The organism is Rosenbergiella sp. YN46, from assembly GCF_036620675.1.
GTDB lineage: Bacteria > Pseudomonadota > Gammaproteobacteria > Enterobacterales > Enterobacteriaceae > Jejubacter.
In genome coordinates this window covers 57672-107687 of record NZ_JAZHEE010000011.1, presented here as the reverse complement: position 1 = coordinate 107687, position 50016 = coordinate 57672, and the positions used below count along the sequence as shown (strand labels likewise).

The 50016-nt window shown below is 53.6% G+C and carries 44 protein-coding genes, 1 tRNA gene and 2 pseudogenes (1 of these 47 cut by a window edge); 23 read left to right on the top strand and 24 right to left on the bottom strand.

What is annotated here, in order from left to right; translation table 11 throughout:
* Positions 1-388 precede the first annotated feature (388 nt).
* A complete protein-coding gene (gene speB, locus V3W49_RS10910; RefSeq protein WP_500145406.1) occupies positions 389-1309 on the bottom strand; it encodes an agmatinase in 921 nt (306 codons plus the stop codon).
* Between the two features lie 328 nt (positions 1310-1637).
* Positions 1638-3614, bottom strand: coding sequence for a biosynthetic arginine decarboxylase (gene speA, locus V3W49_RS10905; RefSeq protein ID WP_500145405.1), 1977 nt, complete (start codon positions 3612-3614; stop codon positions 1638-1640).
* An 814-nt stretch (positions 3615-4428) separates the two neighbouring features.
* Between speA and metK the strand changes: the two genes are divergently transcribed.
* Positions 4429-5583 carry a methionine adenosyltransferase gene (gene metK, locus V3W49_RS10900; protein ID WP_500145403.1) on the top strand — a complete coding sequence of 385 codons (1155 nt, stop codon included), beginning with the start codon at positions 4429-4431 and terminating at the stop codon, positions 5581-5583.
* A 303-nt stretch (positions 5584-5886) separates the two neighbouring features.
* The gene (locus tag V3W49_RS10895) at positions 5887-6771 is read left to right on the top strand and encodes a MarR family transcriptional regulator (protein WP_500145402.1); all 885 of its coding nucleotides are present in this window, start codon (positions 5887-5889) and stop codon (positions 6769-6771) included.
* A 3-nt stretch (positions 6772-6774) separates the two neighbouring features.
* Here V3W49_RS10895 and V3W49_RS10890 read toward each other — a convergent pair whose 3' ends face one another.
* Positions 6775-7950, bottom strand: coding sequence for an HlyD family type I secretion periplasmic adaptor subunit (locus V3W49_RS10890; RefSeq protein ID WP_500145401.1), 1176 nt, complete (start codon positions 7948-7950; stop codon positions 6775-6777).
* Complete coding sequence (locus tag V3W49_RS10885; protein WP_500145400.1) at positions 7884-8990, bottom strand: TolC family protein; 1107 nt, start codon at positions 8988-8990, stop codon at positions 7884-7886. Before V3W49_RS10885 ends, V3W49_RS10890 begins: the two co-directional genes overlap by 67 nt.
* An 857-nt stretch (positions 8991-9847) precedes the next feature.
* On the opposite strand from V3W49_RS10885, the gene V3W49_RS10880 reads away from it, so the two are divergent.
* The 7 genes from V3W49_RS10880 to ruvX all read left to right on the top strand — a co-directional run bounded on the left by V3W49_RS10880 (position 9848) and on the right by ruvX (position 15558).
* Positions 9848-11242 carry a sugar porter family MFS transporter gene (locus V3W49_RS10880; RefSeq protein ID WP_500145398.1) on the top strand — a complete coding sequence of 465 codons (1395 nt, stop codon included), beginning with the start codon at positions 9848-9850 and terminating at the stop codon, positions 11240-11242.
* A 148-nt stretch (positions 11243-11390) separates the two neighbouring features.
* Positions 11391-11900, top strand: coding sequence for a SprT family zinc-dependent metalloprotease (locus V3W49_RS10875; RefSeq protein ID WP_500145397.1), 510 nt, complete (start codon positions 11391-11393; stop codon positions 11898-11900).
* 85 nt (positions 11901-11985) lie between these two features.
* Entirely contained in the window at positions 11986-12693 is a 708-nt protein-coding gene (endA, locus tag V3W49_RS10870) for a deoxyribonuclease I (protein ID WP_500145396.1), read from the top strand.
* A gap of 73 nt (positions 12694-12766) precedes the next feature.
* Positions 12767-13498 (top strand): 16S rRNA (uracil(1498)-N(3))-methyltransferase, encoded by a 732-nt coding sequence (gene rsmE, locus V3W49_RS10865; RefSeq protein WP_500145394.1) that lies wholly within the window; start codon positions 12767-12769, stop codon positions 13496-13498.
* A 9-nt stretch (positions 13499-13507) separates the two neighbouring features.
* Entirely contained in the window at positions 13508-14455 is a 948-nt protein-coding gene (gene gshB / locus V3W49_RS10860) for a glutathione synthase (RefSeq protein WP_500145393.1), read from the top strand.
* Between the two features lie 120 nt (positions 14456-14575).
* Complete coding sequence (locus V3W49_RS10855; protein ID WP_500145391.1) at positions 14576-15139, top strand: YqgE/AlgH family protein; 564 nt, start codon at positions 14576-14578, stop codon at positions 15137-15139.
* Positions 15139-15558, top strand: coding sequence for a Holliday junction resolvase RuvX (gene ruvX, locus V3W49_RS10850; RefSeq protein ID WP_500145390.1), 420 nt, complete (start codon positions 15139-15141; stop codon positions 15556-15558). Before V3W49_RS10855 ends, ruvX begins: the two co-directional genes overlap by 1 nt.
* Positions 15559-16505: 947 nt before the next feature.
* On the opposite strand, the gene V3W49_RS10845 is transcribed toward ruvX, so the two are convergent.
* The 5 genes from V3W49_RS10845 to V3W49_RS10825 all read right to left on the bottom strand — a co-directional run bounded on the left by V3W49_RS10845 (position 16506) and on the right by V3W49_RS10825 (position 20645).
* Positions 16506-16940, bottom strand: coding sequence for a hypothetical protein (locus V3W49_RS10845; RefSeq protein ID WP_500145389.1), 435 nt, complete (start codon positions 16938-16940; stop codon positions 16506-16508).
* An 81-nt stretch (positions 16941-17021) separates the two neighbouring features.
* Entirely contained in the window at positions 17022-17483 is a 462-nt protein-coding gene (locus V3W49_RS10840) for a GNAT family N-acetyltransferase (RefSeq protein ID WP_500145388.1), read from the bottom strand.
* A gap of 18 nt (positions 17484-17501) precedes the next feature.
* On the bottom strand, positions 17502-18194 hold the full coding sequence (locus V3W49_RS10835; RefSeq protein WP_500145387.1) for a helix-turn-helix domain-containing protein: 693 nt from the start codon (positions 18192-18194) through the stop codon (positions 17502-17504).
* 90 nt (positions 18195-18284) lie between these two features.
* Complete coding sequence (locus V3W49_RS10830) at positions 18285-19616, bottom strand: MFS transporter (RefSeq protein ID WP_500145385.1); 1332 nt, start codon at positions 19614-19616, stop codon at positions 18285-18287.
* A gap of 36 nt (positions 19617-19652) precedes the next feature.
* Complete coding sequence (locus V3W49_RS10825; protein WP_500145383.1) at positions 19653-20645, bottom strand: NAD-dependent epimerase/dehydratase family protein; 993 nt, start codon at positions 20643-20645, stop codon at positions 19653-19655.
* A gap of 236 nt (positions 20646-20881) precedes the next feature.
* On the opposite strand from V3W49_RS10825, the gene V3W49_RS10820 reads away from it, so the two are divergent.
* Positions 20882-23158, top strand: coding sequence for an FAD-dependent oxidoreductase (locus V3W49_RS10820; protein WP_500145381.1), 2277 nt, complete (start codon positions 20882-20884; stop codon positions 23156-23158).
* On the opposite strand, the gene V3W49_RS10815 is transcribed toward V3W49_RS10820, so the two are convergent.
* Entirely contained in the window at positions 23136-24146 is a 1011-nt protein-coding gene (locus tag V3W49_RS10815; protein WP_500145380.1) for a type IV pilus twitching motility protein PilT, read from the bottom strand. The genes V3W49_RS10820 and V3W49_RS10815 overlap by 23 nt on opposite strands.
* A gap of 21 nt (positions 24147-24167) precedes the next feature.
* On the opposite strand from V3W49_RS10815, the gene V3W49_RS10810 reads away from it, so the two are divergent.
* The 5 genes and pseudogenes from V3W49_RS10810 (at position 24168) to hemW (ending at position 27604) form a co-directional block, all read left to right on the top strand.
* Positions 24168-24881 (top strand): YggS family pyridoxal phosphate-dependent enzyme, encoded by a 714-nt coding sequence (locus V3W49_RS10810; protein ID WP_500145378.1) that lies wholly within the window; start codon positions 24168-24170, stop codon positions 24879-24881.
* Between the two features lie 15 nt (positions 24882-24896).
* Positions 24897-25451 (top strand): YggT family protein, encoded by a 555-nt coding sequence (locus tag V3W49_RS10805; protein ID WP_500145376.1) that lies wholly within the window; start codon positions 24897-24899, stop codon positions 25449-25451.
* Positions 25448-25735: pseudogene (gene yggU / locus V3W49_RS10800) on the top strand (DUF167 family protein YggU); the annotation flags it as partial. The gene V3W49_RS10805 and the pseudogene yggU, both read left to right, overlap by 4 nt.
* Before the next feature lie 146 nt (positions 25736-25881).
* On the top strand, positions 25882-26475 hold the full coding sequence (locus tag V3W49_RS10795; RefSeq protein WP_500145375.1) for an XTP/dITP diphosphatase: 594 nt from the start codon (positions 25882-25884) through the stop codon (positions 26473-26475).
* Positions 26468-27604 (top strand): radical SAM family heme chaperone HemW, encoded by a 1137-nt coding sequence (gene hemW, locus V3W49_RS10790; RefSeq protein WP_500145373.1) that lies wholly within the window; start codon positions 26468-26470, stop codon positions 27602-27604. The genes V3W49_RS10795 and hemW overlap by 8 nt, the downstream gene beginning before the upstream one ends.
* A gap of 41 nt (positions 27605-27645) precedes the next feature.
* On the opposite strand, the gene ansB is transcribed toward hemW, so the two are convergent.
* Both ansB and V3W49_RS10780 read right to left on the bottom strand, forming a co-directional pair.
* Positions 27646-28692: an L-asparaginase 2 gene (ansB, locus tag V3W49_RS10785; protein WP_500145372.1), complete on the bottom strand. Its 1047-nt coding sequence runs from the start codon at positions 28690-28692 to the stop codon at positions 27646-27648.
* Positions 28693-28770: 78 nt separating this feature from the next.
* Positions 28771-30648, bottom strand: coding sequence for a hypothetical protein (locus V3W49_RS10780; protein ID WP_500145370.1), 1878 nt, complete (start codon positions 30646-30648; stop codon positions 28771-28773).
* A gap of 146 nt (positions 30649-30794) precedes the next feature.
* Between V3W49_RS10780 and V3W49_RS10775 the strand changes: the two genes are divergently transcribed.
* Positions 30795-31133, top strand: a complete 339-nt coding sequence (locus V3W49_RS10775; RefSeq protein WP_500145411.1) for an endonuclease domain-containing protein — start codon at positions 30795-30797, stop codon at positions 31131-31133.
* Between the two features lie 509 nt (positions 31134-31642).
* On the opposite strand, the gene V3W49_RS10770 is transcribed toward V3W49_RS10775, so the two are convergent.
* The 3 genes from V3W49_RS10770 to trmB are packed head-to-tail and all read right to left on the bottom strand — an operon-like array spanning position 31643 to position 33461.
* On the bottom strand, positions 31643-32359 hold the full coding sequence (locus V3W49_RS10770) for a YggN family protein (protein ID WP_500145409.1): 717 nt from the start codon (positions 32357-32359) through the stop codon (positions 31643-31645).
* Positions 32360-32415: 56 nt separating this feature from the next.
* On the bottom strand, positions 32416-32742 hold the full coding sequence (locus tag V3W49_RS10765; protein WP_500145368.1) for a YggL family protein: 327 nt from the start codon (positions 32740-32742) through the stop codon (positions 32416-32418).
* Positions 32742-33461 carry a tRNA (guanosine(46)-N7)-methyltransferase TrmB gene (gene trmB, locus V3W49_RS10760; protein WP_500145366.1) on the bottom strand — a complete coding sequence of 240 codons (720 nt, stop codon included), beginning with the start codon at positions 33459-33461 and terminating at the stop codon, positions 32742-32744. The genes V3W49_RS10765 and trmB overlap by 1 nt, the downstream gene beginning before the upstream one ends.
* A gap of 156 nt (positions 33462-33617) precedes the next feature.
* Between trmB and mutY the strand changes: the two genes are divergently transcribed.
* The 3 genes from mutY to mltC are packed head-to-tail and all read left to right on the top strand — an operon-like array spanning position 33618 to position 36100.
* On the top strand, positions 33618-34685 hold the full coding sequence (gene mutY / locus V3W49_RS10755) for an A/G-specific adenine glycosylase (protein WP_500145365.1): 1068 nt from the start codon (positions 33618-33620) through the stop codon (positions 34683-34685).
* Between the two features lie 12 nt (positions 34686-34697).
* Entirely contained in the window at positions 34698-34970 is a 273-nt protein-coding gene (locus V3W49_RS10750) for an oxidative damage protection protein (protein ID WP_154774053.1), read from the top strand.
* Between the two features lie 47 nt (positions 34971-35017).
* Positions 35018-36100 carry a membrane-bound lytic murein transglycosylase MltC gene (gene mltC / locus V3W49_RS10745; protein WP_500145363.1) on the top strand — a complete coding sequence of 361 codons (1083 nt, stop codon included), beginning with the start codon at positions 35018-35020 and terminating at the stop codon, positions 36098-36100.
* Positions 36101-36133: 33 nt separating this feature from the next.
* Here the strand turns inward: mltC and V3W49_RS10740 are convergent, their stop codons facing one another.
* Complete coding sequence (locus V3W49_RS10740) at positions 36134-38269, bottom strand: ornithine decarboxylase (protein WP_500145361.1); 2136 nt, start codon at positions 38267-38269, stop codon at positions 36134-36136.
* A gap of 419 nt (positions 38270-38688) precedes the next feature.
* Here V3W49_RS10740 and V3W49_RS10735 point away from each other — a divergent pair.
* From V3W49_RS10735 to V3W49_RS10720, 4 genes and pseudogenes are all read left to right on the top strand, one after another.
* Positions 38689-38764 (top strand) — tRNA-Phe (locus V3W49_RS10735).
* Between the two features lie 194 nt (positions 38765-38958).
* The gene (locus tag V3W49_RS10730; protein ID WP_500145360.1) at positions 38959-40215 is read left to right on the top strand and encodes a tyrosine-type recombinase/integrase; all 1257 of its coding nucleotides are present in this window, start codon (positions 38959-38961) and stop codon (positions 40213-40215) included.
* Between the two features lie 52 nt (positions 40216-40267).
* Positions 40268-40348: pseudogene (locus V3W49_RS10725) on the top strand (hypothetical protein); the annotation flags it as partial.
* 530 nt (positions 40349-40878) lie between these two features.
* Positions 40879-41757, top strand: coding sequence for a hypothetical protein (locus V3W49_RS10720; protein WP_500145358.1), 879 nt, complete (start codon positions 40879-40881; stop codon positions 41755-41757).
* Here V3W49_RS10720 and V3W49_RS10715 read toward each other — a convergent pair.
* The 8 genes from V3W49_RS10715 to V3W49_RS10680 form a co-directional block, all read right to left on the bottom strand.
* The gene (locus V3W49_RS10715; RefSeq protein ID WP_500145357.1) at positions 41744-44257 is read right to left on the bottom strand and encodes a DEAD/DEAH box helicase; all 2514 of its coding nucleotides are present in this window, start codon (positions 44255-44257) and stop codon (positions 41744-41746) included. The two genes, V3W49_RS10720 and V3W49_RS10715, sit on opposite strands and share 14 nt — an antisense overlap.
* Positions 44258-44267: 10 nt before the next feature.
* Positions 44268-45152: a HamA C-terminal domain-containing protein gene (locus V3W49_RS10710; protein ID WP_500145356.1), complete on the bottom strand. Its 885-nt coding sequence runs from the start codon at positions 45150-45152 to the stop codon at positions 44268-44270.
* A gap of 399 nt (positions 45153-45551) precedes the next feature.
* On the bottom strand, positions 45552-45662 hold the full coding sequence (locus V3W49_RS10705; protein ID WP_500145408.1) for a hypothetical protein: 111 nt from the start codon (positions 45660-45662) through the stop codon (positions 45552-45554).
* Between the two features lie 64 nt (positions 45663-45726).
* Positions 45727-46539 carry a hypothetical protein gene (locus V3W49_RS10700; RefSeq protein WP_500145354.1) on the bottom strand — a complete coding sequence of 271 codons (813 nt, stop codon included), beginning with the start codon at positions 46537-46539 and terminating at the stop codon, positions 45727-45729.
* A complete protein-coding gene (locus tag V3W49_RS10695) occupies positions 46532-47869 on the bottom strand; it encodes a VasL domain-containing protein (RefSeq protein WP_500145353.1) in 1338 nt (445 codons plus the stop codon). Before V3W49_RS10695 ends, V3W49_RS10700 begins: the two co-directional genes overlap by 8 nt.
* Before the next feature lie 59 nt (positions 47870-47928).
* On the bottom strand, positions 47929-48393 hold the full coding sequence (locus tag V3W49_RS10690; protein WP_500145352.1) for a hypothetical protein: 465 nt from the start codon (positions 48391-48393) through the stop codon (positions 47929-47931).
* Between the two features lie 35 nt (positions 48394-48428).
* A complete protein-coding gene (gene tssE, locus V3W49_RS10685) occupies positions 48429-48878 on the bottom strand; it encodes a type VI secretion system baseplate subunit TssE (RefSeq protein WP_500145351.1) in 450 nt (149 codons plus the stop codon).
* A 53-nt stretch (positions 48879-48931) separates the two neighbouring features.
* Positions 48932-50016, bottom strand: partial view of a T6SS phospholipase effector Tle1-like catalytic domain-containing protein gene (locus V3W49_RS10680; RefSeq protein WP_500145350.1) — the 3' portion only. It continues 727 nt past the right edge of the window; 1085 of the gene's 1812 nt are visible here — the last part of the coding sequence; its start codon lies off the right edge, out of view; its stop codon occupies positions 48932-48934.

The window sequence follows — 50016 nt, the reverse complement described above, 5'->3', positions numbered from 1 at the left end:
CGGGCTCTTATGCCTTGGTTGTAAGTGTCTACCATGTCCCCGAACAAGTGTTCACTATGTCCCCGGACCGTACACCCAAAGGGAGAGGGGGAAACAACCACCTGCTAATTCTCTCTCCCTCCGGGGCGTACGTTCCGGGTAAAGGGGGAAATAGCCACCTGCTAATTATCTCTCCCTCCGGGGTGTACGTCCCGGGTAGAGGGGGAAACAACCACCTGCTAATCCCCTCTCCCTCCGGGGATGTACGTGCCGGGTAGAGGGGGAAGCTGCTACCAGCTAATCCCCTCTCCCCTCTGGGGATGTATACGTTCCGGGGAAAGGGGGAAACAGCTACCAGCTAATTCCCTCTCCCCCCTGGGGAGAGGGTTAGGGTGAGGGGAAAAAGTTATTACTGCCCTTTCTTCGACGCCTGCAGATAGAGCATCTCCAGCGCCAGAGTCGCGGCGGCCAGCGCGGTGATCTCCGACTGGTCGTAGGCTGGCGCCACTTCCACCAGATCCATCCCCACGATATTGAGATCTTTCAGCCCGCGAACCAGCTTCAGCGCACGATCGGTGGTCAGGCCGCCGATAACTGGCGTACCGGTTCCCGGCGCGTGGGCGGGATCCAGGCAGTCAATATCGAAGGTCAGATAAACCGGCATGTCGCCCACTACCTGCTTCACCTGCGCCAGAATGTCATCCACGCTGCGATCGTTCACCTGCGGAGCATCCAGCACCGTAAAACCATTATCTTTATCGAACTCGGTACGAATACCGATCTGCACGGAGCGCGTCGGATCGATAAGCCCCTCTTTCGGTGCGGTATAGAACATGGTGCCATGGTCAAACTCACTACCGTTACCATAAGTATCGGTATGGGCATCGAAGTGCACCAACGCCATTTTACCGAAGTGTTTCGCGTGAGCGCGCAGCAGCGGCAGCGTCACAAAGTGGTCACCGCCGAAGGAAAGCATACGTTTACCAGCCGCCAGTAGCTTTTCAGCATGGGCCTGGAGGTTTTCGCTCATATTGCGGGCGTCGCCGAAAGCGTAAACCAGGTCACCGCAGTCCACAACGTTCAGACGCTCGCGCATATCGAATTCCCACGGGAAACGATTCCCTTCCCAGGCCAGTTGGGTGGATATCTGGCGGATCGCCGCAGGCCCGTGACGGCCGCCGGCGCGCCCGGAAGTCGCCATATCGAAGGGAACGCCAGTGATGACCCATTCGGCATCGCTATCATAAGGCTGAAAATTTAGCGGTAAGCGTAAAAAACCAAAGGCGTTGGATACCAGGGAATTGTCAAACTGATGGCCTAAGGTGCTCATGATTTTTCCTCTCGGATAGTTGCCTGTATTGTATTCCCTAAATAATTCGTGTTGCAGGAAGGCGGCAAGCTTGCGAGTCACCGGGAGCCTACATCAGTAAGTGGCCGGGGCGAACAAGCGTAGCCAACGCACCTGCGGCGCGAAGTATAACGGGAATAAAAAAATCCCTCCCGCGTCGTTGAACCCGACGAGGAAGGGATTGAATATTTATCTTTGCCCCCGAATTATGGCCGCATTCGTCTGACTGTTCAACAGGCAGATAGCCTGCGGCACATCGGTGAAGCAAAGAGTGTGAGCCAGCGAAAAATTATCCCTGACTCGCCAGGTTTTATTCATCTTCCAGATAGGTGTAGCCATACAGTCCGGCTTCGAACTCTTCCAGGAACTGCTGTTGCAGTTCGCCGTCAAGACCAGTCTGTTTCACCTGATTCCGGAAGCGGGTCAGCAGCGTATCGGGATCCAGCTGCACGTAGCGCAGCATGTCCGCCACCGTGTCCCCCTCGTCGGAAAGTTCCACGGTTACTTTGCCTTCGGCATCCACAAACACATCCACCGCTTCGGTGTCGCCGAACAGGTTGTGCATATTGCCAAGAATCTCCTGATAGGCGCCCACCATAAAGAAGCCCAACAGCGGCGGATTTTCCGGATCGTAATCCGGCAGCGGCATGGTGGTGGCTATCCCGTCGCCGTCCACATAGTGGTCGATGGCGCCATCGGAATCACAGGTGATGTCCAGCAGCACGGCGCGACGACTGGGGGCGTGATTCAGCCCTTCCAGCGGCAGTACCGGGAACAGCTGGTCTATCCCCCAGGCGTCCGGCATCGACTGAAATAGCGAGAAGTTCACGTAAAGCTTATCCGCCATCCGCTCCTGTAACTCGTCGATAATCGGGCGATGTGCGCGATTCTGCGGATCGAGCTGCTTTTGAATCTCATGGCACATATTAAGATACAGCTGCTCGGCCCAGGCGCGCTGAGTCAGATCGAAGCTGCCGGAGGAATAGCCGGTATGGATATCGTGCAGATCCATCTGGCTGTCGTGCAGCCACTCGCGCAGCGAACGACGGTTAGCCGGTTCGTGCATCTCCTGCCAGGTTTCCCACATGCTTTGCAGGGCGCGGGGCGCATCCGGCTCCGGGGGCTGGGGTACAGTATATTCATTACGCTCCACCCCGATGATGTTGGACACCAGCACGGTATGGTGAGCGGTCACGGCGCGGCCGGACTCAGTGATCACCGTCGGATGCGGCAGCCCGTGCTCTTCACAGGCGTCGCCAATAGCCCAGATAATGTTGTTGGCGTATTCATTCAGCCCGTAATTTACCGAGCAGTCCGACTGAGAGCGGGTACCCTCGTAATCCACGCCCAGTCCGCCGCCGACGTCGAAGCACTGAATATTGACGCCCAGCTTGTGCAGCTCCACGTAAAAGCGCGCTGATTCGCGTACCCCGGTAGCGATATCGCGAATGTTGGCCATCTGGCTACCCAGATGGAAGTGCAGCAGTTGCAGGCTTTCCAGCCTGCCCGCTGCGCGCAGCGTTTCCACCAGTTGCAGAACCTGGGTGGCCGCCAGCCCGAATTTGGACTTCTCGCCGCCGGAAGACTGCCACTTACCAGACCCCTGAGACGCCAGACGCGCACGCACGCCCAGACGCGGCACCACATTCAGGCGCTCCGCCTCTTCCAGCACGATAGCTATCTCGGTCATCTTCTCGATAACCAGATAAACCTTATGGCCCATCTTTTCGCCGATCAGCGCCAGGCGGATATATTCGCGATCCTTATAGCCGTTACAGACAATCACCGAGCGGGTCATGCCGGCATTGGCCAGTACCGCCATCAGTTCCGCCTTGGAGCCCGCCTCCAGCCCCAGCGGCTCACCGGAATGGATCAGCGATTCAATCACCCGCCTGTGCTGGTTGACCTTGATCGGATAGACCAGGAAATAGTCACCATGATAACCGTAAGACTCCCGGGCGCGTTTAAAGGCTGCGTTAATGGAACGCAGTCGATGCTGCAGGATCTGGGGGAAGCAGAACAGGGCAGGCAGACGCTGTCCTTTCGCTTCTCGCTCTTTCACCAGACGGGCAAGATCGACCCGCGCCTGAGGAATATCAGGATCCGGGCAGACGCTGATATGGCCCAGTTCGTTCACGTCGTAATAATTATTGCCCCACCAGGCAATATTGTAGGTACGCAGCATCCTGCTGGCCTCCTGGGAACTCATTGCCACCTCCTGCATTGAACGGAGTGTGCCCTGTTCGCCTGCTGACGAACCCGAATCAAAAGAAATGTCGTCAGACATTGCGAACCTCAGTGTTGCTGATAAGTGTATAGACCCTAAATAATTCAAGTTGCAGGAAGGCGGCAAGTTTGTGAATCCCCGGGAGCATAGCCGTACTATGTGACTGGGGAGAACAAATGCAGCCAACGCGCCTGCAGTTTGAAGTATGACGGGTATAACTATATGCCGCTACTGCGGAAAATAGCGTTCCATCGACATCAGGCCGTCGCCAGCCGTTAGGGGTAAACGATCCCATATTTATCATCGTTAAAGACACCAGAACATCACGAGAAAGCCCCGAAAAAGCGGAGCGGCCTTAATGATCAATGCCAGCCAAACCGGCCCGGGAGTCCTGGGAAGCGCCGGTATGAGATAACCGACAAGAAAAATAGGGAAGGGAAATACAAAGTGGCGTCATCGCGGCACAAAGGGCGCAAATCATATGCAGGAAACGGTGGTTCATCTGTCGTATCGCCTCCTCGCCGCTGGTGGGCGATAAAGTCTCACATCATGCTTTACGCTATCTGCCGCGTGCGGCGATTTATACCGATATCAGAGCTAAAAAGCAAAGCAAAAATGGCCGAAAAATTCCCCCGTTTGGTTAAGCACCAGAGAGAAATGTTTAACACAATGTGTCCATCTTCAAAAATGACTGGAAAAGCGCGGAGGGATTAACCTAAAATAGCCGTCCAGAAGTTAATCCATCTATACTGATTAACACACAGACTTCCTGTGGATTACCTGCGCAAGCCACCTGACACAGTACATTACTCTGTATGGGCCTCATTAACGCAGCAGTCTAATCTCAACGAATCGATCTTAGGGTGAAGAAATCATGGCAAAACACCTTTTTACGTCCGAGTCTGTATCAGAAGGGCATCCCGATAAAATTGCTGACCAAATCTCCGATGCAGTGCTGGACGCCATTCTGGAGCAGGATCCCAAAGCACGCGTGGCCTGCGAGACTTACGTAAAAACCGGTATGGTGCTGGTCGGCGGTGAAATCACCACCAGCGCCTGGGTGGATATCGAAGAGATCACCCGTAATACGGTGCGCGATATTGGCTATATCCATTCTGATATGGGGTTCGACGCTAACTCCTGCGCGGTACTGAGCGCCATCGGTAAGCAGTCGCCGGACATCAACCAGGGCGTTGACCGCCGTTCGCCGCTGGAACAGGGCGCTGGCGACCAGGGGCTGATGTTTGGTTATGCCACTAACGAAACCGACGTTCTGATGCCAGCACCGGTGACTTACGCGCACCGTCTGGTACAGCGCCAGGCCGAAGTGCGTAAAAACGGCACCCTGCCGTGGCTGCGCCCGGACGCCAAAAGCCAGGTCACTTTCCAGTATGACGACGGAAAAATCGTCGGCATCGATGCCGTGGTGCTTTCCACCCAGCACGCCGAGGACATTTCTCAGACCGAACTACACGATGCGGTGATGGATGAGATCATCAAGCCGATTCTGCCGACTGAATGGCTGAACGAATCCACCAAATACTTTATCAACCCGACTGGCCGTTTTGTTATCGGCGGCCCAATGGGCGACTGCGGCCTGACCGGTCGCAAGATTATCGTCGATACATACGGCGGCATGGCCCGTCACGGCGGCGGCGCGTTTTCCGGTAAGGATCCGTCCAAAGTTGACCGCTCCGCAGCCTACGCGGCGCGCTACGTGGCGAAAAACATCGTCGCGGCCGGTCTGGCGGATCGCTGTGAGATCCAGGTTTCCTACGCTATCGGCGTGGCGGAGCCGACCTCCATCATGGTGGAAACCTTCGGTACCGAGAAAGTGCCGACCGAACAGCTGACCCTGCTGGTGCGCGAGTTCTTCGATCTGCGCCCGTACGGCCTGATCCAGATGCTGGATCTGCTGCACCCAATCTACCGCGAAACCGCGGCCTACGGCCACTTCGGCCGTGAGCATTTCCCATGGGAAAAGACCGACAAAGCAGCTCAGTTGCGTGATGCAGCCGGTCTGAAGTAATCATTCAGCATAAAAAAGGGCCAGCATATCGCTGGCCCTTTTTTTCATCACCGCCCCCAAATATATTATTATTCTTCGCCAGGTAATTCTGTGCAAAACAATAAAAACATAGTTTATTAACAAGCCACTCTTATCTATTGCCGTTTAATTATCTTTTATTGCTGAAATCCAGGGATTAATCCGAACATTCCTTCCGCTTTCAGGATCTTTTCATAGAACTATGCAATACTATTATTTGCATTTCACTCCCTGAATATCAGGCCCATATGAAATAATTCACAGCAATATCTTTTACAAGAAAAAATGGAAATAATAAACTTAAAGAAAAATCTACGTCAGCGTTGCGACCAGATAAAGGCATTACCAAATTTTCATAGCGCAATTAGCCTGCACTATCAGATCAACCAGGAAGTCTATCGTAAGCAGCCATTATTTTACAAAATCATTCTTCAGGAAACACGTTTTAACATTGTACTGGCAACCTGTTGCCTGATTTACGGCCATCAGGCATCGTCCATTTCCCAGGTAAAAGAATTATGCGCCCACTATAAAATAGCCAGCCCCAATAGCGTGGTTGCTATTACCAGCCTGCTAAAGGTCAGTGGACGACTGCGTACATTCCGGGATAATCGGGATCGGCGAAAAGTGCTGGTAGAACCGACGGACAAGGGTTTGAAAGAGCTGAAGCACTATATGGAAAGCGCCTTCCAACCCCTTAGCCTGCTGTGCCCCGGCTACAACTTCTCTTCATCACTGCTCGATCGCAAGCAGCAGAGACATGACTTCTTTAACCGTGCCGCCGACTATCTGTTCCGTGGTATTATATATAAAAATATATTACCCGAAGCCAGTCTGTTTCTGGATAAAGATGCCGGAAGAATGATCATGCTGGAGTTATACATGAAGGCCCGCCAGCATAGTCAGGAAAGCAGCGTTACTATTAACTGTTCCTGGAAAGCACTGGCGCGTAAATTCTCAGTTTCCCGTCCCCATATTCGCCGCATGATACAGGCCGCTCAGGAGCAAGAACTACTAAGTGAACTATGCTCCGGGGATATAATACTACACCCGAGCTTTTTCACTCTGGTAGAAGACTATATGGGATTCTATTTCTCATGGGTGCTCTATTATTTAAATGTCGAACCAGCGGCGATTCATTCCAGGGACGTCGACCGGCGACGTCCCTGAAGCTTAACGTTCGCGCAGCGCCTCCCGAGCCTTATTTAACGGTTTCAGCAGATAATCCAGAATCGTTTTACTGCCGGTCTTAATATCCACCGAGGAAATCATCCCCGGAAATATCGGAAACTTATCATCATGGCGGTTGGTCAGATAATTGTTATCGGTCAGGATATAGACCCGGTAGTAGTAAATATCCCGTTTAACTTCATCCTGAATGGTGTCGGGCGAAATCATCGTCACCTTCCCTTTCAGTCCACCATAGATGGAATAATCATAGGCGGTTATCTTAACCATCGCCTGCTGCCCGGGATGCACAAAGGCAACATCTCGCGGTGAAATCTTCGCCTCTATCACCAGTTGGTCATCCAGCGGCACCAGACTCATCAGTTTCCCGTTGGGCGGAATCACCCCACCGACCGTAGTAACGTCAATATCTTTCACAATACCACGTACCGGAGCGGTAAAAGTCAACCGGGTCAGCGAATCCGCCCGGCCGCGCATCACCGAACGCTGAGCTTCGATCTCAGCATTAGCCTTCGCCAGCTCTTCGCGTGCCCGCACATAATACTGGTGGTGCAGGTCAGTGATCTTATTCTCCAGTTCATTCTTCTGACGCTGGAGTCGCAGTACCTCGACCTGGCTGGCCCCCTCTTTTACCAGCGGCGCCGTCATCGCCAGTTCACGCTGAATCAGCGCCACGCCCTGGCGCAGACCGGCAAGCCCTTTTTCCAGACTGTCGCGCCGGGATTTCCACAATGCCGTCTCATGGCGAATCAGTTCAGGCTCGTCGTCCAGCTCTTTGGGAAATACCGGTTCACCGTCATTCACCTCGGCATTCAGGCGCGCGGCGGTGGCCTGCGCGGCGTTCAGGCGTGAGATACTCTCCAGCACGCTCGATTCGGTTTTGGTGCGATCCAACTGCGCCAGCACCTGACCGCGCTCCACCAGATCCCCTTCCCGCACCGATAATTTATGAACAATACCGCCTTCCAGCGACTGAATCACCTGCTCATGAGACGAGGGCTCCACCTTACCGCTACCGGTGGTAACCTCATCCAGATGAAACAGGCTGGCCCAGATCAGAAACGCCAGCAGCAGCGCGGCCAGCAGCCAGATGACTAACGATGCAACGCATTTTCCAGTTGCTGACGACCGGCTTCTTCGCGCCCCTGCGCGCCCTGCCATTCCGCCAGCGCCACAGAGGCCTTTTGCTGCACGTCGAACTTCGCCTGATTCACTTTCGAAAGCGCTTTCCGGCGCTCACCTTCCGCCTGGCGAACCCGGGCGGAAACGGCAGCGCCCTGATAAAGCGGAGCGTCAACGCTTATCTGAATTTGATCGTCCCAGTAGTTGCGATTATCGGTCTGGTAGCGGGTGCGTCCGCCTTTCAGGCTGACCGTCGGCCAGTGTTCAGACTTCACCCGGTTGACCCCATAGCGGGAAGAAACTTCCAGCAACTCAGCGGCCAGTACCGAAGGGATACGGGAATAATTGATGTTACCGATCGGCGTCTGATCATGGGCCAGCGCCGGCGGCATAGCGGAATATTGTACGGCCTCTATTCCCGTCAGAACGCCCAACCTGGCGCGGGCGCTACGTAACGCAGCCCGGTACTGTTCCTGAGTAGAGCTCATGCCAGCAAGCAGCACATCTGAACGGGAGCTAAGGCCCGCGTTCGCGCGCATGCTGACCATATGCAGAACCTCCAGCAACGCGTTGATATGCTGTTCCGCCGCCGCGTTAAGCTCGTCATAGCGCTTCACCTCTGCATTGGCCTGCGCGATCTCTTCCGCCACGCTGGTGAGTGTGGACATTAGCTGGTAGCGATAGCTTTCCCGCCGCTTCTTCTGTTGATCGATAGCGTTATTCGTTTTACCAAAATCGTAGATCAACTGAGTCAGCGTCAGTCCCCAGACGGCGGAACTGTTAAGCGAACCGCTGGAGTCCGTACTTTCACTGTGTCCGGTGCTGCCGCTCAGGGATACCTGAGGAAGCCATGCGCTGCGCGTCTCATCGATCTGTGCCTGGCCGATCCCCAGTTGCGCCGCCTGCTCGCCTACCGAAGGGGCGCGATCGAACGCAAACAAAATACTCTCTTTTAGCGTCACGGAATTAACGCGAGCCACGCCGGGGCCGCTGGCCCATTGGGGTAACGGGGCGGCGCTCCCCGGGAAAGAAAATACCAGTATCAGCGCTATCATCCTTGTTACAATAAAGCGTCCCATATGATCTCATCCATATTACTGATACAACTCGCCTGATATCGTGCTTAGTCCTGAAGTACGTTATCCGACGCCTTAGCAATTGTTGCTAACCACAAAAAAAAACCAGATTTAAACCTGCACGTTTCCTGAAAAGATAAAAACGCAATCACAAATTTCACACAGTCAATTGATGAAAAATGATTATCCATACCACAAATAAAACATTCTTTTTTCGACACCAATAAATCGATGCTTCCTTCGTGGAATTTTAAAACACCGCAAAAGCCAACCAGGAATAGTCTGCAAATTAGCAGAAATTTCTCATCAGAGATACAGGTGGATGTTTAATAAATGTTAAAACAAAGAACAAATAGTGCGATTGCTTTATAAGCCAACAGTCAAGAAAAACCCTAAATCCCTTATCTGGCAAGGAGATAGCCTCTGATATGGGATGAACATATTTGGGTTAATTACCTTGCAATTTAACGCAAAAATTTTCAAATTTTTGTTGACCTTTTTTAGCGCCAACCAGCATATTGACGCCAACTCCACTGCAAAAAATCTGCCGGAAATAAGATTCATTACGCCCTAAAAATGTAATCGCTTACATAGTGAGAATGTCTTATGCCATTGTCATTTTTTATGTCACAACACAAATCATGGCACAAAAATTACATTTCTTTTCGGTATTGTCCGAAACATTTATTACCCAAAGAGAAAAACTTAAAGCAATACACTGAAAATAAACAATAATTACATCCTGACATTTCTTGACATTTATGTAACCGATTACACCTTCGTGATTGGAATCACATATTTTCACCTTTTCATTACCTACCCTTAACCCCGTTATCTGATTAATCCAACCGGAGGGCGTTATGCCTGACAATACAAAACAGCGTCATTCAAACAAAACCATGACATTTTTTGTTTGCTTCCTTGCCGCGCTGGCGGGTCTGCTGTTCGGGCTTGATATCGGCGTCATCGCCGGCGCCCTGCCGTTTATCTCTCAAGAATTCCAGATCACCGCGCATCAGCAGGAATGGGTGGTCAGCTCCATGATGTTCGGCGCGGCAGTCGGCGCCGTCGGCAGCGGCTGGCTCTCTTTCCGCCTTGGTCGCAAATATAGCCTGATGATCGGCGCCGTGCTGTTCGTTATCGGCTCTCTGGCGTCGGCGCTGGCGCCGAACGTAGAGGTGTTGATCGTCTCGCGCGTATTGCTGGGTCTGGCGGTGGGCGTTGCCTCTTACACTGCGCCGCTCTATCTGTCGGAAATCGCGCCAGAACGCATTCGCGGCAGCATGATCTCCATGTATCAGTTGATGATTACTATCGGCATTCTGGGCGCTTATCTTTCCGATACCGCCTTCAGCTACTCCGGCGACTGGCGCTGGATGCTGGGCGTTATCACTGTCCCGGCAGCAGCTTTGCTGCTTGGGGTATTTTTTCTGCCGGACAGCCCGCGCTGGTTTGCCGCTAAACGCCGCTTTCATGACGCCGAACGGGTACTGACGCGCCTGCGCGATACCAGCGAAGAAGCGAAGCGCGAACTGGATGAGATCCGCGAAAGCCTGAAAGTAAAGCAGAGCGGCTGGTCGCTGTTTAAAGAAAATCGTAACTTTCGTCGCGCCGTGTTCCTGGGCGTGCTGCTCCAGGTGATGCAGCAATTCACCGGAATGAACGTCATCATGTACTATGCGCCGAAAATTTTCGAACTGGCGGGCTACAGCAATACCACCGAACAGATGTGGGGCACCGTGATCGTCGGTCTGACCAACGTGCTGGCAACCTTTATCGCCATCGGCCTGGTGGATCGCTGGGGCCGTAAACCGACCCTGATACTGGGCTTCCTGGTCATGGCTGTCGGTATGGGGACGCTGGGCACCATGATAAATGTGGGAATCGCTTCCCCATCGGCCCAGTATTTCGCAGTCGCCATGTTGCTGATGTTTATCGTTGGCTTCGCCATGAGCGCCGGCCCGCTGATCTGGGTGCTGTGTTCGGAAATCCAGCCGCTGAAAGGACGCGATTTCGGCATTACCTGTTCTACCGCGACTAACTGGATCGCCAATATGATAGTTGGGGCCACCTTCCTGACCATGCTCAACAGTCTGGGTAACGCCAATACCTTCTGGGTCTACGCGGGTCTGAACCTGTTCTTTATTATCCTAACTCTGGCACTGGTGCCGGAAACCAAACATATCTCTCTGGAGCATATCGAACGCAACCTGATGAAAGGCCGTCCGTTGCGTGAAATAGGCGCCAGCAACTGATCGCTGTTTCAGCGAAAAACGCGGCAGCAATTCCTGCCGCGTTTTTAATCAACCCCGAAGGAGGATGCTCCATCCCCAATACCTTAATAATAGATTTCGCCAGAGTCGGACTTGCGCCAACCGTAAGGCCCCTCTATGCTCTGGCTCCATGAAAACCCCTCGTCTTCCCATCGCCCTTCAGCAGGCCGTTATGCGTCGCCTGCGGGAAAAGCTGCTGCTGGCCAACCAGCGCCTGGGCCGTGACTACCCCGAGCCTAAAGTGCTCTGGAACCAGCGCGGCACCTCGGCCGGTACCGCCTGGCTGGAGCAGTATGAGATTCGCCTGAACCCGATACTGCTGATGGAAAACCAGCAGGCGTTTATTGATGAAGTGGTTCCCCACGAACTGGCGCACCTGCTGGTATGGAAACGCTTTGGTCGGGTTGCGCCTCACGGCAAGGAGTGGAAGTGGATGATGGAGCGAGTGCTGGAAGTGCCAGCCAGACGTACTCACGCGTTCTCCACCCAGTCTCTGCCACGTAAGACTTTCCCTTACCACTGCGGCTGCCAGCCGCACCAGCTTACCGTACGCCGCCATAACCGGGTGCTGCGCGGCGAAGCCGAATATCGCTGCGTACACTGCGGCCAGATTTTACGACCAGCGCCATCTGCAGGCTGATTTTCTGGAAATTTATTGAGCTTACTGATTGCAACAGAGCGACGTCTGTTTCAGGATCCGTGCTCGTTTTGACACGGAGTTGAAGATGTATCGCAATATCGCTTTCGCGGCCGTCGCGCTCGGCACCACTCTGTGGGGCAATGTCAGCCACGCGGCAATCACCAGTTTTTCTAAAGCAAAAGCCGCCAGCGTAAAACTGAACGCCGACGCCCCCGGAACTTTCTACTGCGGATGTAAAATCATCTGGAAAGGAAAAAAAGGGGAACCAGAGCTGGCCTCCTGCGGCTATCGGGTTCGTAAAAATAAAAACCGCGCCTCACGCATTGAATGGGAACACGTTATGCCGGCCTGGGAGTTTGGCCATCAGCGCCAGTGCTGGCAGAACGGCGGACGTAAAAACTGCAACAAAGACCCCATCTATCGCAAAATCGAAACTGACCTGCATAACCTGCAGCCCGCCATCGGCGAGGTGAACGGCGATCGCAATAATTTCCAGTACAGTCAGTGGAGCGGCGGCGAAGGGCAGTACGGTCAGTGCGCTATGAAGGTCGATTTTAAAGGCAAGCGCGCTGAACCGCCGGTTCGGGCCAGGGGCGCTATCGCCCGCACCTTGTTTTATATGCGCGACACTTACCATATGCGCCTGTCACGCCAGCAGACCCGTTTGTTCGAGGCATGGAACCGTCTCTACCCCGTTACCGCATGGGAGTGCGAACGCGACGCCCGCATCGCCAGAATTCAGGGTAATCATAATCCCTGGGTGCTGAAAGCTTGCCAGCGACAAAATGGCTAACCTACACTAGCAGCCAATTGTTAACCGCGCGGCGCCGACACCGCGCACCTGCCAAACCGGACAGAAAAACCCTATGCGCATTCCCCGCATTTATCACCCAGAACCACTTCACGTCGATACAGAGATAGCCCTCTGCAACGATGCCGCCAGCCATGTAGGCCGGGTGCTACGTATGGGCGCAGGACAGGCGCTACAGCTATTCGATGGCAGTAACCAGGTCTTTAACGCCACCATTATGAGCGCGGATAAAAAGCGGGTGTGCGTTCAGGTACTGGATGCAACCACCGACGATCGTGAATCGCCCCTCAACCTGCATCTGGGACAGGTGATGTCCCGGGGCGAAAAGATGGAGTTCACCATTCAAAAATCCATTGAACTGGGGGTGAATACCATTACCCCTCTGTTTTCAGAGCGCTGCGGGGTTAAACTCGATGAAGAGAGACTCGGGAAAAAACTTCAGCAGTGGCGTAAGATCGCTATCGCCGCCTGTGAACAGTGCGGCCGTAACCGGCTGCCGGAGATCCGGCCGGCCATGACGCTTGAAGCCTGGTGTACGGAGCCGGAAGAGGGGCTGAAACTCAACCTGCATCCACGCGCCAGCCACAGTATCAATACGCTTCCTCCGCAGGTCGCAAGCCTGCGTTTGCTCATCGGCCCGGAGGGAGGACTATCAGCGGATGAGATCGCCATGACCGCGCGCCACGGCTTTACCGATATTCTGCTGGGCCCACGCGTTTTGCGTACAGAAACGACAGCACTGACCGCTATAACCGCGCTTCAGGTTCGGTTTGGCGACCTGGGTTAAGGAGAAAAAATGATCAAGCTCGGCATCGTGATGGATCCCATCGCAGACATCAACATCAAGAAAGACTCCAGTTTCGCTATGCTGCTGGAAGCCCAACGCCGCGGCTATGAGCTGCACTATATGGAGATGAACGATCTCTTTCTGACTGGCGGTGAAGCCCGCGCCCGCACCCGTAAGCTAAGCGTGGAGCAGAACTACGACGCCTGGTACCAGTTCGGAGACGAGCAGGAGATCGGACTGGCTGAGCTCGATGTGATCCTGATGCGTAAGGATCCGCCGTTCGACACCGAATATATCTATGCCACCTACGTTCTGGAGCGCGCTGAAGAGCAAGGTACGCTTATCGTCAACAAACCCCAGAGCCTGCGTGACTGCAACGAAAAGCTCTATACCGCCTGGTTTGCGGATCTCACGCCGGATACCCTGGTCACCCGTAACCTGGCGCAGATTAGGGCCTTCTGGCAAAAGCACGGCGATATTATCCTTAAACCGCTCGACGGTATGGGCGGCGCTTCCATCTTCCGGGTTAAAGAGGGCGATCCCAATCTGCCGGTGATTGTGGAAACCCTGACTGAACACGGCAGCCGTTATTGCATGGCTCAGAACTACCTGCCGGCGATAAAAGATGGCGATAAGCGCGTACTGGTGGTAGACGGTGAGCCGGTACCATACTGTCTGGCCCGGATTCCCCAGGGCGGAGAAACCCGCGGCAATCTGGCCGCCGGTGGCCGCGGAGAACCACGTCCGCTTAGTGAGAGCGACTGGGCCATCGCCCGTCGCATCGCGCCAGAACTGAAGGCGAAGGGGCTTATCTTCGTGGGTCTGGATATCATCGGCGATCGTCTGACCGAAATTAACGTCACCAGCCCGACCTGCGTGCGCGAGATCGAAGCCGAATACCCTGTCTCCATCACCGGTATGTTAATGGACGCCATTGAAAAACGTCTGGCAAAATAAGATGCTGTGCGGGCGCGCTATCGGCGCGCCCTGCTACATTCACGATTTCATACCGGCCATGGCGCTTTTTAATAACGACGGGACATCGGCTCCGTTCTAACCGGATATAAAAGACTGACAATGAATTTACAGCACCATTTTCTTATTGCCATGCCTGGTCTCCAGGATCCCATGTTCAAACGTGCCGTGATTTATATCTGCGAGCATAACGATGACGGGGCGATGGGCATTATTATCAATAAACCTCTGGAAAATCTGAACGTCGGAGAGGTTCTGGAAAAGCTGGAGATTGTACCGGAACCGCGCGATCCGGCCATTCGTCTTGATCGTCCGGTCTTCTTTGGCGGCCCGCTGGCGGAAGATCGCGGCTTTATACTGCACAGTCCGCCAGATACTTTTACCTCCAGTATCGCCATTAGCGATGATACGGTAATCACCACTTCCCGCGACGTGCTGGAAACGCTGGGAACGCCAAAGCAGCCGCAAGAATCGCTGGTCGCGCTGGGTTATGCTTCATGGGGAAAAGGCCAGCTGGAAAGCGAAATCCTGAATAACGACTGGCTTACCGCCCCGGCGGATCCAGCCCTGCTGTTCAAAACGCCTGTTGCCGAACGCTGGCGCGATGCGGCACGACTTATTGGGGTGGATATTTTCACCATGCCGGGCGTTGCGGGGCACGCCTGATGGCTTCCGGAACACTGCTGGCGTTCGATTTCGGCACCAAAAGCATCGGCGTAGCCGTGGGGCAAAGCATCACCGGCACCGCCCGCCCCCTGGGCGCGTTAAAGGCCCGGGACGGCATTCCCGACTGGGCGGCGCTGGAGCGCATTCTTAAAGAGTGGCAGCCTGATGAGGTCATCGTCGGACTGCCGCTGAATATGGACGGCAGCGAACAACCGCTGACCGCCCGGGCGCGCAAGTTCGCCAACCGGCTGCATGGTCGTTTCGGCGTGCCGGTAAGGTTGCACGACGAGCGGCTTACCACCGTAGAGGCCCGCGCAGACCTGTTCAGCCATGGCGGCTACCGGGCGCTGGATAAAGGCAGCGTCGATTCCGCCTCGGCGGTCGTGATTCTGGAAAGCTGGTTCGAACGGCAGGGGTAAGACTGTATCAATTAAAACAACAGAAGGGGAAAGAGAATGTATCGGGCGGAAAGAGCTATTGAAAGAAGAAATGAATATGATAAAAAATTAGCACTCGCCTTAGAGAAGGCTACAAACTCCATGGCGAAAATGGTAAAGAATTACTGAATGATGTCTATCAGGGACTGGTACGCCTTTCATGGTACTCCTCTCGCTTGTTTGAGGGCTACCTGGATGTATGCTCTAATTTGTTGGATGAAGATTTCCATTATTTAAAATCTATTGCTCATGTGGATATTCTCAGGATGATGCGAAAAAAAATAATCGCCTTGTTTTTTTGATTATCTATTAATGCGTATGTCCGACGCGAAAATAAACAGAATATATAACAGGATGAAACAGGATGCTTTCTTACCCAGGCATATACATAAATTAGATATTATGGTTTCTGGCTCGGTCACGAAAAAGGCATTAACCTATGGGTTGGTTAATCTAACTCTCAATGCCAGGAGTCTCAGCAGACTAGCGTCTAATTTTTCCTCCGGTGCATTTACGGTACTGGAACAGTATGGAGAATTACAGAAAAGAATAGCATCTGCTGACTCACTCAAACATATCAATCCGCAATTCTATCAGATCCTCTACAAGGAAGGGCCAGAGACATGGTGGTATTTTGTTGAGCCGATTCTGCGCCCATTCCTGAGTACTCCCTCGTATTCAGAGGAAATGGTTTACAACACGATGTTGTGCACATTACAGAGACTGGAATGAAGATTAGGGATATGCTACTTTTTGAATTAAAAGCCTGGATTCTTTGGGTGTACAGATCTTTATTGTTGTTGGGCTATCTTATGTTGCCAGTCTTGTCTTACCGACTGGTTATTGGTTTATATTTACTGTAATTACATGCCTGGTAGTATTTATAGGCAGAATTATATTCCGCCCACGCAAAAGCAAAAAATAGCATCTTATTTATAAACACCTTCCAGCCTTTGAATATCAGGATCATCAGAATCACAATAAGAAAGACAAGATGCTGAACCGGAAGCTGGCGCAAACCTGACGGTACTGCTGTAGGTAATTTTATCGCCCACGACAGCAGGGTCGATCGTTACCAGAATATGGCACCCCTTCTGATTAAACTCATAAAAGCCAGTATAATTTGACGACATACTGCCTTTAAACCCGTTCTCTATGCGACAAGCGACTTCAGAGCCTCCATCAAGGCTAAGTCGGCCATGGTTCATGGTCAGACGGGAAGTCGATTTTTGCGGTTGAAAATGGAGAGAACCCACTTTAGTCATAGTGAAGTTATCAGGATCTTCACTGGTCGGCTTATCGTATAGCCCTTTTGCAAAACAGGCCGTAGAGATAAAACCCAGGACGAATAGACATCTTGTCATCGTACTTTCTCTCATATCTAATAACGATATTAAGGTTCGCATATGACGCAGTACTTTTATAACATGCTGTTATCCATGCTTTTAACCATAATTCCGTAGCAACTCTCCGACCAGCCGCATATGCAGTAACGGAAAAGGCCGCCCTTCGCCATCCAGCGCTGAACGCCCCACCACTTCAAACCCCATATGGCGGTAAAAATCGCAGGCCTGCAGGTTCTGTTCGTTCACGTCCAGTTCCCGAACGCCACATGCATCTATGCCATAACGCAGCAGCGTTTTCCCGATTCCCTGTCCCCGGGCTTCGGGCGCGACAAACAGCATTTCCAGCCGATCGCCGCCGGTTCCCATAAATCCCAGCGGGATAGCTTTTTCATTAAGATAAGCAAATACCTGAAGCGCGGGCATATAGCGGTCACGCACCAGCGGACGCAGGGTGTCGATTTCACCTTCCGGCAAAAAATGGTGAGTGGCTCTGACCGAAGCTTCCCACAGTTCGATAAGCGCCGGAAACAGTTGGGGCGTGGCGCGGATAATAGGATTCATCGTGATTTCCATACAGGTTTAAAGCGGATTCACCAGACAACCCACCAGTTGCTTAAGCTGCGCCAGTCGGCTGGCGACTTCGTCACTGGAAATGTGCCACATACCGGCCAGCGCCAGCGAGGCGTTATGGGCGCCCAAAGGCTGGGCCATGGAAACTTCACCATCATCGTGATGCCATACCACATATCCCTGGCTGCGCTGCCGGGCGATCATGGGATGCGCCTGGGTATACTGCTCCGGCGTCAGACGCGCCCGCAGCTTTTCGTCGCTCTCCGCTGCCAGCAGGCTCATGCCAATGACCGAGCGCCAGGCGGGCAGCATTTCAAATCCGGCCAACGCCTGACTGACCCGGGAGCCCGGCTCCGAATGGTAGAGGTAGATAACCTGATCTTCCCACAGCACCCCCAGCGCCACCACCACATCAGCGGGAGCATGACGCTCCAGCAGCGGCAGCGCATGAGAAAAGAGCGCGGAGCCGCGAATCGCCTGGGCTGCCAGCGCGTGGATCCCAGGCCCCGGCAGATAGCGCCGCTGTTCATCCTGCTGAGTCAGACCGATGGCGGCCATGGTCATCAACAGTCGATTGACGCGGGTGGGATTCAGCCCTATCAGGCGAGCCAGTTCCCGGCAGCCAACGGCCCTGCCGCAGGAGACCAGGTATTGCAGACAGCGAATACCGTCAATCAGACTCTGGTTAGGTTGAGATGACATAGCAGGCCCGGTCGAGAAAAAAACGATTCTATCGCCGGTACCGATAAAAGCAAACTCCGGCAGACGGCCGCACGACCGCCTGCCGAAAGTTTAGCGATGACGTAACGGCATCCCCGCCGTTTCCCGCGCCTTGAGTATCGTCACAAAAGTGATCAAAGCGGCCCCCATCACGTAAAACGCAGGGGCGACATTACTGCCGGTACTCTGAATCAACCAGCTGGAGAACCACGGCGTGATGCCGCCAAAGAAAGCGACGGTCAGGTTATAGGCCACCGACATCCCGCCATAGCGAATATGGGTCGGAAACAGTTCCGCCATCGCTGCGCTGCAGGCGCCGTCGAAAGCGGCGATACACACGCCCAGAACCAGCATCGCCATCAGCGCCGAGGCCACATCGCCGCGACTCATCCAGACCAGCGCCGGCCAGGTCAGCAAAATAAAACCGCCACAGCCTGCAAGCATCAGCGGCTTACGGCCATATTTATCCGACAGCAGACCCATCACCGGCACCAGAATGGCGATAGCGAGCAGACCCGTGGTGGTAATGGAATAGGAGGCAATTTTCGAATAGTGCAGATTCTGAATCAGGTAGCTGGGCATAAACGCCTGCAAAACCCAGTGCCCCACCGCCTTGATGGCCACAAAACCAACGCAGAACAGCAACGCCCGCCATTCGCTGCGCAGCGCGGTACGCAACGGATTTTTTTCGACTTCACCTGACTGTTCAATAGCCTTAAAGACCGGCGTATCCTCAAGATTGGTTCGCAGCCACAGGCCCACCAGCCCCAGCGGCCCGGCAATCAGGAAAGGTATACGCCAGCCCCAGCTATGCATCGCTTCATCCCCCAGAAAGGCGGTCATCAGCAGCACCAGGCCGCTACCGGCCACAAAAGCCATAAAGCCGAAGTTATCCACCCAGCAGGTAAAGAAACCGCGCCGCCTGTCCGGCGCATACTCCGCCAGGAAGGTGGTGGCGCCCGCACTCTCGCCACCGGCGGCAAATCCCTGGGTCAGACGAGCCAGCACCAGCAGCACCGTCGCGATGGTGCCCACCTGATGCCAGGTGGGCAGTACGCCGATAATAAAGGTCGAGACCGATGTCAGCAGGATCACGGTGGAAAGCACCCGCTTGCGCCCTATCCTGTCCCCCAGCGAACCAAACCAGAGTCCCCCCAGCGGGCGCATAATAAATCCAGCCCCGAATACCGCAAAGGCCATCAGCAGACCGGACTGCGGATCGCCGGCATGAAAGAACTGCTGGCCGATGATAAACGCCAGAGTACCGTACAGGCCAAAGTCGAACCACTCGACGAAGTGGCCGATGCCGGTGGCCAGTAAAACCCGGCGTAGCTCAGGTGCCCCAACCTTTCCTGCCGCGCTGGCTTCCGGCACCGTTGCGGGTTTACTCAGAATCTTTTCCATCGTTTTCTCCCGGATTTTACTGCCTGTCTAAACACATTATCCCTGGCTGGCTTCCCGACGCAGGCGCGCGGCATCTTCCAGCATGGTCATAAAGCTATGGCGAGGCTGGTAGCCCAGCAGCGCTTTTATCTTCTGATTGCTGGTGCGAAAGCGTACCGCAGGCCCCGGCATGGTGACGTTAACCACCGGCAGCCCCATGATATTCGCCATCTGCGGCACCGCCTTATCGAACTCCACCACATCATCCGGCCCCAGATTAAAGGTCTGATTCGCTGCCGCCGGATGATCCAGCGCCAGCACCACGCCCGCCGAGGTATCACGCACGTCAGCGATATGCATCATGTAGGGCAGAGCGTCCACCTCTCCGTGCTGGACAATCATCTTGTCCAGCCCACCGGCCCCCAGTTCCCGCTCAAGACGGTCAGCCAGCGCACTATTGCCAAAGTCACGCTGCTGGCGGATTTTGCCGCGCAGAAAGAAGCGCGGGCCGGAAAAGAAGCTGTTTTCGTCCAGGATCTCAGCCGCCGACTGGGTGTGAGGAAAACGCAGAATGACGGTTTCCAGTCCCTGGCGCTGATAAAACCGCACCAGTTCTTCCCCCAGTAGCTTGGTCAGACCGTAAAACGAGATGGGATTACATGGATGCTCCTCGGTGATCGGCAGACTGTGGGCGCGCACTTCCGGATAAACCTCGCCGCTACTGGCAAAGATAAAACGCCTTATCCTGTGATGCTTCGCCGCTTCCAGCAGCATGCGGGTGGCGGTGACATTAGCGTGGTACATCGCATCATTATCCTTTGGATGCCACGACATCAGCGCCCCGGTATGCACCACGACATCAATCCCGGCGACAGCCTCCCGCACCATCGCGGGATCGTCAAAGCGACACTCAATATGCCGGTATCCGGGCTGCGCCAGTCGCGCTGGACGCAGATCCACTCCCGTGACCTGGTCGCCGCGCGCCAACAATTGCGCAGCAATACAGCTGCCGATTCTTCCGGCTGCGCCGGTTATCAAAATATTCGCCATGCTCCCCCCTCATTTGTGTATCTATAACAGATACACTCAAGACAAAAAATAACCAATGATTTATTGTCTCAACTGTGATGAAAATCCTAATAAAAAATAATCTAATGATTTTAAAAGATAAAAATAATTACCTTTTTGTCACACACGAGGATTGATTTATTTTTCGCCGCGCTCTAAATTGTTTCTATAAAAGACACAAATCCCTTAATCACGAACAGATGACAGGATGAACGGCCATGCATATTTACCCGCAGACAGACTGCCGCCACTTTCCCCACACTGAAATCCACTGCGACCTTCTGGTTGCCGGAGGCGGCCTGGCGGGACTGTGCGCCGCGCTGGCCGCCGCCCGCGACGGCCTGAAGGTCACCCTGGTACAGGACAGGCCGGTGCTCGGGGGAAACGCCTCCAGCGAAGTGCGCCTGTGGGCTAACGGCGCCAGCTCCCACATGGGCAATAACAACCGCTGGGCCAGAGAAGGCGGCATTATGGGGGAGATCCTTGAAGAGAACGTCTGGCGTAACAAAGAGGGAAATCCGGTCATCTTCGATCTGCTGCTGCTGGATCTGGCGCAGCGCCAGACGGGCCTTACGCTGCTGCTCAATACCGCGCTGTTCGAAGTTGACTGTCAGGATGAAAAAATCGCCTCGGTACGCGGATTTAACGCCATCAACGAAACCTTTTACCAGATCCACGCCACCCAGTTTTGCGACGCCACCGGCGACGGCGTACTGGGCTATCTGGCTGGTGCCGAATACCGCATTGGCGCAGAAGAACTTAACGAGCTGGATGAAAAGATGGCGCCCGGCGAGCACTTCGGCCACCAGTTGGGCCACTCTATCTATTTCTACACCAAACGAACCGGCCAGCCGGTTCGCTTCATCCCCCCCAGCTTTGCGCTGGACGATATTACCGCCATTCCGCGCTACAAGCGGCTGACATCCACGCTGAACGGCTGCGATCTGTGGTGGCTGGAATGGGGAGGAAGGCTGGACACCGTTCACGATAGCGAGACAATCAAATGGGAGCTGTGGAAGATAGTCTGGGGCGTCTGGGATCATATCAAGAACTCCGGTGAGTTCCCGGATGCTGACGATCTGACCATCGAATGGGTAGGCGTCATTCCCGGCAAGCGCGAAAGCCGCCGCTTTATGGGAGACTACCTGCTGTGTCAGCAGGACATCATCGAGCAGCGCGATCACTATGACGCCGTGGCCTACGGCGGCTGGTCCATCGATCTGCATCCGGCGGACGGCGTTTACAGCAGCCACGACGGCTGCCGCCAGTTCCACAGCAAGGGCACCTACACCATTCCCTGGCGCAGCCTGTACAGTAAATCCATCAATAATCTGTTACTCACCGGACGCCTGATCTCCGCGACCCACGTGGCCTTCGGCAGCGCCCGGGTAATGTGCACCTGTGGCGTATTGGGCGAAGTGGTGGGGCGGGCCGCAGCGCTATGCCACCAGCATCAGTTGACGCCCCGCCAGCTGGCACAGCCGCAGCAGATCCACCTGCTCCAGCAGCGACTGCTGCACAGCGGCTGCTATATTCCCCGCCAGCGGTTAAAGGATCCTGCCCAGGGGGCCGCCGTTAGCGTCAGCAGCGAATATCACCCTACGCAGCTGGCCGCCAGCGGCGAATGGAAGCCGCTGGATGAACGCATGGCGCTGTTGCTACCGCTGCGAGCCGGGGAAAGCCTGCCCGAAATCACGCTACAGCTGCGCGCCGACCAGCCGCGCCGCCTGCGCATACGGTTGATGGAAAGCGTTCGAATCGGTAACTATACGCCGGATCGCGAAGTAGATTGCCAGTGGCTGGAAGTGTACGGGCCGGAGCAGCGCTACAGCCTCCCTTTCCACTACCGCAGCGAGCGTGACCAGTATCTGTTTATCGCTCTGGAAGACGATCCACACATCGAGGTAGCCCTGACCGGGCAGCAGCTTCCCGGCATAATGACCGTATTTAACAGCCTGAATCCCCGGGTGGCGAAACATACCCGCCAGGTGGCCGACGGCGACTACGGCGTGGATGAGTTCGACTTCTGGCTGCCGCGCAGGCGCCCGCATCAAATTCTGCCTGCCCTGACGTTTACGCCGCCGCTGCGCTGTTATCCGGCGGAAAACCTGGTGAACGGCGCGCTGCGTCCGGAACAGCAGAGCAACGGCTGGGTGCCGGATTTACAGGATACCAGCCCGGCGATTGAATGGCGCTGGCCTCAGCCCCGACAGATCGCCGCCCTGACGCTGCTGTTCGACAACGACTTCGATAACGCCATGGAGACGGTGCAGATGGGCCATCATTGCGCTGTATCTCCGCATTGCGTAACCCGCTACCGCCTGCTGGCAGACGGAAAGCTCCTGCTGGAGGTGAGCGAAAATCACCTTTCGGTATGCGAGCATCGCTTTACGCAACCCATTCTGGCCAGCCGCATCACCCTGGAAATACTCGCCAGTGCCGGCGCGCCGCCGGTGGTGTATGGATTGCATGTTACGGCTGAACCGGAGGCATAACGGCCAGCACGCCCTGCTGTTCGCGCTGCGCCATGCTCTGGCTAAAGGTCTGCATACCAAACTGTCTGCCGGTTTGCAGTACCCCGGGGAGCTGGTGCAGCTTGCCTTCGCGTATCAGGCTGGCGACGGCGGGAATATTGATCATCAGTTCAAACAGCGCCACCCGCCCGCCGTCCCTGGCCGCAACCAGCCTCTGGGCCAGCACCGCCCGCAGGCTGCCTGCCAGTTGCGAACGCACCCGCCCCTGCTCCGGGGCGGAAAAACTATCCGCCAGCCGTTCAATAGCCTGGGGCGCGCCGCGAGTATGCAGCGTGGCGAGCACCAGGTGCCCGGTTTCGGCGGCGGTCAGCGCCAGACGAATGCTCTGCTCATCGCGCAGCTCCCCCAGCAGGATAACATCGGGATCTTCGCGCAGCGCCGCTCGCAACCCGGCGTTAAAATCCGGGCAGTGCTCCCCGATTTCGCGCTGCTGTACCAGACTACGTCTTGAGTGATGAATAAATTCAATGGGATCTTCCAGCGTCACAATATGGCGCGCGTGGTGGGTATTGATATGATCCACCATCGCAGCCAGCGTACTGGATTTGCCGCTGCCGGTAGCGCCTGTCACCAGCAGCAGTCCGCCGTCGCTTTCCAGCAACGCCGGAATTGGCGAAGGCGCGTCTATCTGCGCAAGCCGGGGGGCTTCTTCCGGCAACAGCCTCAGGGCCAGCGACACCCCGAAACACTGGCGAAAAGCGCTGGCGCGCATTCGCCGTCCATCCTTTAGCGTCACCGCGAAATCGAGCTGCCCGCAGTCTTCGAACTGCGCCCGTTGAACCGGGGTCAACCACATCTGCAGCAGGCTTTCCGGCTCCGGCGCCCCGCCGGGCAGTTCTTCCAGCATACCCTGACGTCGCCAACGGGCTGGCTGACGCGCGCACAGGTGTAGATCCGAGACGTAATGCTTTACACTATGAGCCACTATTTGGGTCACGATTTCTTCCATGTTATGACATCCCAGGCATCAATGAGCGACATAGCCCACAACTTAGCGCAGGTTCAGCGCAAAATCTCCGCCGCGGCCCAGCGTTGCGGGCGATCTCCTGAAGAAGTTACGCTGCTTGCAGTCAGCAAAACCAAACCTGCGAGCGCTATCGAAGAAGCCATCGCCGCCGGTCAGCGTGCCTTTGGCGAGAATTACGTTCAGGAAGGGGTGGAGAAGATCCTCCATTTCAAAGCGTGCGGCGCTAACAATCTGATATGGCACTTTATCGGCCCGCTCCAGTCCAACAAAAGCCGTCTGGTAGCCGAACATTTCGACTGGTGCCACACCCTGGGGAGCCTGCGTATCGCCACCCGCCTGAACGACCAGCGCCCGGCCGAGATGGCGCCGCTGAACGTGCTGATTCAGGTCAATATCAGTAACGAACAGAGTAAATCCGGAATTGCGCTGGAAGCGCTGGATGCCCTGGCGGCTCAGGTGGCGGAACTACCGCGCCTGACGCTGCGCGGGCTGATGGCGATTCCGGCGCCGGAAAGTGACTGGCAGCGCCAGTTTGCCGTGGCAAGCCAGATGGCTGTAGCATTTACGCGGCTAAAAGAGCGTTATTCCACCGTGGATACGCTATCGTTGGGCATGACCGATGACATGGACGCGGCTATCGCGGCTGGTAGCACTATGGTGCGCATTGGAACCGCCATTTTCGGCGCGCGGGACTATTCCTCGCGCCAGCCACAATAATTACAGAGGAACACCATGCTGACGTTGACTTTCATTGTCAAAACGCTGATCGACCTGTATGTCATGGTGCTGCTGCTGCGCATCTGGATGCAGTGGTCGCGCTGCGATTTCTATAACCCCTTTTCACAGTTCATCGTTAAAATCACCCAGCCGATTATCGGGCCGCTGCGTCGCATTATTCCGGCGATGGGCCCTATTGATAGCGCCTCGCTGCTGCTGGCCTTCTTGCTGACCACGCTGAAGTACCCTATTCTGCTGCTGATTCAGACCGGCAGCCTGGCGCTGGATCCCATGAATCTGCTGGTAGGGCTGCTGTCGCTGCTGAAATCGGCCGGTACCCTGGTGTTCTGGATGATCCTGATTCGCGCCATTATGAGCTGGGTCAGCCAGGGGCGCAGTCCGTTTGAATTCGTGCTGATGCAGCTGACCGAGCCGCTGATGGCGCCGATTCGTCGCATTCTGCCCGCTATGGGCGGTATCGACTTTTCCGGCATGGGAGTGATTCTGGTGCTCTATCTGCTGAACTACCTTGGCATGGATCTGTTCCCGGGGCTGTGGTACTTGCTGTGAGTGCCGTCAGTCAAACGGCGGATGGGCTGGTGTTACGACTCTACGTCCAGCCCAAATCCAGCCGCGATGCCATTATCGGCGAACATGGCGACGAACTGAAAGTCGCCATTACCGCCCCGCCGGTAGACGGCCAGGCCAACGCCCATCTGGTGAAGTACCTGGCGAAACAGTTTCGGGTCGCTAAAAGCCAGGTGGTGATAGAAAAGGGCGAAACCGGTCGCCACAAACAGATAGTCATCCACCATCCGCAACAAATCCCGACCTCCGTCGCGGCACTTCTCGACCATACCCAAAATAATTCGAGTTGCAGGAAGGCGGCAAAGGAGCGAATCCCCGGGAGTTTACATCAGTAAACTCCCGGGGGAGCGGGTGAAGCCAACGCGCCTGCAGCTCGAAGAATGAAGGGTATAATCACAGACAGGATTACGCTATGCAAAACGTAGTACTCGCCACCGGTAATGCCGGCAAAGTGCGTGAGCTGGCCTCGCTGCTTCAGGACTTTGGCCTGACGGTGGTGGCCCAGACCGAACTCGGAGTCGATTCCGCCGAAGAGACCGGCCTGACCTTTATTGAAAACGCCATTCTTAAAGCCCGCCACGCTGCCAGGGTGACTGGCCTGCCCGCTATCGCCGACGATTCCGGTCTGGCGGTGGACGCCCTGGGCGGCGCGCCGGGTATCTATTCGGCCCGCTACGCGGGCATTGATGCCAGCGATCGCCAGAACCTGGAAAAGCTGCTTCAGGCGCTGGAAAAGGTGCCGGACGATAAGCGCCAGGCGCGCTTTCACTGCGTACTGGTCTATCTGCGCCATGCCGAAGATCCCACACCGCTGGTATGCCACGGTAGCTGGGCCGGCGAGATTACCCGGGCGCCTGCGGGCGAAGGCGGCTTTGGCTACGATCCGGTCTTTTTCGTGCCCGACGCGGGTAAAACCGCGGCACAGATGAGCCAGGATGAGAAGCGCGCGGTTTCCCACCGCGGTCAGGCGCTCAAACTGCTGCTGGATGCGATGCGCAATGGCTAAGCTGCCTCCCCTGAGCCTGTACATTCACATTCCCTGGTGCGTGCAGAAGTGTCCTTACTGCGACTTTAACTCCCACGCGCTCAAGGGCGAGGTGCCCCACGACGACTACGTGGCGCACCTGCTGCGCGATCTGGACGACGATATGGCATACGTCCAGGAACGCGAAGTGGCGACGATATTTATCGGCGGCGGCACCCCCAGCCTGCTCTCAGGCACTGCAATGCAGCAACTGCTGGACGGCGTGCGCGAGCGGCTGCGGCTGGCGAAAGACGCAGAGATCACTATGGAGGCCAATCCCGGCACCGTAGAGGCGGATCGCTTTGTCGATTATCAGGCTGCCGGCGTTAATCGCATCTCTATTGGAGTACAGAGTTTCAGCACGCCTAAACTCCAGCGTCTTGGGCGCATTCACGGCCCGGAAGAGGCAAAGCGCGCCGCGCGCCTGGCCGCCGGGTTGGGCCTGCGTAGCTTCAATCTGGATCTGATGCACGGTCTGCCGGATCAGACGCCGGAACAGGCGCTGGCGGATCTGCGTCAGGCGATTGAACTTAATCCGCCCCACCTTTCCTGGTATCAGTTGACCATTGAGCCCAACACCCTGTTTGGCTCACGCCCGCCGGTGCTGCCCGACGACGACGCGCTGTGGAGCATCTTCGAACAGGGACATAAGCTGTTGACCGAGGCGGGCTATCGTCAGTATGAGACCTCGGCTTACGCAAGAAAGGGCTACCAGTGCCAGCACAACCTGAACTACTGGCGCTTTGGCGATTATCTGGGGATTGGCTGCGGCGCTCACGGCAAGGTGACCTTTCCGGACGGGCGCATTCTGCGTACCGCCAAGACCCGTCATCCACGCGGCTATATGCAGGGCAACTACCGGGATCGTCAGCATGAAGTGGACAACGTCGATAAGCCGTTCGAATTCTTTATGAACCGTTTCCGCCTGCTGGAACCCGCGCCGCGCCGCGAATTCACGCTGTATACCGGACTGATGGAGTCGGTAGTGCGCCCGCAGATTGACGAAGCCATCGCCCATGGCTACCTGACGGAAACCGCGCAGCACTGGCAGATAACCGAACACGGCAAACTGTTTCTGAATTCCCTGCTGGAGCTTTTTCTGGCGGAATAGTATCGGGCCGTGCGGAGCTCTGCTCCGCACGGCCCTGTCACTTAATACTGGTCAAACATCGCCTGAATCCGCTGCGGATCTTTGGTCTGCGTTAAGGCCAGTTGCAGCAAAACCCGTGCTTTCTGCGGGTTCAGCGTACCAGCGGCCACAAAGCCGTACTTCGCGTCATCGACTTCAGCATCCCGGGTGGTGGCGCCGCTCGGCACCCGCGACGAACGTACAACGGCAACACCTTTATGGGCGGCGGTCGCCAGGGTATCAAACAGCGTTTGATACAGATTACCGTTGCCGACGCCCGCGCTGACAATTCCCACATAACCATCACCGAGCAATGCCTTAGCCGGAAGGTCAGAGGCGTTGGCGTAGTTATAAACAATCCCCACCTTCGGCAGGCTGGTCAGTTGGGAGACGTCGAACGGCGTGGCAGTGGTGTGCTTACGCACCGGCGTGCGCTGATAATCGATTTTACCGTTGTGAATATAGCCCAGCGGGCCCGCGTTAACGGACTGAAAGGTAGCGACATTGGTGGTATTGGTTTTGGTGACGTCACGAGCGTCGAATACGCTGTCGTTCATCACCACCAGCACGCCACGACCGGCGGACGCTTTATCGGCGGCGGTAACCACTGCGTTGTAGAGATTAAAGGGGCCATCCGCGCTCATTGAAGTCGACGGACGCATAGCGCCCGTCAGCACCACCGGCTTGTCACACTTCACCGTCAGGTTAAGGAAATAAGCGGTCTCTTCCATGGTATCGGTGCCGTGGGTAATCACAAAACCATCGGTTTTATCGCACCCGGCGTTGATCTTTTTCGCAAGGGTTAGCCAGACCTCGTCATTCATATCCTGAGAGCCGATATTCACCACCTGCTCACCTTTAATCACCGCAATATCCTTCAACTGGGGAACGGCATCCACCAGATTTTCGACGCCAACCTTTCCTGCCGTATAATTTGAAGCCGTTGCCGAATCTCCGCCGCCGGCAATGGTTCCTCCCGTAGCTAACAGCATAATATTGGGCAGGGCCAGCGCTGCGCCGCTAAATCCCATTGTCAGCGCGGCCAGGGCCGTTTTCCTTAAAAGATTCATGTGATTTCTCCAGACAGATAAACTTTCCGCATTATCCCAGCGCCGCCAGCGAATAATGTGATGCCGTCCAGGTAACGGCTACGGCGTCAGCGTTACTGGCAGGAAGGTTTCACCTGCACTCACATTAATTGCCCCTTGCACATCGCGCAGCCGCACCTTGCCCCTGGCATCGGTTTTCACCGTCCTGCCGTTCGCCTTAACGCTGGCATTCTGTACCGGGCGAACGTCGCCGTGAATATCGGCCTGAACGGTAATCAGCGTCTCCCGCCCTTCTCTGCTGCGGGTTGCCTGGAGTGGCGTTTTCTGCGGCAGTTTGCTGTAACATGGCCCTACAACGGGCAGCCCGGAACGGGCGACGCCGTTATAAACGCTCTGCCAGTCGCCCTGGAGGGTATTATCCAGCTGCTTCACGATATCCGCTTTCATACTGCCCTGGTTTTCGCCGCTGACCCGAATATCGATATGGATCTGCGGCAGGTTTTCCGCCGTGGGCCGCTGCGTCATCTGCGAGGTCATCGTGCCGTTGACGAAGGTTTTTCCGTCGTCGCTGAAGTCGTTGAAAGTCGCATCCACTCCGCCGCTAATCAGATCGCCGCGCCAGGTCACCACCACGCTGCCGGATGCCCGGCCTGCCAGGGTTTCGGTGCGATCGTTAGCCATAACGCCGCGCCATTCGCTTACCGCCGGCGCCCAGTCGCCAATCATCGTACTCGCCTTAGGCTGCGGCTGGCTGGCGTCGCGTTCAAGGCGCACCATCATGACTCGCGGCGGCACCAGCCCCTTGGTTTTTACCGCTTCTGAGTAGTCGTCCGGCACCGGCTCACGCAGACGCCCCTGCAACAGAATACGCGTGGAATCCGGACTCCAGAACGGCAGCGCCGCCAGGTTGTTGCCCGCCGTTTCGCTATCGCTGTATATCCGCAGCGGCTGCCCCACAAGCTTACCGCCGTTGTCGCCATCCCCCGGCAACAGCCACGGCGAAAGATCGCACTGGAATCCCGGCCAGGTGGAGATCCAGGAGACGAAAATGTTAGTCATCAGCGGCAGTGCGATAAAGTTCCGCAGTTGCGGAATAGCCGATGTCACCTCCAGCCGCTGGCGGGTGCGCCATGAATAGACCACTTCCATACTGCCGTCCGGGGAGATGGCGCCGTCCTCGTCCCAGTCGCCGTAGGCGGTCATGCGGGTCGCCTTACCCGTGGCCAGCTCCACTTTCCAGGGATCGATGTTGCTGTTAAGTTCCGCCACCACCAGCGCCGAACGGCCACCATCGACAAAGGACTTAAGCTCCCACAGCTGAGAGGCATATTCAGCCCTGTCTACCGCGCTATCCGGAACTGGCGGATTAATAACCCGCAGATCTTTTATCTGATAGCGATCCTCCTGACGTTCCAGCGCGCCCACCAGCATCGCCGTGCCATCCGAACGGATATCGGTCCACCCCAGATGTACGCCATCCGGCGCCAGGTGCCATGTCCGGCGCATCAGCAGACGTACGTTTTCCGGCATTCCCTGGCGGTCACCGTCCATTGAAACAGGAACAAACTGATGGCTGTCGCATTGCGTCAACGATGGCTGACATTCAAGCATCCAGCCGTCGAAAGCGGTTTTATCGTCGCTGCCGCCGATGGGACTGAGTTCCCGGGTGGCGATAAACAGACGTCGGTTATCTGCCAGCGCATAGCTGAAGCCGGACTCCAGGGCCTGAGGGCGATCGCTGAATTCGCAGGTTACACAGTGCGCGGTTTTATCACTCAGCGTTATCCGCCAGATATTGCCGTCGTACTGGTTCTGGAACCAGACCGTCGCGCCATCGTCAGAAAAGGTGGGTAGCCAGGGCGCCACGCCTTCCGGAACGGGAATATCTTCATAATGGACGGGATACCAGGGGACTGAGGCGGCAAACGCGCCAGAGGACAATAACGCCCCCAGCGTCAGGGCTGATAATAGCTTCATGCTATTTCCTTATAGTGAATCGGTTGTTTATAGAGCGTAGCCAGCCCCGCTGGGTTTACCAGGCGAAAAGACACTATTCTGAAGCCAGATTCCATTACCGGCGCCTGGCTGCACGGGATGGAACAGGTTATGGCACGATGGCCGCCATGAAAACCATCACCCACCACGCCCGAATGCTACGGCGCACCCAGACCCATGAGGAACAACGCCTCTGGTATTTGCTGCGCGATCGTCGTTTTGCGCGCTATAAGTTTCGCCGTCAACATCCGGTGGGGCGATATATTCTCGATTTTGCCTGCTGCGCGGTTCGTCTGGCGATTGAACTGGATGGCGGGCAGCATGCGTCACAGGTTAAATATGACAGGAGCAGGGAAGCGTGGCTGAAAACACAGGGATGGCGGGTAATTCGCTTCTGGAATAATCAGCTATGGGAAAATGAGGAAGCGGTGATGGAGGCGATTCTGGAGGCTCTGGAGGGGCGGTGACCCTCACCCCGGCCCTCTCCCTGAAGGGAGAGGGAGAAAACCAGCGTCGGCCTGTTCCCTTACCCCGAAATACGCAGAGGGTGAAAACCGGCACCTGCCTGTCCCTTACCCTGCAATGCGCAGAGGGTGAAAACCAGCGCCTGCCTGTCCCTTACCCTGCAATGCGCTGAGGGTGAAAACCAGCGCCGGCCCGTCCCCTTACCCTGCAATACGCAGAGGGTAAAAACCGGCACCTGCCTGTCCCTTACCCTGCAATGCGCTGAGGGTGAAAACCGGCGCCTGCCCGTCCCCTTACCCTGCAATGCGCAGAGGGTAAAAACCGGCACCTGCCTGTCCCTTACCCTGCAATGCGCAGAGGGTGAAAACCAGCGCCTGCCTGTCCCTTACCCTGAAATGCGCAGAGGGTGAAAACCGGCGCCGACCTGTTCCCTTACCCTGCAATGCGCAGAGGGTGAAAACCGGCACCTGGCTGTCCCCTCTCCCTTTGGGAGAGGGTTAGGGTGAGAGAATTACTTCAGCCCCTTCACCAGCGTCTGACGCTGCTCTTCCAGCGTCGTAACCCGGCTGCAAACATCCTTACCGAACTTCTGGAAATCCTTCTCCTGGCTTTTCCATTCGCTCTGAATGGCGCTCTGCAGGCCGCCCAGACTCCCCAGAATGCCCTGTAGCGGATTGCCGCCGCCGGAGCTGGTCGCCTTCGCACCCATTTCGTTAATGCTGTCCTGCAGAATGCCGCCCATGGTCTGATTGACCAGTTTCTGACCGTCGGCGCGCACCTGATCGATAGCCTTATAGTGGAAGGTCAGGCCGTCCTGGCGGTGTTCGATAATACGGTTCATCTGCGCTTTAAGCTGACTGTCCAGTTCGGTCAGACGCTTACGCATATTGCTGCTTTCGCCCACCTGCTCGGTGATAATTTTATCCAGCGCCACCCGGCCCCGCTCGACACGAGTTCGGGCGCCGTCATCGATCCACGGCAGCGCATCACGCAGCCCTTTCTGGTAGTCCTGTGCCTGCTCGCGCTGGGCGGCGCTCAACTGTTGAGCCTTGCCGTTATAGTTCACGGCGCCGTCCGGCGTGATGGTCAGATCGCCATTTTCGCCCACGACCTGCACCGTCTGCGGTTTAATAATCACATCGTCCTTCGGTGTCACGCCGCATTTGTATTCCGCCTGGGCCTGCGCGGCCGTAACCAGCAGCACTGCCATCAGCGTTTTACGAATTATCGTCATTCCTTTCTCCTGCAAAGCAAACGGGCCGACTTACGCCGACCCGCAACAGATTAGTCCCACCATACATCAAACAAATCGCTCAGACGCACCTCTTCGAGCTTACGCGCTTCCAGCCACTGACGAACCAGAGTACGGTGCTCTTCGGTACACTTACCGATCTGCTGGGTGCAGATAAGCCCTTCCCAGGCCAGATAGCCGCTACCGTCATACGCCAGACCATTCGGCTCGATAACCTCATTAATAAAGTCGTCCACGGCCTGATCCACGGCCTGTTCAGAAGTGCCTTCCGGGAAGCGCCAGGCAACGGAAAAGCCCAGCTCCTGAAACTCTTCAATATGTAATTTCTTACGCAGACGACGGCTACGATTCTTCGCCATTATTTCACCCTCTCGAACATTAAGTCCCATACTCCGTGGCCAAGACGATGACCACGCTGTTCAAACTTGGTTACCGGACGCGTCTGTGGGCGCGGCACGTAATCGCCGGTCGCAGACTGATTGTGGTAGCCTTCGATGCTGGTCATCACTTCCAGCATATGCTCTGCGTAGGCTTCCCAGTCGGTCGCCATATGGAAAACGCCGCCCAGCTTCAGCTTACGTTTCACCATTTCGGCGAAGGGGACCTGAACGATACGGCGTTTATTATGACGCGCTTTGTGCCACGGGTCAGGGAAAAAGAGTTGCACCATGTTCAGACTGTTGTCCGGGATCATGGTTTCCAGCACTTCCACCGCATCATGACACATCACGCGCAGGTTGTTCACTCCAGCTTCATGGGCCGAACTCAGGCAGGCCCCCACGCCTGGCGAGTGCACCTCAATGCCTAAGAAGTTCTGCTCAGGCCGGGCTTCGGCCATTGCCACCAGCGAAGCACCCATTCCAAAGCCAATCTCCAGCGTGACCGGGCCTTCATTACCGAACAGCGCCCCCAGGTCCAGGGGTTCAGCGCGGAACTCGACGCCCATCTCAGGCCAGTAGTTGTCCAGCGCGTGCTGCTGTGCTTTGGTCAGGCGGCCCTGGCGGCGAACAAAGCTGCGAATACGGCGCATGGCGCGACCGCTTTCGTCAAATTCCGGTGAGACGACGTCATTATTCATGGTGAAAACCTGGCTATTGTTGAAAATGAAAGCAAGCGGGCATTATCCAAAGTTAATACCCGGATGCAAGCACCGGAAACTTCCGGTTTACAGGGCTTATCGCTCTGTGCTGGAATCTGCCTCCAGGTAATTCAATGTGGGATGCCGCAAAAAACGATGCAATCGCTTCAATTTTCACGCCAGGTACTCGCCTGGTATGACAAATTTGGCCGTAAGACCCTGCCCTGGCAGCAGGAGAAAACGCCTTATAAGGTCTGGCTCTCTGAGGTGATGCTTCAGCAAACCCAGGTCGCCACGGTGATCCCCTATTTCGAACGCTTTATGGCGCGTTTCCCAACGGTAACCGCCCTGGCCCGGGCGCCGCTGGACGATGTACTGCATCTATGGACAGGTCTGGGCTACTACGCCCGGGCCCGCAATCTGCATAAAGCGGCGCAGCAGGTGGTGGAACGCCACGGCGGATGCTTCCCTGAAAACTTCGAGGATGTCACCGCGCTGCCCGGCGTGGGTCGCTCCACGGCAGGGGCGATTCTTTCCCTGGCGCTCGGCCAGCGTTACCCCATTCTCGATGGCAACGTTAAACGCGTGCTGGCGCGCTGCTATGCGGTAAGCGGCTGGCCCGGCAAAAAAGAGGTGGAAAACCGGCTGTGGCAGATTAGCGATGACGTCACCCCCGCCAGCGGCGTAGAGCGTTTTAATCAGGCGATGATGGATCTGGGCGCCATGGTCTGCACCCGCTCGCGCCCCAAATGCGATATCTGCCCGCTGAACAGCGGCTGCGTGGCGTTCGCCAACGGCGACCAGGGCAGCTATCCGGGTAAAAAACCGAAACAGACGATTCCGGAGCGCACCGGTTACTTCCTGCTGATGCAGCACGGCGACGAGGTTTTTCTGAGCCAGCGCCCGCCAAGCGGCCTGTGGGGCGGACTTTATTGCTTCCCGCAGTTCGAAGATGAAGCCAGTCTGCGCGCCTGGCTGGCTCGCCATGGTATTGCCGATGGCGGCCTGACGCAGCTTACCGCTTTTCGCCATACCTTCAGCCACTTTCATCTGGACATCGTGCCGATGTGGCTTTCCGTGTCCTCGATGTCCGCCTGCATGGATGAGGGAACGGCTCTTTGGTATAACTTAGCACAGCCGCCAGGCGTAGGCCTGGCGGCGCCCGTGGAGCGTCTGTTACAGCAATTACGCCGCGATCCGGTCGATGCCGCTCGCGCTGTTTAAAGAGGATAAATAATGAGTCGCACTATTTATTGTACTTACCTGAAGCGTGAAGCCGAAGGCCAGGATTTTCAGCTCTACCCCGGCGAACTGGGCAAGCGGATCTATAACGAAATCTCTAAAGAAGCCTGGGCCGAATGGCAGAAAAAGCAGACCATGCTGATTAACGAGAAAAAGCTCAACATGATGAATCCGGAGCATCGCAAGCTGCTGGAGCAGGAGATGGTGAACTTCCTGTTTGAAGGCAAAGACGTACACATTGAAGGCTATACGCCGCCCGAAAAATAAGTGGGGGCGATGGCCCTTTGCACACTAACTACAGCACTCCCGGAATAATGAAAAAACTCTTAGCGCTGGCCCTGGTGGCGCCGCTGCTGGTTTCCTGCTCTGGTAATAAATCCAGGGAACCGCTGCCCCCCGCCAAGGATACAAACGGTTTCGACATTCTGATGGGCCAGTTTGCCCATAACATCGAAAATATCTGGGGCTTCGACGAAGTATTGATCGCCGGCCCCAAAGATTACGTGAAGTACACCGACGGTTTTATGACCCGCAGCCACATCAACTTTGATAAAGGGACCATTACCGTCGAGACCATTGCTGGTACCGAGCCTGCAGCACGCCTGAAGCAGGCCATTGTCACCACCCTGCTGATGGGCGACGATCCCGGCACGGTCGACCTCTATTCCGACGCCGATGATATCAACATATCTAAAGAGCCTTTCCTTTATGGCCAGGTGGTGGATAACACCGGCGAAGCCATTCGCTGGCAGTGGCGCGCCAACCGCTTCGCCGACTGGCTGCTGAACCATAAGCTCCAGCAGCGGCGCAGCAGTAACGGCCTGCGGATTATCTACAGCGTAACTATTAACCTGGTGCCGAACCACCTGGATAAACGCGCTCATAAATATCTGGGCATGGTACGCGAGGCTTCGCGCAAATACGGGGTGGAAGAGTCGCTGATTCTGGCGATTATGCAGACCGAATCGAGTTTTAACCCCTATGCGGTGAGCCGTTCCGACGCTCTGGGTCTGATGCAGGTAGTGCAACATACCGCCGGGCTGGATGTATTCCGTGCACGCGGCAAGTGGGGTAAACCCAGCCGCAGCTATCTGCTCGATCCAGCCAATAATATCGACACCGGCACCGCCTACCTGGCAATGCTGAGCAACGTCTATCTTTCCGGTATCGATAACCCCACTTCACGCCGCTATGCGGTCATCACCGCCTATAATGGCGGCGCCGGCAGCGTTCTGAGGGTATTTAACAGAGATAAAACCCGGGCCTTTAGCATCATCAACAGCATGGATCCGGGCGATGTCTATGAAGTGCTGACCAGCCGCCATCCGTCGGCGGAGTCGCGCCGCTATCTCTACAAGGTGAATACCGCCCAGAAGAGCTATATTCGAGGCGGTTAAGATATCCGGCGCCCCGGCTGCGGGGCGCCGGTATCAGCCTTTCAGCACATAACCGTACAGCCGGGTGACACCGGCGTCATCACACTGCGGATAAACCCCCTGAAGTTCCGGCGCAAAGCCCGGAAGCTGGTTCAGAACATCTTCCAGCGCCAGGAAATAACGCAGCGCCGCGCCGTCCCATACCTCTCCCGGCACCACGCACAGCACCCCAGGCGGATAAGGCAGCGCTCCTTCCAGCGCCACCCGGCCTCGGGCTTCACAGAGCGCCACCAGTTCGGCCCTGCCGCGAATAAATTCATCGTGGGCCTGCTTCGCACCCAGTTCAACCTGTGGCAGGCTTTCCAGACGGAACATCGCCTTTTGCAGCGATTTAATGTCGTGACGCACATAGAGCTGGTGCATCTCCTGGCACAGCTGGCGCAGGCCGTAGCCGCGATAGCGCTGGGGATACTTCTGCCACAAGCCCGGTAACACATCCTGAAACGCCGCGTCCTGCTCCAGAAGTTGTTCGAAACGCACCAGTGCCGCCACCAGCCGCGCCATCTTTTCCGGGCTTTCTGCAGGGGTCAGCAGGAACAGGATCGAGTTAAGATCCGCTTTTTCCGGTACGATACCGTTTTCCCGCAGATAGTGAGCGAGAATCGCCGCCGGTACGCCAAACTCCTGATACTCGCCGCTGGCGGCGTCGATACCCGGCGTAGTCAGCAGCAGCTTGCAGGGATCCACCCGATATTCATCACGCCCGTAACCGCTAAAGCCATGCCAGCCAGCATCCGGCTCAAAGCTGAAGAACCGTCGCTCCCGGGCGATCTGCTCGGTCGGATAATCCTGCCAGGATCGTCCTTCCACTACATCCGGCACGAAGGGACGAATCATCCGGCAGGCAGACAGAATCTGTTTACGGGTTTCGATGCCCAGGGTGACGCAGTCCGCCCACAGTCGGCGCCCGCCCTCACCGTCGTGAATGCGGGCATTGACATCCAGTGCGGCGAACAGCGGATAAAACGGGCTGGTGGAAGCATGCATCATAAAGGCGTTGTTCATACGCTTATAGGGGCAGAACCGCGCCTGGCCGCGGATATGATCGTCTTTTTTGTGGATCTGCGAGCCCTGGGAAAAACCCGCCTGCTGCTTGTGTACCGACTGAGTCACAAAAATACCAGGGTCGTTCTCGTTGAGTTCCAGCAGCAGCGGCGAACAGTCAGAGACCAGAGGAATAAACTGCTCATAGCCCACCCAGGCAGAATCAAACAAAATGTAGTCGCACAGCGGCCCAATGCTCTCCACCACCTTGCGGGCGTTATACAGGGTACCGTCGTAGGTGCCCAGTTGAATAACCGCCAGCCGGAACGGACGCGGCGCATCGGCGCGTTCCGGCGCCACTTCGCGGATCCGATCCCGGATCCAATCTTCGTTGAAACAGCGGGAGTCGATACCGCCGATAAAGCCAAAGGGGTTACGCGCCGCCTCCATGTATACGGGCGTGGCTCCGGCCTGTAGTAGCGCCCCATGATGATTGGATTTATGGTTGTTGCGATCGAACAACACCAGATCGTCCTGGGTCAGCAGCGCGTTGGCCACCACCTTATTGGCCGCCGAAGTACCGTTCAGTACAAACCAGGTTTTACTGGCGTTAAACACCCGGGCCGCGTTTTTCTGCGCTTCTTTAGCCGAACCTTCGTGGATCAACAGATCCCCCAGCTTAACGTCGGCGTTGCACATATCAGCGCGGAACAGGTTTTCACCGAAGAAGTCGTAAAAACGCCGCCCGGCCGGGTGCTTCCTGAAGAACGCGCCGTGCTGATGGCCGGGACATGCGAAAGTACTGTTGCCCATGGCCACATACTGACTCAGGGTGCCGAAGAACGGCGGCAGCAGTCCCTGCTCCCAGGCCTGAGCCGCCGCCTCCAGAGCCAGAAAATCCCGTTCGCCGCCAGGCATCGCCGTCACGCCTTCCGGCAGCGCCTGCTGCGTATCACCAAATAAAAAGACCGGCATACCAAAGCCGGTACGCTTAAGCAGCGCCAGAATACCGCTGCGGCTGTCGCCGGGGCTTAATACCACCGCCGCCACATCGGTAAAGTCGGTACTGTCCAGCGCTACCAGTTCGCGCTGGCTGGAAATAAGGGGTAGCAGCTCATGGCTGACGGCGATTTTTAACGGTTTCACTGATCCAGATCCCCCGGACAAAAACTTAAACGGGTGCCTGCGGCACGGCGCCTGAACGGCGTGCCCACTGCTGTCTGAAGGATCCGGATGCGTTCCTGCTCCGTTCGCCAGACATCAGTAAAAGCAGAGGGGCTCTGGTTTTACTGCTGCCCTGCGCTATGCGTGCGGTGCCCTTACCGCATGGTAGACGATATAACAAGGCGGCGGCCAGCCAATGATGCGGCGCGGCGCGCGAAGAGAAAGGAAAATACTGGCAGGTTCATGATGCAGTTCCGCGTTAGCCCTGAGCCAAAACGGCGCGATGGTGACAGTTTTTCGCACGCCGCGCAACCGTTCGCGCACATAATTCAGCCAAACGCGCCGCTGCCGCGACAAAGTCATTGACGCCACAGGCGCTTTACGGTTTAATGCGCCCCGTTGCCCGGATAGCTCAGTCGGTAGAGCAGCGGATTGAAAATCCGCGTGTCCCTGGTTCGATTCCGGGTCCGGGCACCAAATTCATATCAACGGACCTCCACGGAGGTCCGTTTTTGCATTCTGAGCCCGCAAAAATCAACACACCTACAATACATTAACTCCATCCAACTCAACCCAATTCTACCCACATCAACACCCTTGCGAGGGTACAATTGAGGGTATAGTCTGATTCGACAGAATTCTGTACCCTCAAATTACTCAGGATCCCTGTTATGGCCCTTACTGACGCAAAGATCCGGGCAGCTAAACCGGACGAAAAACCGTATAAACTTGCCGACAGTGGCAATATGCATTTGCTGGTCCATCCTAATGGCTCAAAGTACTGGCGGCTTCGCTATCGCCATCTTGGCAAAGAGAAAACGCTCGCCCTCGGCCTGTATCCTGAGGTTTCACTATCTGAGGCACGCGAGAAGCGCGACGAAGCCAGAAAACTTATTTCAGAGGGCATTGACCCCTGTGAACAAAAAAGAGCCAGAAAAGCGGCTCCTGAAGCCGCCAATACGTTTGAGCTGGTTGCCCGTCAGTGGCATCAAAGCAACAAGAAATGGTCAGAAACTCACAGCGAGAAAGTCCTTAAGAGCCTGGAAAGTCATGTGTTTCCTTACATTGGTTCACGCGATATTACCACTCTCAGAACCCCTGATCTGTTAATCCCGGTGAGAGCGGCGGAAGCAAAAGAGATTTATGAAATTGCTTCGCGCATACAGCAACGAATTACTGCTGTAATGCGTTATGCAGCACAGTCTGGCATCATCACTTATAATCCAGCGGTGGATATGGCTGGAGCACTCACGACAGTTAAACGTCAACACCGCCCCGCCCTTCCGCTTGATCGAATCCCTGAACTGCTTGCTCGCCTGGATGCCTATAAAGGCCAGATACTCACTACACTTGCTACAAAACTCACCCTGCTTATTTTCATACGTTCCAGCGAACTGCGTTTCGCCCGCTGGCCTGAGATCGATTTTGAGAAAGCGATGTGGACTATTCCCCCGAAGCGTAAGTCCATTACAGGCGTCAAACATTCACATCGCGGAGCCAAAATGCGTACACCGCACCTTGTCCCCTTATCCAGACAAGCCGTTGAGATTCTGCGAACGATCCAAGCTATCAGCGGAGAGCACGAACTCATCTTTACCGGTGCTCACAGTCCCTGGAAACCAATGAGCGAGAACACAATCAACAATGCACTGCGTCTTATGGGCTACGACACGAAAGTGGATGTGTGTGGACATGGTTTCAGGACGATGGCCTGCAGCTCTTTGATCGAATCAGGGTTGTGGTCAAAAGATGCCGTAGAGCGTCAGATGAGCCATCAGGAGCGTAACGGTGTACGTGCTGCCTATATTCATAAAGCGGAGCATCTGGACGAACGCAGGCTGATGTTGCAGTGGTGGGCTGATTTTCTCGATGCCAATGAGGAGAAACCTGTGAGTCCATTTGACTTTGCAAAACTTCAGTCTCGATAGCTGCCCGCATCAAAACCAATCAGGAAAATGCGGGATTCAATATATGTGGTTCGAAAGACGACTGGCTCATGTGGATAAAAACAGCATTCGCAGCACATATAACCATGTACAGTATCTTGATGGGGGGAGATAAATGGTGCACTGGTACGCTGATTATATTGACAAGCTTCTCAGTTCATCGACTGACAGTTAGTGGTTGTTCTCCGCACCTGAAGATGCGGAGAACGCCATTCTATTATTTTTTGTTCTATAGCTTTCTGGCATATTGACCGCACAGCATGGACTTTAGCGTGAGGCGATCCAAGGGGAAGCATTTCACTGCAGAGCTCAAAAATTAACACACCGTATATTATCCTTCTTACCGATAGCCGGACTAACGCTCCCGGCTCCACAGCGGTGAAATGTTTTTTGAACGTCACGCCTCATTGATAAACAGTACTGGATTCAGATAAAGAGCAAAATGCTAATGATAAAATTCAAAAGAGAAGTAAATTTCTGATTGAATTAAGTCGGTTTAGCTTGTAATCAATAATTTATGTGAGGTATCGGCAGAAATTTATTTTCAATTAGACACCATGAAACGGCCATGCTAAAATACTGTCTATTTATACATGAAGAGTGAGAGTGCCATAGAAATCACTGCTTCAAATAGGGGATGTGATAATGAATACTAATAAATCAAAAAAAAGCGTCACCGTCTTATTTTATAATATCGATGGAGATGATTCATTTTATGAAAATCTACCTTTAAACTATTTCACTTTGTGTGAGTCGGAAGAAAAAACAAGGATAATAACCTCACGCGATAAAAAACACTTAATAAAATTAACGCCCCCTGATGTTATGAATAAAAATGACATCTTTGGTGTAACTGTTGTTCGTGAAAGGAACACTTGGCAAACTAAGGCCACAAAAGATGGTTCGATTACAGGAATTCATCTTAACCAAGGAATAATTGGCGATCTATACTATATTTACATATCCCCAGAGTATAAAACCGTATTCGGTTTTACTTCCGGTCCTAGCGGCACATTGAAGAGTGTTTGCAAGTTCATTCTTGAGCAACTAAATACAAACAGAAAGAAAAAAATAAAAATAGATCTTATTCCAAAAGAGAAAGAATATTTTTCTCTGAATGATTACGAGGGGTTTAATAGTCTACACTTTAGAATGAATTCATCTTATCTAAATGATATAACTGATGATGCTCCTCATTTTTTCAAACAATTGAGTGCAAGCCCTTATATTGCCCCAGGCATGCAACTTTCATTTGACTTAGCTTTTAATGATGAAAATAATGAGTTATTCACTAAAGATAACGTAATTGAAATTATAAACTTTCTATCTGATCATGATGGGTGTTCCGTATTGAAAGTTAAAGCGAACAATAGTGATGGAAAAGTCAGTACAATAGATTTCTCAGAAACGTTTCTTCACTTTAAGACCGAAGTTAATACCCGGAATAAGTTCATTGATGAAGAAACTGCATCCCGAGTATTGGATATGGCTTTAACAGAACTGTTAAAATTTAAGAACGGCTAAGCAAATGCTCGATTTCTTTTTTGATAACCTTGTGAACATTATTAATTTCCGATGAATTAAGTAACTGAATCAAATCGCTTATGCTATTATACATTAGCGATTTAGATGTGTTGTCAGCAATTTCCTTGGATGCTTCTCTGGATAAACCTAGATTTATCAACGACATAATTCTTTCGTCACTAGCGCCAATTTCGAGATAGTAATGAAGCTTAATACTTTGAGCTTCTGACTCTGTCATTCTTGATGCCAAAGTAAATAAAGTGAAATAACACTTAAAGGCATTTGAGAGTCTAAATCTAATATCATTATTTATTACATTTATTATATTTTTAACAGATGTATTAATCCCGTTCTTTTTCCCATCATCACCTTTATTTTTCTTATCCCAGTCTATCTGAGAGTTAATCATATCCTTTAAACTATGATCCTGCACCCATTTTTTAGAGATAAAACAAATATAGTCGGCAGTATAATTACCGCTTGGAATAAATACCCCCAATTCAATTAACTTCAATGATATTTTTAGTATTCTATCATAAAATTCTTCAGACTTAGGATACGGCAAAGACCAGTCATTAAGATCAATACCGCTAGTTAAAAATTCAAAAACTGCATTTTGCTGTATATATCCAGTAGTAGGATTTGACTCTAAAACAAGAGGAGGGAGTTTAAGATTTAAATACGCAGTTTCAATACTTTCTCTTAATCTATTTAGTGCGAAATTATTTAATCTAATATCTGATGAAAAGAATGTTGAATCCAAGTCACCATTACCATAAGACTTTATTAACTTATTCGCCACAGAATAGAATTTAGAACGATCTTCATCAATAGGTTGAAGACCCGATAGCGTTCTTAATATTTCATTTATATTTTCATTAAGTAATTTATAATAAGTTGGTATTTTCTCTTCTTTTCCGTTATCTTCTTCATCAAAATAGTCTTTAAATGTCCATGAATCCGGATCAACCAAGAATATATTACCAGAGAAATGATGCAACATTCTGCCCGCACGTCCAGTAATATTATTTATTTTTACATCCTCAATTCTTTCCATTTTATCATAATTCCCTTTTTTGAACGCAGGATTACACATGAAAAGATTTTTTGCCGGAAGATTCACACCTTCGGCTAACGTACTTGTGCAAGAAATAAACTTTATGTGCCCCTCTTTTACAAGGTTTTCCACAAGAATCCTGACAGATGTGGGTAACGGACTATAATGAAATGCAATCCCTTTCTTTATATTATCTGCTAAAGTAAACTCATCGTGGATAAAATGCTGTATATATTCTGAAGCCTCGTTAAGGGATTCACTTTCCTCATACTTGGTAATTCTTTTTGCTATTTCATTAGCAATGTATTCACAATGATTTGTTTGATTCCTATAAATTATATTACTTTGGTTTTTCCCAAGCCTTAAAACAATATCTGCTAGTTTTTTATCAGTAAATCCCTTGGGTAAAATAGCTTTATCATCAGCCCCCTGTCTAATGATTTCTAGATTTCTTCCTTTGGCCCTAACCTCAAAAATCAATTTGGAGACTGGAGAATGGGTTGTTATTATTTTAGTAAACCCCACGCCTTTGAAAACGCTTGAAAAGCTATTCTGATATTGAGGAGATGGCATACCAATTATAATTTGTGGGCTACTATCTTCAAGTACTCTTTCAAGAGTAAGATGAAGTAATACGCCGCGCCCTTCATCTGATATATTATGAGCTTCATCAATGAATAAAAAATCAAAATATATATCACCACGAAGAAGGATTTCATGTAAACGTTCCTGAGTCATGACAAAAAAGGTACGCTCAGAAAAAACATCATCTTTGGGGATTGTACATATCTCGATATTTTTCTCACATCCTCTTTCCTTAGCCATCTCAAATATTTTTGAGGATACTTCAGTAATTAGGGCTCTTGTAGGTACTACAATTGCGGCAAAGGCACCGTCACTATTAATTACTTCAGATAACAAATAATGGAGAATGATATGAGTTTTTCCTGCTGAAGTGGGGGCAACTGTAATGATATCCTCTCCAGCCTGAAGGTCATCCCACAAATCACGTTGAAAGTCGGTAAGTACTAAACCTAATTCCTCAACATTATTTAGAGCTCTCTTGTAACTTTGACTCGACTCAGTAAATATATTGTGTTTAAATGAAACTTGAGGGAATCTATTTTCTAATAACTTAATATTTGGGAAGTCCCCAACAGATGAGAAGAGATAATTTGAAATTGGGATAAGTTCCGGATAATCCTCACCGCATGTATCGATTAACATGGAAAGAATTGCTGCACCTTTCTTTATATATTTTTCTTCTTGTGTTTTATAAAATATTTGTGAAGCAGTCGCCATTTGCTTTACTAAAATCCGCCCTAATTTAGATACATCTCCAATTAAATGACTTGCGTAACATTTAAATAACGCCGATGAGCATTTCTTATATTCATCGCTGGCTAATATTCTCTCTGATAATTTGATGTAAAAACTATTCATTTTGCGATCTCTAAATAGGAAATAAAACTCTCAACGAGTTTTTTATATCGCTAAAGGGTAATATAAATAACGTTGTTGAATTTATATCCAGACCTTGATTTTCAATTTTTTTAAAATAATCATCAATATACCCGTAAGCCACGTGAATATAACGCTGGATAAAATCCTCATCACTCTCTGCATCTTTAATTAAATCACCACCCGCAAAACCAATGAAACATGGCGAATGTATGAAATTTAATTCATTTTTATTTTCAAAAGGATTCAAAATTCTTATTAACTCGTCCTGAGATTCATCATCAAGCTCTGGAAGATCAAGGTGACTGTCAATAAGATTAAATTCCTGTATATATTTATCCTTTGCTGATTTGATAGAGTCAACAGCCGTTGACGCTGCGCCAAAAAATGAAGTATAGAGTTTGGATTCGCCCAAATACAATCTCAGATCGCCATTAATAAATTGTGCATGTATACTATCTGCACCATAAACCGGCATTCTAGAACTGGTTTTAAGTGATATTTTACTAAGCAACCTAGGCGCCTGTAAGTAAACATCCAATATTGTAAATAAAATTAACTCACCTAATTCACCATGAGCAGTTTGTTGGCTAAGTTTACTCAAGGCCTTTTTAAAAAGTTGTTCTATGGCGATTTTACTTGGCCTTTTTAATTTTCTATCAATTTCCTTGCATGTGAGAGCAAAATTATGCAGTAACTCATCCTTTATGAGCTTGAGAAAACCGAAATGATTACTTTCACCATTTTCTATTGGAAGATAAATTAGTAACGTCTCTACTTTTCTTTTATCCGAGAGAAATAAAGAGACGTCAACTTTCCTCAACACATCTTTAATGACGTCATGGTTTTTTAGTTGTGGCTTTAGTTTATTGTTCATTCTCATTTCTGCTGTTATAAAATGAATAAAAGAGCACAAACGCTGTATAGAACTACGTAATTATATTAGCTTTCACATAAATTGATTAAAAATTAACTTAGCACACTAAATAATAAAACACACCAATAAATAAGTCATTTCATCTACAAAAAGTTAGTTAATTCAAATCAGGCAAATTTTCTTAACAACACCGTCCAAGCAGCCGGAACTGCCCCGGGAATCCGAGAGATGCCCCTCCCCTGAGATAGGTAAGAGGATAACAAAAATTCTCATTTTTCCCCTGAGGTTCATCAGCAAACCGTCCGAATGGTTCTGGAAAGCCATGACGAATACAACTCACCATGGGCTGTCCTCAGTTCCATTACTCCAGTGCGGCATTTACTGCCCTCGCGATTTCCGTCACATCCAGTTTCTCCGGAGATCTGATGGGCTTCGCGCGCAGGAAAAACAATATTTTCTGTACTGACGTATTCGGTCACGTTGCTGCTCCGTCAGCCCATAGTGCTGCATCACATCGAGCCAGCGACTGGCAGCCCTGCGCCAGAGACCAGCAGCCTCCAGCTTTTATGCAACCTCATCCTCTACCATCATGTCTTACCCTTGATACCCACTTTTTCTTTTTGAAGGATCTCAGCCCCAGACTGGTTGCCCTGTGCTTTATCGCCGGGATCGTCCTGTGGGGAAGCTTCTCCTGTACCCCACGGGCACCAGACTCAGGATATATGGCTCTTAATAGGCTATCTTCATCAGGCTGCCAGAGCCGGGCCTCAGTCAGCCCCATTTTTCCGGCCTGGGCAAAAATGGCCTCCCGGGTACGATCCGGCAGCAACGCTTTTACTTTATCAATCCCTTTACTGTAGTGCGCCTGCATCAACACCAGTTCCCTTTCCGACCAGGGTCTGTTTTTCCCTGTTCCAAGGTCAAATTTGACCACTGCCGCCCTCACCGCACTGACGCTTCTGCCCAGTCTGGTGGCAATTTCTTTTGTTGGCAAATTGCCGTAATGCTTTTCCAGAAAGGACTTATCTTCACGGCTCCAGCTACTGCGACCAGTGAGCCCGGCAAGGGACGCCTGCCGGAAGATAGCCTTGCGTGAACGCCCGGGCAAAAGTGATATGACATACTCTATGCCTTCTGCATAGTGGGTCCGGAGTAATGCCAGCTCCTCTTCCGACCAGGGCGGTGCCCCCCCCAGGGACAGACCTAAAAGCTGAACAATTCGGGCCACCCCATGGGCAGATCGGCCAAGCCGCTCCCCGATTTCACGGGCAGACAGCTGACCATAGTGTTGTTCCACAAACGTAATTTCGGTGGCCGTCCACTGTGTCCGGTGATTACGGTGTCGCTGTGTTTTACCCACCTCGCCAGTTCCTTTTACATCACTCACGATGTTTTTCCTGCGCCAGCATATAGACTTGAGCCCGGAGGTGCTGCTCAGCCTGCTGAATCTGCTGCTGACGCTGCGGAGAGTCTTCAGGGAGCAGCTTCAACTGCCGAAGCTGTTCTTCCACCGGCACGGTCTGCCGGAAGCTTGTCAGCATGCCAAAGACCTGCGATTTAAGTTCACTGACGGTAATGTATTTTCCTTTCTGGCCATCAAGCGCATTCAGTTTATCGGCAAGCGTCTGAAGCTGCGTCATACCCTCATGCCAGCCATTCATTGTATCGACAGGAAGTACTGAAACATTAATCTGTCGCTGCCACTGTTGTATCAGGGGATTAGCCTGCTCAGGCCACAGCGCCTGAGCCTGTTCTGTCAGTTTTCTGGCGTAAGTAATATTCCAGTCAGGAGGTAATTTATCCAGCCGGGCAAGCAGTTGCTGTGTTTGTGCGATAAAGCCCTGCGGTAACGGAGTCTGCTGACGCAATATATTCACCTGTTCAGGTGTAAGCATTTCGGGTAACGGGGCCAGTGAGGCTACAAGCTGAGTCTGTATCGGGTCAGGTCGATGAAGATACTGCCAGCCCCACAGCCCGGCGCCCCCCACCACCAGCATGGTCAGCATACCGGCAATAAAAGCCCCCCAGGAACGTCCACGTGGCGGAGCCGATGTTGCCGTCACTACCCGCGCGACGGGGGGCGCTTCATGGGCGGTGTAGACCAGAGGTCCAGAGGCGGCGGCAGGCTCCGGAGTGGACGTCATTGCCATGGTCGCCGGCAGGCTAACCGCCGCCTCTTCTGTTTCGCTCCCATCGGTATTCTCCAGCCGGGCCGCTGCGTTCTGCATAAAGGTGCACAATCCCTGTAGCTGGCTGATATGCCTCAGCTCCAGACGCTGCAGCGCCTCACACAGAACGTTCAGATGTTTTTCAGCCTGATAAATCAGAGGCAGGTCAGCATAATGTAGCGCCAGCGTTCGCATCAGTTTCTGCAGGCGCTGACTGAACCCCGCGAGGATTTCCATTCTGGCATGGACCGGCTGCGGCCACATATTCCCCCACTGACGGGTGATCAGCACATCCAGTATCGCCAGCCCCTCATTAAGCCCGGCCATAGCGGCAAGGTGGGTACGGGCCAGCGTGTACCAGCACGCGGTTTGCAGTTCGACGCCATTGTGGCGAAACAGCGACAGGCTCAGTTGCTCCACACGCTGCCAGTCCACATCCGGCCGGGCCGGATGGTTCAGCTTCGCCAGTTCGTCGCGCAGCGCAGAATAGTCGGGTAGCAGGCGGGGATCGCCACCGGTTTGAATCTGTAAGGGGGCTGTTTTTTTCATTTCAGGACTGTCCATAGATATATTTGCAGGAAAACGCGCCCTGCTCCACCGTTATTCCATCACTGTGGTAGCAGGCTACCCAGCAATTCAAAAAAGACAGACTCACAGAACCCGAACCTGTGGCCCCCCGAAGAAGCAGACGGCATATATGTCCAGTCAGACGCATCACGCGAGCGCATAAACAGGCGCCCCAGAGACGTGCGTTCTTCTTCCACATGGAGGGTAACATCGACACAGCCGGTGACCCCCTGCCCGTACAAAAATGAGGGGATGAAGGATACTACCCGGCCCTGATAATGGATTCGGATCCCGGAAATGCGAAATGCCGTGGCCCCCAGAAGGAGTTCCACCAGAGAAACTACGGTGCTCTCCACCCGGATGCCGGTCTGTTCAAGCCAGATCTCCATAGTTTCCTGAAGCTGGATCATTCGCTGGCGGAATTCCGCAATATCCGCCAGCCCCCGGCTTTCAGGCTTCGCCTGGCTGGCCTGAAGCTTTTTAAGAAACTGCGCTTTTGCTGACATGATTTACCCGATCATTCAGAATCGAAGAAAACGCCTTAAAACCGGGTTTGCCGGTCAAGAAACTGCTGCTGCTTCAGATGGCGGATCAGCACCCGCCCTTCCGGCATAAATTCGGTGCCATAGCGCACCAGACCCACGCCTTTCAGCTCGGCGTCGATGGCGTAACGCAGCTCGCCGGGCACGGTCTGCTCCAGCATCACCACCTCAATACGTTTCAGGCGCGGCTCATATTTCAGCAGCACGTCAGAGAACGTGGTCATCAGCTGATGCGCCGTACCGGGCATGCCCTGTAAAATTTTGGTCATATCCGGCAGGCCGTAGTCCGGCAGATGCGCCAGGGTACCGGCGCGACAGTTGAGGATGCGCTGCATATTGTCCAGCACCGACAGAATCACCTGGTTCTCTTCGCTGACCTGATGCAGATCCAGACCGCCGCTAAAGTTGCCGAAGAGGGTTTCGTAGAGGGAGGGGGCGTTATGCGACATCGTAAATTTATCTCATGATGGTTTAATATAAGGTTACTGCTGAGTTTATTTGGTTATGATGCCTCCCGGGGCTCCATCCAGCGCACCGCAAAATACCCGTCGTTGATACCTTCCGAGCGTTGCACATCATGCACAAACCACGCATACAGCACCGACGCATCCACACACCATCTTATCGGCGGGGCTTTACCATCATACCCTGCTGCGCCGCACTCCAGGAAATACTGCGCGCGTGACCGAGCGGGTTCAAGAATATTTTCCAGGTAAAGCTGAGGGGGGTAATGATATTCCTGGGTCAGCAGAAGATGTGCCGCATTCGCCACATCTGACAGCCAGCCCCAGTGTTTTTTCAGCGTTGCAATATCCTCCATCACCTCATCCCTGGCCTGGTGGGCCTGGGTGGTAAGCCCCACCAGCCCTGCCGCTCCTGCCGCTGAAGAGACCGATGCCAGAACGCCGTCCCTAACCCCTTCCAGCCGGCGCAGTTCGCTTTTATATTCGTAGAACTGGCGCCCCAGCCACTCAAAATAACCGTCGAGGTGCCGGTTCATGGCGCGATAGCTGAGCGTACTGGCGTTAACCGCGCTCTGGTAGGAGCCTACCCATTTATCAACTAACTGGCTTTCCACGCTGTCCTGGAGAGAAAAATATGATGCAACAGTCGCAGATACTTCTCTTAATGTCTTTAAATCATGGAAGGGAACGCCGGATTTCATCGCTTCCAGATACATTTTGCGCAGCGGCACGCGACTCAGTTCGGCGCTCGGCTTCTGCACATCCGGCTTTAACCCGCCGCCGATATCTTCGCTGCACCCCGGCATCAGGATCTCCTGGTGCTTTACATCGTCCCGACCGGTCCGGTACAGGCAGCGCCAGCGTCGGCGCTCATGGGCCGCCACCAGGTGCAGCGAGTTTTTAACCGTCTCCGGCAACGGCGACTGATGGTCAAGAAACTTGCGCCCGAACAGCGAGATAATTTGCCCCGCCGTCTCAACGCGCTTTTCCGGCACCCATTCCAGTATGCTGTTGGCGTAGTCCAGACCGTTATCGCTGCTCATCGGCGTGTCGCGCGAACAGTCAAACAGCCCGGTAAACACGATATCGACCGGTACGCCACGGAAGGTCGGCTTTCCCTCCG

Excerpts from the sequence above, each read along its gene's own strand:
- speB (WP_500145406.1), bottom strand. The coding sequence starts at position 1,309 with ATGAGCACCTTAGGCCATCAGTTTGACAATTCCCTGGTATCCAACGCC.
- speA (WP_500145405.1), bottom strand. The coding sequence starts at position 3,614 with ATGTCTGACGACATTTCTTTTGATTCGGGTTCGTCAGCAGGCGAACAG.
- metK (WP_500145403.1), top strand. The coding sequence starts at position 4,429 with ATGGCAAAACACCTTTTTACGTCCGAGTCTGTATCAGAAGGGCATCCC.
- V3W49_RS10895 (WP_500145402.1), top strand. The coding sequence starts at position 5,887 with ATGGAAATAATAAACTTAAAGAAAAATCTACGTCAGCGTTGCGACCAG.
- V3W49_RS10890 (WP_500145401.1), bottom strand. The coding sequence starts at position 7,950 with ATGGCAGGGCGCGCAGGGGCGCGAAGAAGCCGGTCGTCAGCAACTGGA.
- V3W49_RS10885 (WP_500145400.1), bottom strand. The coding sequence starts at position 8,990 with ATGGGACGCTTTATTGTAACAAGGATGATAGCGCTGATACTGGTATTT.
- V3W49_RS10880 (WP_500145398.1), top strand. The coding sequence starts at position 9,848 with ATGCCTGACAATACAAAACAGCGTCATTCAAACAAAACCATGACATTT.
- V3W49_RS10875 (WP_500145397.1), top strand. The coding sequence starts at position 11,391 with ATGAAAACCCCTCGTCTTCCCATCGCCCTTCAGCAGGCCGTTATGCGT.
- endA (WP_500145396.1), top strand. The coding sequence starts at position 11,986 with ATGTATCGCAATATCGCTTTCGCGGCCGTCGCGCTCGGCACCACTCTG.
- rsmE (WP_500145394.1), top strand. The coding sequence starts at position 12,767 with ATGCGCATTCCCCGCATTTATCACCCAGAACCACTTCACGTCGATACA.
- gshB (WP_500145393.1), top strand. The coding sequence starts at position 13,508 with ATGATCAAGCTCGGCATCGTGATGGATCCCATCGCAGACATCAACATC.
- V3W49_RS10855 (WP_500145391.1), top strand. The coding sequence starts at position 14,576 with ATGAATTTACAGCACCATTTTCTTATTGCCATGCCTGGTCTCCAGGAT.
- ruvX (WP_500145390.1), top strand. The coding sequence starts at position 15,139 with ATGGCTTCCGGAACACTGCTGGCGTTCGATTTCGGCACCAAAAGCATC.
- V3W49_RS10845 (WP_500145389.1), bottom strand. The coding sequence starts at position 16,940 with ATGACAAGATGTCTATTCGTCCTGGGTTTTATCTCTACGGCCTGTTTT.
- V3W49_RS10840 (WP_500145388.1), bottom strand. The coding sequence starts at position 17,483 with ATGAATCCTATTATCCGCGCCACGCCCCAACTGTTTCCGGCGCTTATC.
- V3W49_RS10835 (WP_500145387.1), bottom strand. The coding sequence starts at position 18,194 with ATGTCATCTCAACCTAACCAGAGTCTGATTGACGGTATTCGCTGTCTG.
- V3W49_RS10830 (WP_500145385.1), bottom strand. The coding sequence starts at position 19,616 with ATGGAAAAGATTCTGAGTAAACCCGCAACGGTGCCGGAAGCCAGCGCG.
- V3W49_RS10825 (WP_500145383.1), bottom strand. The coding sequence starts at position 20,645 with ATGGCGAATATTTTGATAACCGGCGCAGCCGGAAGAATCGGCAGCTGT.
- V3W49_RS10820 (WP_500145381.1), top strand. The coding sequence starts at position 20,882 with ATGCATATTTACCCGCAGACAGACTGCCGCCACTTTCCCCACACTGAA.
- V3W49_RS10815 (WP_500145380.1), bottom strand. The coding sequence starts at position 24,146 with ATGGAAGAAATCGTGACCCAAATAGTGGCTCATAGTGTAAAGCATTAC.
- V3W49_RS10810 (WP_500145378.1), top strand. The coding sequence starts at position 24,168 with ATGAGCGACATAGCCCACAACTTAGCGCAGGTTCAGCGCAAAATCTCC.
- V3W49_RS10805 (WP_500145376.1), top strand. The coding sequence starts at position 24,897 with ATGCTGACGTTGACTTTCATTGTCAAAACGCTGATCGACCTGTATGTC.
- V3W49_RS10795 (WP_500145375.1), top strand. The coding sequence starts at position 25,882 with ATGCAAAACGTAGTACTCGCCACCGGTAATGCCGGCAAAGTGCGTGAG.
- hemW (WP_500145373.1), top strand. The coding sequence starts at position 26,468 with ATGGCTAAGCTGCCTCCCCTGAGCCTGTACATTCACATTCCCTGGTGC.
- ansB (WP_500145372.1), bottom strand. The coding sequence starts at position 28,692 with ATGAATCTTTTAAGGAAAACGGCCCTGGCCGCGCTGACAATGGGATTT.
- V3W49_RS10780 (WP_500145370.1), bottom strand. The coding sequence starts at position 30,648 with ATGAAGCTATTATCAGCCCTGACGCTGGGGGCGTTATTGTCCTCTGGC.
- V3W49_RS10775 (WP_500145411.1), top strand. The coding sequence starts at position 30,795 with ATGAAAACCATCACCCACCACGCCCGAATGCTACGGCGCACCCAGACC.
- V3W49_RS10765 (WP_500145368.1), bottom strand. The coding sequence starts at position 32,742 with ATGGCGAAGAATCGTAGCCGTCGTCTGCGTAAGAAATTACATATTGAA.
- trmB (WP_500145366.1), bottom strand. The coding sequence starts at position 33,461 with ATGAATAATGACGTCGTCTCACCGGAATTTGACGAAAGCGGTCGCGCC.
- mutY (WP_500145365.1), top strand. The coding sequence starts at position 33,618 with ATGCAATCGCTTCAATTTTCACGCCAGGTACTCGCCTGGTATGACAAA.
- V3W49_RS10750 (WP_154774053.1), top strand. The coding sequence starts at position 34,698 with ATGAGTCGCACTATTTATTGTACTTACCTGAAGCGTGAAGCCGAAGGC.
- mltC (WP_500145363.1), top strand. The coding sequence starts at position 35,018 with ATGAAAAAACTCTTAGCGCTGGCCCTGGTGGCGCCGCTGCTGGTTTCC.
- V3W49_RS10730 (WP_500145360.1), top strand. The coding sequence starts at position 38,959 with ATGGCCCTTACTGACGCAAAGATCCGGGCAGCTAAACCGGACGAAAAA.
- V3W49_RS10720 (WP_500145358.1), top strand. The coding sequence starts at position 40,879 with ATGAATACTAATAAATCAAAAAAAAGCGTCACCGTCTTATTTTATAAT.
- V3W49_RS10715 (WP_500145357.1), bottom strand. The coding sequence starts at position 44,257 with ATGAATAGTTTTTACATCAAATTATCAGAGAGAATATTAGCCAGCGAT.
- V3W49_RS10710 (WP_500145356.1), bottom strand. The coding sequence starts at position 45,152 with ATGAACAATAAACTAAAGCCACAACTAAAAAACCATGACGTCATTAAA.
- V3W49_RS10705 (WP_500145408.1), bottom strand. The coding sequence starts at position 45,662 with ATGCAGCACTATGGGCTGACGGAGCAGCAACGTGACCGAATACGTCAG.
- V3W49_RS10695 (WP_500145353.1), bottom strand. The coding sequence starts at position 47,869 with ATGAAAAAAACAGCCCCCTTACAGATTCAAACCGGTGGCGATCCCCGC.
- V3W49_RS10690 (WP_500145352.1), bottom strand. The coding sequence starts at position 48,393 with ATGTCAGCAAAAGCGCAGTTTCTTAAAAAGCTTCAGGCCAGCCAGGCG.
- tssE (WP_500145351.1), bottom strand. The coding sequence starts at position 48,878 with ATGTCGCATAACGCCCCCTCCCTCTACGAAACCCTCTTCGGCAACTTT.